Source organism: Phocaeicola sp. HCN-6420 (assembly GCF_037890145.1).
GTDB lineage: Bacteria > Bacteroidota > Bacteroidia > Bacteroidales > Bacteroidaceae > Phocaeicola.
On the sequence record NZ_JBBKBJ010000008.1, the window covers coordinates 57,672 to 115,342 of the forward strand.

At 44.1% G+C, this 57,671-nt stretch carries 44 protein-coding genes, 8 tRNA genes and 1 other RNA gene (2 of these 53 cut by a window edge); 13 read left to right on the forward strand and 40 right to left on the reverse strand.

The genetic code is table 11. The annotated features are described in order from the left end of the window. Window positions 1-882, forward strand: the 3' portion of a protein-coding gene (locus WKT12_RS06735; RefSeq protein ID WP_021971183.1) for a LysR substrate-binding domain-containing protein. Its footprint begins 3 nt before the window's first position; only the last 882 of its 885 coding nucleotides appear in the window; the start codon falls outside the window, past its left edge; the stop codon is at window positions 880-882. Between the two features lie 121 nt (window positions 883-1,003). On the opposite strand, the gene WKT12_RS06740 is transcribed toward WKT12_RS06735, so the two are convergent. Genes WKT12_RS06740 through WKT12_RS06750 form a run of 3 tightly spaced genes read right to left on the reverse strand, consistent with a single transcriptional unit; the run spans window position 1,004 to window position 6,686 of the window. After that, complete coding sequence (locus tag WKT12_RS06740; RefSeq protein WP_340319216.1) at window positions 1,004-2,368, reverse strand: TolC family protein; 1,365 nt, start codon at window positions 2,366-2,368, stop codon at window positions 1,004-1,006. Window positions 2,369-2,371: 3 nt separating this feature from the next. Then, a complete protein-coding gene (locus WKT12_RS06745) occupies window positions 2,372-5,569 on the reverse strand; it encodes an efflux RND transporter permease subunit (RefSeq protein ID WP_340319217.1) in 3,198 nt (1,065 codons plus the stop codon). Between the two features lie 13 nt (window positions 5,570-5,582). Continuing rightward, window positions 5,583-6,686, reverse strand: a complete 1,104-nt coding sequence (locus WKT12_RS06750) for an efflux RND transporter periplasmic adaptor subunit (RefSeq protein ID WP_340319218.1) — start codon at window positions 6,684-6,686, stop codon at window positions 5,583-5,585. Between the two features lie 200 nt (window positions 6,687-6,886). Between WKT12_RS06750 and WKT12_RS06755 the strand changes: the two genes are divergently transcribed. Then, window positions 6,887-7,798, forward strand: coding sequence for a helix-turn-helix domain-containing protein (locus WKT12_RS06755; protein WP_340319219.1), 912 nt, complete (start codon window positions 6,887-6,889; stop codon window positions 7,796-7,798). On the opposite strand, the gene WKT12_RS06760 is transcribed toward WKT12_RS06755, so the two are convergent. Further along, complete coding sequence (locus WKT12_RS06760; protein WP_340319220.1) at window positions 7,795-8,718, reverse strand: AraC family transcriptional regulator; 924 nt, start codon at window positions 8,716-8,718, stop codon at window positions 7,795-7,797. The two genes, WKT12_RS06755 and WKT12_RS06760, sit on opposite strands and share 4 nt — an antisense overlap. 196 nt (window positions 8,719-8,914) lie before the next feature. On the opposite strand from WKT12_RS06760, the gene WKT12_RS06765 reads away from it, so the two are divergent. The 4 genes from WKT12_RS06765 (at window position 8,915) to pyrH (ending at window position 15,168) form a co-directional block, all read left to right on the forward strand. Next, the gene (locus WKT12_RS06765; protein WP_021971189.1) at window positions 8,915-9,943 is read left to right on the forward strand and encodes an efflux RND transporter periplasmic adaptor subunit; all 1,029 of its coding nucleotides are present in this window, start codon (window positions 8,915-8,917) and stop codon (window positions 9,941-9,943) included. Window positions 9,944-9,950: 7 nt separating this feature from the next. Beyond that, a complete protein-coding gene (locus WKT12_RS06770) occupies window positions 9,951-13,043 on the forward strand; it encodes an efflux RND transporter permease subunit (RefSeq protein ID WP_340319221.1) in 3,093 nt (1,030 codons plus the stop codon). A gap of 42 nt (window positions 13,044-13,085) precedes the next feature. Further along, window positions 13,086-14,372, forward strand: a complete 1,287-nt coding sequence (locus WKT12_RS06775; protein WP_021971191.1) for a TolC family protein — start codon at window positions 13,086-13,088, stop codon at window positions 14,370-14,372. Between the two features lie 85 nt (window positions 14,373-14,457). Continuing rightward, complete coding sequence (gene pyrH, locus WKT12_RS06780) at window positions 14,458-15,168, forward strand: UMP kinase (RefSeq protein WP_022124965.1); 711 nt, start codon at window positions 14,458-14,460, stop codon at window positions 15,166-15,168. 99 nt (window positions 15,169-15,267) lie between these two features. On the opposite strand, the gene WKT12_RS06785 is transcribed toward pyrH, so the two are convergent. From WKT12_RS06785 to WKT12_RS06805, 5 genes are all read right to left on the reverse strand, one after another. Next, a complete protein-coding gene (locus WKT12_RS06785; RefSeq protein WP_340319222.1) occupies window positions 15,268-15,786 on the reverse strand; it encodes a histidine phosphatase family protein in 519 nt (172 codons plus the stop codon). A 103-nt stretch (window positions 15,787-15,889) separates the two neighbouring features. Beyond that, complete coding sequence (ettA, locus tag WKT12_RS06790) at window positions 15,890-17,578, reverse strand: energy-dependent translational throttle protein EttA (RefSeq protein WP_340319223.1); 1,689 nt, start codon at window positions 17,576-17,578, stop codon at window positions 15,890-15,892. A 9-nt stretch (window positions 17,579-17,587) separates the two neighbouring features. Then, window positions 17,588-18,724 carry an MFS transporter gene (locus WKT12_RS06795; protein WP_340319224.1) on the reverse strand — a complete coding sequence of 379 codons (1,137 nt, stop codon included), beginning with the start codon at window positions 18,722-18,724 and terminating at the stop codon, window positions 17,588-17,590. A 21-nt stretch (window positions 18,725-18,745) separates the two neighbouring features. Next, a complete protein-coding gene (gene panB, locus WKT12_RS06800) occupies window positions 18,746-19,567 on the reverse strand; it encodes a 3-methyl-2-oxobutanoate hydroxymethyltransferase (protein WP_021971235.1) in 822 nt (273 codons plus the stop codon). 53 nt (window positions 19,568-19,620) lie between these two features. Continuing rightward, complete coding sequence (locus WKT12_RS06805; RefSeq protein WP_021971236.1) at window positions 19,621-20,271, reverse strand: HAD family hydrolase; 651 nt, start codon at window positions 20,269-20,271, stop codon at window positions 19,621-19,623. Window positions 20,272-20,365: 94 nt separating this feature from the next. Between WKT12_RS06805 and WKT12_RS06810 the strand changes: the two genes are divergently transcribed. Continuing rightward, the gene (locus WKT12_RS06810; protein WP_340319225.1) at window positions 20,366-21,724 is read left to right on the forward strand and encodes an MATE family efflux transporter; all 1,359 of its coding nucleotides are present in this window, start codon (window positions 20,366-20,368) and stop codon (window positions 21,722-21,724) included. Between the two features lie 229 nt (window positions 21,725-21,953). Here the strand turns inward: WKT12_RS06810 and WKT12_RS06815 are convergent, their stop codons facing one another. Beyond that, on the reverse strand, window positions 21,954-23,210 hold the full coding sequence (locus WKT12_RS06815) for an Nramp family divalent metal transporter (protein ID WP_021971238.1): 1,257 nt from the start codon (window positions 23,208-23,210) through the stop codon (window positions 21,954-21,956). A gap of 59 nt (window positions 23,211-23,269) precedes the next feature. Further along, window positions 23,270-24,535, reverse strand: coding sequence for a putative DNA modification/repair radical SAM protein (locus WKT12_RS06820; protein ID WP_340319226.1), 1,266 nt, complete (start codon window positions 24,533-24,535; stop codon window positions 23,270-23,272). Window positions 24,536-24,661: 126 nt separating this feature from the next. On the opposite strand from WKT12_RS06820, the gene WKT12_RS06825 reads away from it, so the two are divergent. Next, window positions 24,662-25,564, forward strand: a complete 903-nt coding sequence (locus WKT12_RS06825) for a DMT family transporter (RefSeq protein WP_021971240.1) — start codon at window positions 24,662-24,664, stop codon at window positions 25,562-25,564. 104 nt (window positions 25,565-25,668) lie between these two features. Here the strand turns inward: WKT12_RS06825 and WKT12_RS06830 are convergent, their stop codons facing one another. After that, on the reverse strand, window positions 25,669-27,351 hold the full coding sequence (locus WKT12_RS06830) for a putative transporter (RefSeq protein WP_021971241.1): 1,683 nt from the start codon (window positions 27,349-27,351) through the stop codon (window positions 25,669-25,671). A 178-nt stretch (window positions 27,352-27,529) separates the two neighbouring features. Between WKT12_RS06830 and mutA the strand changes: the two genes are divergently transcribed. Both mutA and scpA read left to right on the forward strand, forming a co-directional pair. Continuing rightward, the gene (mutA, locus tag WKT12_RS06835) at window positions 27,530-29,398 is read left to right on the forward strand and encodes a methylmalonyl-CoA mutase small subunit (protein WP_340319227.1); all 1,869 of its coding nucleotides are present in this window, start codon (window positions 27,530-27,532) and stop codon (window positions 29,396-29,398) included. A 4-nt stretch (window positions 29,399-29,402) separates the two neighbouring features. Next, on the forward strand, window positions 29,403-31,556 hold the full coding sequence (scpA, locus tag WKT12_RS06840) for a methylmalonyl-CoA mutase (protein WP_021971243.1): 2,154 nt from the start codon (window positions 29,403-29,405) through the stop codon (window positions 31,554-31,556). A gap of 196 nt (window positions 31,557-31,752) precedes the next feature. Here scpA and WKT12_RS06845 read toward each other — a convergent pair whose 3' ends face one another. The 6 genes from WKT12_RS06845 to WKT12_RS06870 all read right to left on the reverse strand — a co-directional run bounded on the left by WKT12_RS06845 (window position 31,753) and on the right by WKT12_RS06870 (window position 38,743). Continuing rightward, the gene (locus WKT12_RS06845) at window positions 31,753-32,559 is read right to left on the reverse strand and encodes an N-acetylmuramoyl-L-alanine amidase family protein (RefSeq protein ID WP_021971244.1); all 807 of its coding nucleotides are present in this window, start codon (window positions 32,557-32,559) and stop codon (window positions 31,753-31,755) included. Further along, on the reverse strand, window positions 32,556-33,080 hold the full coding sequence (locus WKT12_RS06850; RefSeq protein WP_445323124.1) for a TlpA family protein disulfide reductase: 525 nt from the start codon (window positions 33,078-33,080) through the stop codon (window positions 32,556-32,558). The genes WKT12_RS06845 and WKT12_RS06850 overlap by 4 nt, the downstream gene beginning before the upstream one ends. 287 nt (window positions 33,081-33,367) lie before the next feature. Further along, window positions 33,368-34,900 (reverse strand): acyl-CoA carboxylase subunit beta, encoded by a 1,533-nt coding sequence (locus tag WKT12_RS06855; protein WP_340319228.1) that lies wholly within the window; start codon window positions 34,898-34,900, stop codon window positions 33,368-33,370. Window positions 34,901-34,904: 4 nt separating this feature from the next. Further along, entirely contained in the window at window positions 34,905-35,423 is a 519-nt protein-coding gene (locus WKT12_RS06860; protein WP_021971247.1) for a biotin/lipoyl-containing protein, read from the reverse strand. Between the two features lie 11 nt (window positions 35,424-35,434). Next, the gene (gene accC, locus WKT12_RS06865) at window positions 35,435-36,946 is read right to left on the reverse strand and encodes an acetyl-CoA carboxylase biotin carboxylase subunit (RefSeq protein ID WP_340319229.1); all 1,512 of its coding nucleotides are present in this window, start codon (window positions 36,944-36,946) and stop codon (window positions 35,435-35,437) included. A gap of 300 nt (window positions 36,947-37,246) precedes the next feature. Further along, window positions 37,247-38,743: a trypsin-like peptidase domain-containing protein gene (locus WKT12_RS06870; protein ID WP_021971249.1), complete on the reverse strand. Its 1,497-nt coding sequence runs from the start codon at window positions 38,741-38,743 to the stop codon at window positions 37,247-37,249. 258 nt (window positions 38,744-39,001) lie between these two features. On the opposite strand from WKT12_RS06870, the gene rnpB reads away from it, so the two are divergent. Beyond that, window positions 39,002-39,366, forward strand: an RNA gene (rnpB, locus tag WKT12_RS06875) — RNase P RNA component class A. A 22-nt stretch (window positions 39,367-39,388) separates the two neighbouring features. Next, complete coding sequence (locus WKT12_RS06880) at window positions 39,389-40,699, forward strand: YihY/virulence factor BrkB family protein (protein WP_021970468.1); 1,311 nt, start codon at window positions 39,389-39,391, stop codon at window positions 40,697-40,699. A 96-nt stretch (window positions 40,700-40,795) separates the two neighbouring features. Here WKT12_RS06880 and WKT12_RS06885 read toward each other — a convergent pair whose 3' ends face one another. From WKT12_RS06885 to WKT12_RS06945, 13 genes are all read right to left on the reverse strand, one after another. Next, window positions 40,796-41,401, reverse strand: coding sequence for a riboflavin synthase (locus WKT12_RS06885; RefSeq protein ID WP_021970469.1), 606 nt, complete (start codon window positions 41,399-41,401; stop codon window positions 40,796-40,798). Between the two features lie 35 nt (window positions 41,402-41,436). Then, the gene (locus WKT12_RS06890; RefSeq protein WP_340319230.1) at window positions 41,437-41,643 is read right to left on the reverse strand and encodes a hypothetical protein; all 207 of its coding nucleotides are present in this window, start codon (window positions 41,641-41,643) and stop codon (window positions 41,437-41,439) included. Between the two features lie 111 nt (window positions 41,644-41,754). Further along, window positions 41,755-41,827 (reverse strand) — tRNA-Gly (locus WKT12_RS06895). Between the two features lie 23 nt (window positions 41,828-41,850). Beyond that, a tRNA-Gly gene (locus WKT12_RS06900) sits at window positions 41,851-41,923 on the reverse strand. A 7-nt stretch (window positions 41,924-41,930) separates the two neighbouring features. Next, a tRNA-Leu gene (locus WKT12_RS06905) sits at window positions 41,931-42,011 on the reverse strand. 38 nt (window positions 42,012-42,049) lie between these two features. Further along, window positions 42,050-42,122: transfer RNA gene (locus WKT12_RS06910), tRNA-Gly, on the reverse strand. A gap of 12 nt (window positions 42,123-42,134) precedes the next feature. Next, a tRNA-Leu gene (locus WKT12_RS06915) sits at window positions 42,135-42,218 on the reverse strand. 14 nt (window positions 42,219-42,232) lie between these two features. After that, window positions 42,233-42,316: transfer RNA gene (locus tag WKT12_RS06920), tRNA-Leu, on the reverse strand. Between the two features lie 28 nt (window positions 42,317-42,344). Further along, window positions 42,345-42,417 (reverse strand) — tRNA-Gly (locus WKT12_RS06925). 414 nt (window positions 42,418-42,831) lie between these two features. Next, window positions 42,832-43,995: a carboxynorspermidine decarboxylase gene (nspC, locus tag WKT12_RS06930; RefSeq protein ID WP_340319231.1), complete on the reverse strand. Its 1,164-nt coding sequence runs from the start codon at window positions 43,993-43,995 to the stop codon at window positions 42,832-42,834. A gap of 11 nt (window positions 43,996-44,006) precedes the next feature. Continuing rightward, window positions 44,007-46,358, reverse strand: a complete 2,352-nt coding sequence (locus WKT12_RS06935; RefSeq protein ID WP_340319232.1) for an ATP-dependent helicase — start codon at window positions 46,356-46,358, stop codon at window positions 44,007-44,009. A gap of 339 nt (window positions 46,359-46,697) precedes the next feature. Then, the gene (locus WKT12_RS06940) at window positions 46,698-48,062 is read right to left on the reverse strand and encodes a PFL family protein (RefSeq protein ID WP_340319233.1); all 1,365 of its coding nucleotides are present in this window, start codon (window positions 48,060-48,062) and stop codon (window positions 46,698-46,700) included. 15 nt (window positions 48,063-48,077) lie between these two features. Next, a complete protein-coding gene (locus WKT12_RS06945; protein ID WP_021972077.1) occupies window positions 48,078-48,350 on the reverse strand; it encodes an ACT domain-containing protein in 273 nt (90 codons plus the stop codon). 159 nt (window positions 48,351-48,509) lie between these two features. Here WKT12_RS06945 and WKT12_RS06950 point away from each other — a divergent pair. Next, window positions 48,510-48,594, forward strand: a tRNA-Ser gene (locus tag WKT12_RS06950). A 212-nt stretch (window positions 48,595-48,806) separates the two neighbouring features. Here the strand turns inward: WKT12_RS06950 and WKT12_RS06955 are convergent. The 9 genes from WKT12_RS06955 to WKT12_RS06995 all read right to left on the reverse strand — a co-directional run. Continuing rightward, window positions 48,807-49,646, reverse strand: coding sequence for a hypothetical protein (locus WKT12_RS06955; protein WP_291565278.1), 840 nt, complete (start codon window positions 49,644-49,646; stop codon window positions 48,807-48,809). 9 nt (window positions 49,647-49,655) lie between these two features. Further along, window positions 49,656-50,462 (reverse strand): DUF4377 domain-containing protein, encoded by an 807-nt coding sequence (locus tag WKT12_RS06960; RefSeq protein ID WP_119193620.1) that lies wholly within the window; start codon window positions 50,460-50,462, stop codon window positions 49,656-49,658. A gap of 304 nt (window positions 50,463-50,766) precedes the next feature. Further along, on the reverse strand, window positions 50,767-52,167 hold the full coding sequence (locus tag WKT12_RS06965; protein ID WP_125042712.1) for a mobilization protein: 1,401 nt from the start codon (window positions 52,165-52,167) through the stop codon (window positions 50,767-50,769). A 206-nt stretch (window positions 52,168-52,373) separates the two neighbouring features. Beyond that, window positions 52,374-53,330 (reverse strand): toprim domain-containing protein, encoded by a 957-nt coding sequence (locus WKT12_RS06970; protein ID WP_117689207.1) that lies wholly within the window; start codon window positions 53,328-53,330, stop codon window positions 52,374-52,376. A 211-nt stretch (window positions 53,331-53,541) separates the two neighbouring features. Next, the gene (locus tag WKT12_RS06975) at window positions 53,542-54,618 is read right to left on the reverse strand and encodes an AAA family ATPase (protein ID WP_125042727.1); all 1,077 of its coding nucleotides are present in this window, start codon (window positions 54,616-54,618) and stop codon (window positions 53,542-53,544) included. A 14-nt stretch (window positions 54,619-54,632) separates the two neighbouring features. After that, window positions 54,633-54,941: a DUF3853 family protein gene (locus WKT12_RS06980; protein WP_009121544.1), complete on the reverse strand. Its 309-nt coding sequence runs from the start codon at window positions 54,939-54,941 to the stop codon at window positions 54,633-54,635. A 223-nt stretch (window positions 54,942-55,164) separates the two neighbouring features. Next, window positions 55,165-56,202, reverse strand: a complete 1,038-nt coding sequence (locus tag WKT12_RS06985) for a hypothetical protein (RefSeq protein ID WP_125042713.1) — start codon at window positions 56,200-56,202, stop codon at window positions 55,165-55,167. An 11-nt stretch (window positions 56,203-56,213) separates the two neighbouring features. Further along, window positions 56,214-57,506 (reverse strand): PDDEXK nuclease domain-containing protein, encoded by a 1,293-nt coding sequence (locus tag WKT12_RS06990; RefSeq protein WP_340319234.1) that lies wholly within the window; start codon window positions 57,504-57,506, stop codon window positions 56,214-56,216. 69 nt (window positions 57,507-57,575) lie between these two features. Beyond that, window positions 57,576-57,671 carry the final stretch of a site-specific integrase gene (locus WKT12_RS06995; RefSeq protein WP_118773625.1) on the reverse strand. The gene runs 1,188 nt beyond the window's last position, so 96 of the gene's 1,284 nt are visible here — the last part of the coding sequence; its start codon lies beyond the right edge, outside the window; its stop codon occupies window positions 57,576-57,578.

Below are 57,671 nucleotides of genomic sequence, written 5' to 3' on the forward strand. Positions count from 1 at the left end.
GAACTCCGACAACTCAAATATTTCGAAAAGACCTGTGAATTGCTCAACTTTACAGAAGCAGCTCATGCGTTATGTATTTCACAAAGTACCCTTTCACAACAGATCAAACAATTGGAAACTGAACTCGGTATTTTGCTTTTCGACCGCATAGGAAAGCGTATCATACTTACCGAAGCCGGAAGTTCATTCTTGCCTTATGCCAAAAACGCCATAAGAGAAAGTGAAAACGGAAAGCAGATTATCCGAGATTTACAAAATCTGGATACCGGGAAACTATGTATAGGAGCTACTTTCAGCTTGAGTCCATTACTTACCAAAGCACTTCCTTTGTTTGCAGAACAATATCCTCATATACAAATAAACATAACTTTTGCAACTTCGGACGAGTTGATGGTAAAGTTGGAAAACAACGAAATGGACTTTGTTCTATCATTCGGCTCAGAAGAAAGCTATACCGATTTCGAAAGAGTATTTTTGTTTTCTTCCCGCCTTTACCTGGTTGCCGGAAAATCTCATGCCGTTGCATCCAAAGCTATTATCAATTTTCAAGATATTACATCCCTTCCTCTAATATTACCAAGCAAAGGGTTCGTCACCCGCGAAATCATAGAACATGTCTGTAAAAAAGAGAAATTACATCTGACTACAGAAATAGAAATCAATGATGTAAACACCATCATAAGTTTAGTCAAAAACGGAAAGCAGGCAACTATACTAACTTTTGCAGCCGTACGAAACGAAGAAGAGTTGATAAAGATTCCCATTGCTTCTGGAAATGAATTATCAACTCATGCTTATCTTTTTTGGTCCAAAGGACTTTATCGTAAAAAAGCGGCACTCCACTTCAATCGTATTCTGGCCCAAATCATAAATAAAGGATAAGAGAAAGCCCCTTGACTGTTCTTCTATGAAAAAATATGAATATGAATGTATAAATGAAAATAAAGAATGAGGGAGAGAGAAAGAAATCAGTCAAGGGACATTTCGTAGAAACAAATAAAAACTATAGAACTTGTCCTCCACCTAACGCTTGATAGAGATTTATAAGGCTCTGTATCTCCTTAAAACGGTTGGCGGTTTGAGACAATTGGGCACTAAGTAAAGTCTGATGTGCAGTCAGCACCTCCAGATAAGTTGTATTGCCATGTTCCATCAGTAACGTAGTACTACTGAATGCTTTTTCCAAAGCGCTTATCTGTTGTTCATAATTATCTTTTTTCTTCTTGCTTGTCTGGTAAGAAACCAAAGCATCATTTACTTCCGTTCCTGCATCAAGCAGCTTTTGCCTGAAAGCCAATAGAGCTTCTTCCTGCTGTGCCTTGGCTATCCGACGTCGTGCAATCAAAGTTCCTCTATTAAACAATGGTTCGGTCAGTGATGCAAGAGCTGAAGCAACGAATTTTCCCGGATTAGTAATCAGTCCTCCTAACGAATTAGTCCATCCAGCACTTCCACTTAAGGTTATAGATGGATAGAAAGCCGAATTAGCCTGATTGGTTACATAAAAAGCCTGTTCCAGATCACGTTCTGCCACACGAACATCCGGTCGGTTCGATAATAATTGCAAAGGAACTCCAACAGACAGCGAATGAGTAAAATGCTGTTCAGCCAGTCGCCCTCTCTGTATCTGCTGAGGAGTTTCGGCAAGCAACAATGAAAGACTGTTTTCTACCTGATTGATTTGTTCTTCCAAATCAATGACTGAATTCTCCACTTCATAATAAGTTGCCTTCATCTGTGAAACAGCAGCCTCATCCGCCTGACCGGCATCCATTAAAGCCTGGGTAGACTCAACCGTTTCTTTCCAAGTTTCGGCAGTTGTCTTCGATATTTCAAGTTGTTCATCCAACATCAATAACGTATAATACGTATTGGCTATATTAGCTATCAGACTGGAATACACAGCTTGCTTATAATCTTCACTTTGCATATAAGCTGCCTTTGCCTGCCGTTTAGAATTCCGCAACTTGCCAAATATATCTATCTCCCAACTGGCGGTTACAGGAAGCGTATAAGTTCGTGACACCTGACCTTCTACAGAACTAATATTTCCCTGAGGAGATAAAGCAAAAGAAGGAAGAAAAGCCAGCTTGGCAGAAAGTAAAGAAGCCTTAGCCTCTTCTACCCGTAACTCAGCCGTTTTTACATCGGTATTCTGTTTCAGACCCTTTTCTATTAATTCCTGTAAACAGGGGTCAGTAAAAAAATCTCTCCAATTGATGCTTCCGATACTGACTGTATCGGAAGCTATAACTTCTTCCCCATATAAATTATCGGGAACAGAAGTCTGAGATTGGTAGTTGGTATATATTCCGCAACTGCTTAAAAGAAGCGTTACGCCGAATATCATTATCTTTCGTGTATACATATACTACTTATTTTTTTCAACGTTAAAAGCACTCTTTTCTATCAATGTTTGTTCTTTTTCATACAGCACCTGCTGATCGGGCTCTTTTTGCATTGGTCCACGCAATTTTTCCTGTAAGTATTCAAATACAATAAAGAATACAGGGACAACGAAAAGTAAAGCCAATGTTCCGATAAGCATACCTCCTACGACTCCAGTTGCTAACGAACTATTACCGTTTGCACCAGCTCCGGTAGAGAACATCAACGGAAGCATACCAAAGATCATACAAAGTACAGTCATGATGATAGGACGGAAACGAGCTTGAGCAGCAGAATAAGCAGAAGAAATTATGCCCATTCCTTTGCGTCGACGTTCTATGGCATACTCGGTAATCAAAATAGCCGTTTTAGCCAGCAAACCAATCAACATAATTGCTCCAGTCTGCAAATAAATATTATTCTCCAGTCCAGCTATACGTGCGAAAAGGAAACTACCCATTAATCCGAAAGGTACAGAAAGAATAACGGCCAAAGGAACCAGAAAACTTTCATACAGACAAGACAAAATCAGGAAAATAAGCATTACACACAATGTATAAACAAATACCGTTTGTGCTCCTCCACTGCCAGCTTCCTCTCGTGCCATACCTCCATATTCATATCCATATCCAGAAGGAAGCATCCGTTCCGCTACTTCTTTGATAGCTTTCTGTGCTTCACCCGTCGAATATCCGTCGGCTACATTGACGTTTACATTGATGGTATTGTAAAGATTGAATCGTTTGGCTATTTCGGCACCTTCTTCCGAACGAAGTGTAACAAACTGGCTGACAGGAGCCATTTCTGTTCCATTACGCACAAACATATTATCCAGTGCGTGCTTATCCAGACGAGATTTAGGTGAAGCCTGAATCATGACACGGTATACCTTACCAAACTTGTTATAATTAGAAACATACGAACCACCACAATAAGCTCCCAAGGCATTAAGTACATCATTCGGACTGATTCCGGCACGTTTACACTTAGCAGCATCCACGTCTACAGCCACTTGTGGAAAGTTCATGGCATAAGAACTATAAGCCATAGCTATTTCCGGACGTTTGTTCAGTTCACCTATATATTGCATGACCGAATTATAGAAAGGCTCCATTTCTCCACCCGTTTTATCCTCCATATAAAGTTCAATGGAGTTACCTGTACCATATCCTGGAATCATTGCTGGCTGAAAACAGAACACCTGAGCTTCCTTTATATTACTGAATTGTGCATTCAATCGCTTCATGACAGCGTCAACTGTATGTTCTTCACCTTTTCGTTCATCCCAATGGCGCAGACGGATAATGACTGTTCCGTAAGAGGTTCCCTGACCAGAAATCAATCCATAACCGGAAGTACGCGAATAATGTTCTATTTCTGGAGTAGCCTCCAATATTTTTTGTACTTTATCCATTACTTTATTAGTTTCAACCAATGAACTACCCGGTGATGTACTGATATTAACCATCATTGTTCCCTGATCTTCTTGAGGCACCAACCCAGTCTTAGTAGTAGTCATCAAATAAACCAATAAAGCACAAGCAATGCCTAATGAAGTCCATACCATCCAACGATGACGGAAGAAAAACATCAATCCTCTCTTATATTTTCCCATTAAGGCATTAAATGAAACATTATAAGCTGCACGTATTCTACCATTTATACTATGAGGGTTCTTTTTTCCATCCGACGGTTTCATCATCATTGCACACAAAGCAGGACACAACGTCAAGGCATTCAGACAAGAAATACCAACAGCAACAGCCATGGTTACACCAAATTGAGTATAAAAGACACCAGATGTACCACCCATAAAAGTTACCGGAACGAACACTGCCATAAAGACCAACGTACACGACAGAACAGCCATCGTAACATCGCTCATGGCATCCTTGGTAGCAAGATAAGGAGAACGGAAACCAATATCAAATTTGGCTTGCACAGCCTCAACAACAATAATGGCATCATCTACCACAGTTCCAATAGCCAGTACCAATGCAAACAAAGTCAATATATTAATACTGAAACCAGCAACTGACAGAAAAGCAAATGTACCTATCAGTGAAACGATAATTGATATAGATGGTATTAATGTACTTTTAAAATCATGCAAGAAGAAGTAAACTACCAAAATCACAAGGATAATGGCAATGACCAGTGTTTCAATCACATTATCAATGGATGCAAACAAGAAATCATTCACACTCATCATCTGAAGGAATTCCATTCCTTCCGGTAAATCTTTAGACATGTCGTTCAAAAGATTAGTGATATCCTCATTTACAGCCGTTGCATTCGCACCTGCTACCTGATAGACCATAAACATTATACCTGGTACACCATCTGCTTCTCCGTGAAACCCATAAGACTCACGTCCAAGTTCTACATCAGCTATATCCTTTACCCGTAATACAGAACCATCCTTTTCAGAACGTATTACCATATTTTCAAACTCCTCAACACTTTTCAATCGTCCTTTATATTTCATGGTATACTGAAATACATGATCCGAGTTTTCCCCCAAAGAACCTGTCGGAGCTTCTATATTTTGTTCTCCCAATGCAGTTGTAACATCGGAAGGAACCAAGCCGTATTGCGCCATTTTCTCTGGTTTCATCCAGATACGCATACTATACGTATCGCCCAAGAGCTGTACATCTCCTACTCCTTGAATACGTTTTATCTGTGGAATTACATTTATATCCAGATAATTGGACAGGAAACTTTCATCATAGCGTTTATCCGGACTGATAAGGCTATTAATTTGCAGGTAACTGTTCTGACGTTTTGTTGTACTGACACCAATAGCCGTTACTTCTGCAGGTAACAATCCCTGAGCTGCCGATACACGATTCTGTACATTGACAGCTGCCATATCCGGATCTGTTCCTTGTCTAAAATAAACCAAAATTTCAGCCGTACCAGCATTAGTCGCGGTAGAAGTAATGTAAATCATGTCTTCCACACCATTTATACTCTCTTCCAGCGGCATGATAACACTGTTCATCACAGCATCTGCATCGGCTCCTGTATAAGTCGCATCCACACAAACTGTTGGCGGAGCAATATCCGGATATTGTTCTACCGGCAGTACATAAAGTGAAATAAATCCAACAATTAATATCAATATAGATATTGACAAGGCCATCACAGGCCGTTTAATAAATATATTTCCTTTCATAAGCGTCAGTTAATTATTTAACTTGTGTTCCTTCACGAACCATTCCCGCACCGTTCGAGATTATTTCGTCGCCAGATTTCAAACCTTCCAATACAATATATTCTTTCCCATCATTAACAGGAGCTACCTTAATCAGTGTAGACACAGCTTTACCATCTACAACTTTATATACCAATAGCTTATCCTGCAATTGTATAGTAGCGCCTTGTGGAATAACTATACATTGTTTATATATACTTGGAATTAACACATTACCAGAAGCTCCACTATGCAGCAAGCGCGAAGAATTAGGAAAGACGGCACGAACCCCTACCGTACCTGTTTCCTTATCAATCACTCCACTGATAGATTCAATCTTACCTTTTTCCTCATAAGTAGAACCATCATTCAACTGAAGCTGAATGGCAGGCATATTCTGCAAGGCCTTTTCGATTGTACCATACTGACGAGCCAGCGACAAAAACTGATTCTCCGTCATCGAAAAGTAAACATACATATTCGAATTGTCAGAAACAGTGGTCAACGGCTGGGGCATGCTGGGACTCACTAATGTACCAACCCGATAAGGCAACATGCCCACTACACCGTTGCTTGGACTTTTAACTTCTGTATAAGAAAGGTTATTGCGTGCATTAACTTCCTGAGCCTTTGCCTGTGCCAACTGTGCTTTGGCTGTGAGATAAGCATTTTTTGTAGTCTGCAAGTTAAAGTCAGAAACAACTTTCTTAGCAAACAAAGCCTGTGTACTCTTATAAGTAAGTTCTGCTGTAGCCAGATTGGCTTTTGCCGACTCTACATTAGCTATTGCTGTTTCGAGTGCTGCTTTATAAGGAACCTGATCTATAACAAACAGAATTTCTCCTTTTCGTACAATATCACCTTCTGAAACATTCAGCTTTTCAATGTATCCCGAAACTTGCGGATAAATATCAATATCCTGTTTACCTTCAATCGAAGCAGAGTATGAAGTTGTAATCTCCTTATCCGTATCGGCAGTGATAGTTGCAAGACTATACCCTTTTGTCTCACTGTTCTTTGTTTCTGTCTTACAAGAAGTTACTCCTATTGTACAGCCTGCAAGAATCATTAGCCATACCTTTAGTCTAATTGTTTTCATTGTCATATTCATTCATTTTTTGTTCGTGCAAAAGTAGTATCTTGCCCTGTAACAAAAGCGACGAATTTTCGTACAGAAACATTCTGTTTTCACCTTTCAGAAGATATATTTTGTTAAATGTGGAAAATACAATATAGATGGAGGAAAATTAAACATGGTATCTACTATATAAATCCTCTACCTTTGCAAAAAAATAATGTATGGAAGATAATATTATCAAATATATCGATATGGAAATGTTGAAGTCGTATAATGGACAAGAAACCTATACCGACGACTATCTGTTCTTTACCGACAAACTGGAAAAGATATTTTTAGAAAACAAAAACGTCAAACTGGAAGTTTTTCTGATGATATATTGTACCGAAGGAGAAATTAAACTGGAACTAAATAATGTACCTCACTATCTACATCAGGACGATCTGATTATCAGCCTTCCCAATACACTAATCGGGCGAGTTTCAGCAAGCTCCTCACATAAGGTAAAAGTGATTTGCTTTTCCAACCGCTTTCTTCGGCGCCTGACACAGACAGAAAAATATACCTGGAAATGGATATGCTACATACAAGAAAATCCGGTTAAGCATTTTGAGCAAGGCGAAAAGAAAAGGTTTAATCAATATTTAAGCTTGATGGAGAGCAAAACACAAACCAACATCAATAAATTCCAAAAAGTCATCTTGTCGCATATAGCCTCTGCTTTCTTTGGAGAAATGATTTTTCAGACTACTCAAAAATCTATTGAATCAGAAACAGAGATACATACAGGTTCTCTCAGGCAATCTGATTTTCTGTTTAAACAATTTATGGAAGCGCTTTCGGCTGATAATGGCAAACATCGTACGCTCGAGTATTATGCTAATTTATTTTGTTACTCTCCCAAATACTTATCCCGGGTAATCAAACAAATCAGTGGAAAGAATGCATTAACCCTTATTCACGAAAACGCTATCGAACATATTATAATGGAACTTAAATACTCTAATAAAAGCATGAAGGAAATAGCCATGGACTTCGACTTTTCGAATACATCGTTTTTTGCCCAGTATGTCAAGAAACACCTGGGCATGACTCCTTCCGAATATAGAAGTAATAATCAGGCTACTGATTAATCTTCTACATTCGACAATTTATCCGAGGACAACTGTTCCCTATATTGCTTAGGAGAAACTCCAAGATAACGCTTTACGTATTTGCCAAAAAAAGAAAGATTCGGGAAATCCAGTTCCATAGCTATCTCCTTTATGCTTTTAGGCGACCATTGAAGCATGTACTTTACATTCTTCAAAATATACTGATTTACCAGATCGAAAGCTGTCTGTCCGCTTACCTCTTTACATACAGCAGATAAATATTTAGGTGAAACATGCAGTTTATCAGCATAATAAGCAACCTTACGACAGTTGTTTCCCGGAGTATTCAGCAAGTCCAGAAAGTTCCGGAACAAGACTTCTGATGATGAAAAGGTTTTCGGATTTTCGTTATAAAAACGCTCCATCGTATCGTAAAAATCATAATGGAACATCTCCAGCAAGGCATCAAACAATTCCCTTTGGTGCTTACGAGGAGTCCTGGTCATTTTTTCATACAGCAAATCGTAATACTGTCTGAACAATCTGGCTTCTTCGTCATTCAATGAAAAGACCGGATGCTTTTCTACAAACGACCGGAAGCTCCAGGTACTACATTCAAACAAAAACATATTCTTCATATACTCAGGAGAAAGCACAACCCCACGCATCTCGAAATCTATGCTAATCATACTTTTTTCGAATACAATGTTGGGAACACAAACCAACAAATCATTGGGATGAATCAAATAAGTACTTCCATTAATGCAAATAGAAGCCTTCCCCTTCACACAATAAACTAAGAGTATAGCATCTACCTTCACCATATCATCCAGATTGACTTGTCCGTCTTTCAAGCCTTGAATATTATTAATAATGGCTATACGGTCATCTTTGTATGCCGCATTTTTATTCAAATCGTCATTATGCCATATACCTTTTTCCAAACTATCTTTTTCCATATCGTTATTCTTTTTCCGCAAAATAACGGCAATTTTAACCAACAGCAGTAATCAAAGGAGCGCAATTAATGGTCAATTATTCAGGTAAATAAAAACAGAAGACTTTTAGAACACTTTTAAGGACACAAAAAGAATCAATACATCAGGCAAAATGTATTCTTTTGCTCCCGAAAAATAAAAGATAATTTAGATAGGTATGAAAAAGTGTCATTACATTACAGCTTCATTGCTGTTTTTTACATTGTTATCTTGTCAGGGTAACAGTGACAAACAAAACTCTTCCGCTGATCCGGTAAAAGTAAAGGTCATGCAAGTATCTTCCAGTACAACCAATGAATCCAGACATTTTTCCGGTACTGTAGAAGAATCAAACGCTACAGCACTAAGCTTCTCTGTTATGGGAACCGTCAAGAAAATATACGTCGACTTGGGTAAACATGTAAATAAAGGACAATTAATAGCAGAAATTGACCCGACTTCTATTCGAAGCAGCTATGCAGCCGCACAGTCAACGTTAAAGCAAGCTGAAGATGCTTACCAGCGTATGAAGCAGCTCCACGATAAAGGAAGTCTGGCCGATATGAAATGGATTGAAGTACAAAGCAAACTCCAGCAGGCACGCTCCATGGAAGAAGTTGCACGAAAAAACTTATCCGACTGCAAGTTGTATGCTCCATATAGTGGAGTCATTTCGGCAAAGGATATCGAAGTAGGACAAAATGTAATGCCGGGAATGCCCGTTGCCCATTTGGTTGCCGTAAGAGATTTGAACGTCAAAATTTCAGTTCCAGAAAATGAAATTGCCAATATACAAAAGAGCCAGAAAGCCCTGATTCAAGTTTCAGCTTTAGGCAACCGTTCCTTCGAAGGCAGCGTAGCAGAAAAAGGAATTGTAGCCAATGCCTTATCACGTTCCTACGAAGTTAAAATTCGCATAAACAAGCCGGATAAAGAACTGATGCCGGGAATGGTTTGTGAAGTAGTTTTGGAAACAGCCGAAGACAGCAGTCACTACGTATTACCTGCCAACATTATCCAGTTGGGTGAAGGAAACCAGAACTTTGTATGGGTAAATAACGGAGGAAAAGCCGAAAAGCGTATCATACAATGCGGCGAATTCACTTCTGACGGAATCATTGTCCTGAGCGGAATAAAAGACGGGGATATGATTATAACAGAAGGACAGCAAAAAGTTTGTGAAAACACGCCGGTAACTATAAAATAAAACAGCAATGGAAAAGAAACGTAATATAGTAGAATGGGCAATGCACTATCGGCAGATTGTCATACTGGTAGTATGTTGTCTGGTCGCATTCGGCATATACAGTTTGCCCAACATGCGTAAAAACGAATTTCCTGATTTTACAATCCGCCAGGGAATGGTAGTAGCTGTAGCACCAGGAAATACAGCCGAAGAAATGATTGAACAAGTTACCAAACCGCTGGAAAACTATATCTTCTCCTATAAAGAAGTAAAGAAAGAGAAGACATTTTCTACCAGCCGCGACGGAATTGTTTATATACAAGTAGAACTAAACGACGATCTCAACAACAAAGATGAATTTTGGAGTAAATTCAAACATGGCATTGCAACATTCAAGTCGAGCTTGCCTTCGAATGTGCTTGCCGTACAAGTTCTGGACGATTTCGGAGATACGTCTGCTCTGCTTATCACCATGGAGAGTAAGGATAAAACTTACAGAGAATTAAAAGAATACATGGACGATTTGCAAGATCGTTTGCGCCGTATCAGCAGCATCGGACGTATGACGGTAAGTGGATTGCAGAATGAACAGATTGCCGTTTATCTGGATAATGAGAAGCTCTCGCAATACGGACTTACAGAACAGACACTGGCTGTCAACCTGTTTTCTAAAGGGTTCGTTACTTCAGGCGGACGAGTACAAAATCCAGCCTATATACTGCCTGTACACGTAGAAAAATCCTTTAATACCGTTTACGACGTACAAGAGCAGATTGTGTATACCGACCCTTCAGGACATAACATTCGCCTGAAAGATGTAGCTCGTGTGGTAAAGGAATATCCACATGCCGACAGCTACATTACCAACAACGGGAAAAAATGTATTCTGCTTAGCGTAGAAATGAAAAAAGGACAGAATATCGTAAAGATGGGAGAACAAATCAATCTAACTCTCGAAGAGTTTAAGAAAGAGCTTCCGTCCGAAGTAAACATGTTCCGCATTACCGACCAAAGCGAAGTAGTTGGCGACAGTGTAAACAACTTCCTGAAAGAACTGCTGATTGCCATTGTAGCCGTAGTCATCGTAGTTATGTTACTGCTTCCGGTTCGTGTCGCACTGGTAGCGGCCTCTACTATCCCGATTACCATATTCATTTCACTGGGTCTGTTCTATGCTTTTGGTATCGAACTGAATACAGTAACACTGGCAGCACTGATTGTTACACTGGGAATGATTGTCGATAACTCCATTGTGATCATCGATAATTATCTGGAGAAAATAGGAGAAGGAATGTCCCGCTGGCATGCTTCCATACAGAGTAGTACACATTTCTTCCGTTCCATCTTCTCGGCAACCCTTGCCATCAGTATCACGTTCTTCCCGTTCCTGTTCATCATGACAGGTATGTTCCACGATTTCCTGCTCAGCTTCCCATGGTCCATCACACTTATTTTGGGAATTTCACTACTGGTAGCTTCATTGCTTGTACCGTTCATGCAGTTCTGGTTCATACGGAAACCTCTTCAGACTGGCAAAAAGGGATTTTCTTTCCTGGATATGCTCCAGAAATATTATAATAAGTTGCTGGATGTATGCTTCAAGCATCCTTATTATACTGTAATAACAGGACTGGCCTTCATTGTTGTGGGTATTATCCTGATGGGCAAATTACCTCAGAACCTGATGCCGACAGCAGACCGTAACCAGTTTGCCGTAGAAATCTATCTTCCTACAGGAACTGCCATCGAAAAGACGTCAGCCATAGCCGACACATTGGAAAATATACTTCGTGCAGACGATCGTGTTGTTTCGGTAACTTCATTTACCGGATGTGCTTCTCCTCGTTTCCACACAGCATACGCACCGCAGATAGCAGGCCCGAACTATGCACAGTTTATTGTTAATACAAAGGGAAATAAAGAAACTGTCGATTTGCTGGATGAATATGCAGCTAAATACACCAATGCATTTCCGGAAGCACTGATCCGTTTCAAACAACTCAGTTACAGTCAGTCGGTCTATCCGATTGAACTCCGATTAAGCGGTAATAACCTCGACAGTCTGAAATGTACAGCAGACAAATATCTGAGCTTATTGCGTAGTATGCCTGAAACAGAACTGGCACAAACCAACTTCAGTAATCCGCAAACCACTGCACGTATCGTACTGAAAGAAGATGAAGCGTCACGGTTGGGTATTACCAATGCTACGGTAGAAGCAACCTTAGCAATGAGATATGGTACAGGAATTCCGGTTGCCAATGTATGGGAAGGTGATTACAATATCCCAATCATACTTAAAAGTAACAAAGCCGACAACGCACATTACAACGACATTGAAGATGAATTAATTCCGGTAGCCGGCGGACTGTCGAGTGTTCCACTTCGCCAGATAGCCAGCATTGAACCATCTACCGAAGACGGACAAATTGTACGCCGAAACGGTGTCTATACCATTACAGTAATGTCCGACTTGAAAAGAGGAGAAAATGCAATGGAAATAACCGGAAAAATTCAGGAAAAAATAAAGGCAATTCCCCTGCCTCAAGGAGTCACACTGACATACGGAGGTGACTTGGAACAGAACAATGAGCAAAATCCGCTTATCATGGGAGCACTTGCCATCGCAGCCGTCATGATATTATTTATCCTGATAGCTCATTTCCACCGTCTGAGTATTGCACTGCTCATCTTCGGCAGTATGACATTCTGCGTTTTCGGTACAGCAATAGGTGTTTTGATTCAGGGAGTTGACTTCAGTATGACGTGTACGTTGGGTATTATCAGTCTGATGGGTATCATTGTCCGTAACGGAATCATCATGATAGACTATGCCGAAGAACTGAGAAGCACAGAAAAATTATGTGTACGCGATGCCATTTACCATTCCGCACGCCGACGTATGCGACCGATCTTCCTGACATCAGCAGCAGCTTCAATGGGAGTTATCCCGATGATTTTGGGTAAAAGCGGATTGTGGATGCCTATGGGAACTGTAATTTGCTACGGAACTCTTATCACCATGATCTTCCTGCTGACTGTACTTCCGGTTTTGTATATGCTATTGTTTAGAGGTTCCACTCGCAAACGTGCCGTCAATGCACAAATCGAACTTCAATAACATTGATAACTAAAAAGATAGCAATTAAATTCTGTTACGATTATGAAAAGAAAAAACATCATATCTTTATTCCTGCTGTCGGCAGGTTGTATGTTGCCATTATGCGCTTCTGCCCAACATACCTATTCGCTGGACGAATGTATAGAAGCTGCACTCGACAACAATGTACGCATGAAAAATGCTCAAAACAACCTTCGCATGGCAGAACACAGCAAGCAGGAGGCTTTCAGTAAATACTTTCCTACGGTAAGTGCAGCCGGAAGCGGATTCCTTGCCGACAAAAGTCTGGTACGCATGGGACTATCACCCGAAATGCAGATGGCATTCATGAAAAACGGACTCGTAGGCGACGTTTCGGCTACCCTGCCGCTGTTCACCGGAGGACAAATAGTAAACGGGAACAAACTGGCTAAGGTAAATGTAGAAGTAAACCGCCTTCAGCAACGCCAGTCACAAAACGAAGTGACGCTGACAGTCGAAAATTATTTCTGGCAGGTAGTAATGCTGAAAGAAAAATTACAGACTATCGGTACACTCGACAAACAACTAAGTCAGTTGCTTCAGGATGTGGAAACCAGTGTACAGGCAGGTATCACAACCCGTAACGACTTATTGCAGGTTCAACTCCGGCAAAATGAAATACAGAGTAAACGAATTCAGGTGGAAAACATGCTTTCATTGTCACGGAGTATGCTTGCACAGTATATAGGACATCCGGCTGATAGCATAGAAATAGCGGCAACGTTGAAAGATACGTTGCCGCAAGGACCGGAAGGACTCTATACGGTTCCCGAAACAGCACTTACGATGACCAATGAATATAACCTCCTCCAGCAAAATGTAAAGGCAAGCAGCCTGCAACATAAAATGGCTATAGGAAAAAACTTGCCTACCATAGCTATCGGAGGAGGCTATGCTTACGAGAATCTGCTGGGTAAAGATCATACATTCTGGCTGGGATTCGCTACCGTTTCCGTACCAATCTCAGGCTGGTGGGGAGGCTCGCACGACATTCAACGTCAGAAATTACAACTACGTAATGCCGAAAACCAGCTCACCGACCAAAGCCAGTTGCTGGTAATCCGCATGAAACATACGTGGGACGACTTGAATGATGCCTATAAACAGGTAAAGATAGCTCTGCTTTCCATCGAACAGGCTAAAGAAAACCTGCGTCTGAACACCGATTATTATGCAGCCGGTACATGCACCATGAGCGATCTGCTCGATGCACAGAGCCTCTATCAGCAAAGTCGCGACAAGTATGTAGAAACCTACGCTCAGTATGAAGTAAAGAAACGTGAATACCTGCAAGTGACAGGACGATAGAAATAAGGAATAAAAACAAGAGATTTTGACTATTCTTCTGACATTTATTTCTAACTTTGCGACTAAACATTAAAAAAATTAATTTATGGCAAAGTTCAAACGTATTCTGTTAAAGCTCAGCGGCGAAAGCTTAATGGGAGAAAAGAAATATGGTATCGACGAAAAACGCCTGGGCGAATATGCACAGCAGATTAAGGAAATCCATGACATGGGTGTACAGATCGGCATCGTTATCGGTGGAGGAAACATCTTCCGTGGACTGACTGGAGCCGGAAAAGGATTCGATCGTGTGAAAGGTGACCAGATGGGTATGCTGGCAACGGTTATCAATAGCTTGGGACTGAGTTCTGCTTTGGTAGCAGCCGGAGTAAAGGCTCGTGTGCTGACAGCTATCCGTATGGAACCGATCGGTGAGTTCTACACCAAATGGAAAGCTATCGAAGCCATGGAAAACGGTGAAGTAGTCATCATGTCTGCCGGAACCGGAAACCCGTTCTTCACAACCGATACCGGTTCTTCACTGCGTGGTATCGAAATTGAAGCTGACGTTATGCTGAAGGGTACTCGTGTAGACGGTATCTATACTGCCGATCCGGAAAAAGATCCGACAGCTACCAAGTTCGACGAAATCACTTACGATGAAGTTCTGGCACGTGGCTTGAAAGTAATGGACCTGACAGCTACTTGTATGTGCAAGGAAAACAATCTGCCGATTATCGTATTCGACATGGATACGGTAGGTAACCTGAAGAAAGTCATGTCTGGCGAAAACATTGGAACAATGGTTCACAATTAAACCTGATTTATTATATTCACCACAGAAGATAAAGTTTATCCATCATTGGCATGGAAAACCTACTTTTCCTTCTGTGGTGTTTTTTTATGCCTTTTCTCCTCATTCCATCGTCAGACGGACTACCTCGCAATTATTCATGTGCGGTATAGTGGTAAGCTGGTCGACAGGTATGCCTGCCAGATAAGCCCGCAACGAACGGTTTATCAGGCCGTGAGCCACCACCAAGATACATTTCCCTTCGTAATGCTGCCGGATATATTCCAGACACTTGCCCGCACGTTCGTAAAGCATTTCACGTGTTTCGGCATCGGCAGGCAAATGCGTCCGGTCTACCGAATCCAGCGGAAGTCCGGTCCAGCTTCCCCAGTCTATTTCACGCAATAAAGGCGTTGTCTGCCACGGCAGGTTCCTGTCGCCTACAGCCAGACGAACCGTATCGACCACCCGCTGTAAATCGCTGCTGAGTACAGCATCCAGTGGAATATTCCGCAGACGATTGCCCAATTCTACAGCCTGCTGCTTTCCCTCTTCTGTAAGATGTCCCGGCAGGTGCCCCTGAAAAATGCGACTGATATTTTCTTCCGTCTGCCCGTGACGGGCTAAGTATATCGTAATCATAAAAGCACAGTATTAAAATCACCTAAAACTACACGGAGTTGACGCACGATGCAGTCTGCCTGCATGCCTACGCCAACTCCGTATGATATTATAATCGTTCCGATTAATCTTCCATCAGCTTGCGGTAACGGACGCGCTTCGGTTCTACATTACCCATACGCTTCATCTTGTTTTCTTCATATTCTGTATACGAACCTTCGAAGAAGAACACTTCGCTGTTACCTTCGAATGCAAGGATGTGTGTACAGATACGGTCGAGGAACCAGCGGTCGTGGCTGATAACTACCGCACATCCGGCAAAATCTTCCAGACCTTCTTCCAATGCTCGCAGCGTATTCACGTCGATATCGTTGGTCGGCTCGTCCAGCAACAGTACGTTACCTTCTTCTTTCAGCGCCATGGCAAGATGCAAGCGGTTACGCTCACCACCCGAAAGCATGCCGCACAACTTTTCCTGATCGGAACCCGAGAAGTTGAAACGGCTCAGATAAGCACGGGCATTCACATCGCGGTTTCCCATACGCAGCAAATCATTTCCACCACTGATTACCTGATACACCGTCTTGTTCGGGTCAATATCCTTGTGCTGCTGGTCTACGTAAGCCACCTTTACCGTTTCTCCGACTTCAAACTCTCCTCTGTCCGGTTTTTCCAGTCCCATAATCAGGCGGAACAAAGTAGTCTTACCAGCACCGTTCGGACCAATCACACCCACGATACCGTTAGGCGGCAGCATAAAGTTCAGGTCGTCGAACAGCAGCTTGTCGCCATATGCCTTTGCTACATGCTTTGCTTCGATAACCTTGTTTCCCAGACGCGGACCGTTCGGAATAAAGATTTCCAGTTTTTCTTCCTTTTCCTTCACATCCTCGTTCAGCAACTTATCGTAAGAGTTCAGACGAGCCTTACCCTTTGCCTGACGTGCCTTAGGTGCCATACGTACCCATTCCAACTCACGTTCCAGCGTTTTACGACGCTTGCTGGCAGTCTTCTCCTCCATTTCCATACGCTTGGTCTTCTGCTCCAGCCAGCTTGAGTAATTTCCCTTCCATGGAATACCCTCGCCACGATCCAGCTCCAGAATCCATCCTGCCACATGGTCAAGGAAGTAACGGTCGTGTGTTACAGCGATGACCGTACCCTCGTACTGCTGCAAGTGCTGTTCCAGCCAGTCAATGCTTTCCGCATCCAAGTGGTTGGTCGGCTCGTCCAGCAACAAGATGTCCGGCTTTTGTAACAACAAACGGCAGAGAGCCACACGGCGACGCTCACCTCCAGAGAGATTTTTTACCGGCTGATCTTCGGGCGGACAGCGCAACGCATCCATCGCACGCTCCAGCTTACTGTCAAGATTCCATGCATCCGTAGCATCTATTATATCCTGCAACTCAGCCTGACGGGCAAACAAGGCATCCATCTTTTCGGGATCCTCATAATACTCCGGCAAGCCGAACTTATTATTTATTTCTTCATATTCGGCAAGCGTATCAACCACACTCTGTACGCCCTCCATCACTACTTCCTTTACAGTCTTGGTATCGTCAAGATGCGGTTCCTGAGCCAGATAACCGACTGAATATCCCGGAGAAAACACCACCTCTCCCTGATAGTTTTTGTCCAGACCGGCTATAATCTTCATCAGGGTAGACTTACCCGCACCATTCAAACCGATGATACCGATCTTCGCTCCGTAGAAAAAAGATAGGTAGATGTCTTTCAAGACTTGCTTATTGTTCTGGAATGATTTGCTCACTCCGACCATAGAAAAGATAATCTTTTTATCGTCTGCCATACTCTTTTATTATTTATTTGTTTGATAATGTTTCATAAAATAGCGATGTATGTATGCCTGATAGAACAGAAATCCGGCAATACAAATCCCCAGTGCAACCTGATACGGTTTCCCATTTCCTGCCTCACAAGCATATTGGGAAATCCATACACCGAGCATAATACCCGTTTCCCACAACAGTTGGTAGGTATGATAACCGGTGCCCCGCTCGCAATGCAAAGGCAGCAGTATCATCATCCGCAGGAACTGTCCGATAGAAAAGCCCAGTCCCAGTCCCAGCAACAGTCCGGCTCCATAAAGACTTTCGCCCGTATCCGAGCCACAGAGCACAACCAGCCCTGCCCCTGTCAGCAACTGCCCGATCAATATCTGAAGCCTTCCGTTCATCGGGCTGGTAAACACTTGCCTGATAAACAGATATATCAAAAATCCACATCCTATGCAAAGATAGAAAAAAGCATTGGATATCATAATGAAAAGCATTCCTAAAACGACAGGTACAGTCATCATATTTACTCCGGGAAGCAAGGTCCGGAAAAGGATGAACCGGTCGAACGAACACAAGGGCAAGTCGAGCGGTGCACGAAAGCACACTCTCACCATAGACACCAGTACGATAGAAACCGCACAAAGAAAAGCCGAAACATACAGCAAGGAGGTAAAACTCAGATAATTTCCTCCCTCTATACCAACAATTATTCCCCCCAGCATACCGATGATAGACGACCAGGTAAATACCCGGTTAGCCTCATTACGCTTATTACTGGGAGTGACGTCAATCACCAGCGTACTTCCCGTAGCCATCAGGACAATGCCAAACAATGCTCCCTGCAAGATACGAAGAAGTGCCACCATCCCTACCGAAGTAACGTAAGGATATAATATTCCTACAAGTGCCAGCAACGCCATACTCCGGGTACAAACATTCTTCCGGCTAAATGTATCGACCAAATAATTATTGAAAGCCCCAGGAAGGAACAACGCGATTCCGAAAACAGCTGTTACCCCTGCAGCCTGTAGTCCGGTGCAACTCCAGGCTTGAATCATCCACTGATGAATCAAAGGGAACAACATGTAAACCGCTATATAGAGTAATATGTTTGCTGCAATCAGTAAAGAAAAATTTCTATTCCACAGCATATTCATATAGCAACAGTGAAATAAATATCAATACTGCTCGGTTTCATTAGGGAAATCACACGACTTCACGTCTGCTACGTAATGTCCGATAGCATCGGTCATTATCGTATGCAAGTCGGCGTAACGACGCAAGAAACGCGGACTGAAGCCTTTGGTCATCCCCAACATGTCGGCAACCACCAGCACTTGTCCGTCTACAGCTCCACCGGCTCCGATACCTATTACAGGAATGGTCAGTTCGGAAGCTACACGTGCGGCCAGATCGGCAGGAATTTTTTCCAGTACCAGTCCGAAACAGCCAGCCTCTTCCAGCAAGTGAGCGTCGCGAACCAGCTTTTCAGCCTCAGCGTCACCCTTGGCACGTACGCCATAAGTTCCATATTTATTGATAGACTGTGGCATCAGTCCCAGATGTCCCATTACAGGCATGCCCGCCCCGATTATTTTCCGGATGGTCTCGATTACCTCTTCTCCGCCTTCCAGCTTAAGAGCATCTGCACCTGTTTCCTTCATAATACGGATAGCGTTTCGCACTCCGTCGAACGGATCTGCCTGATAAGAGCCGAAAGGCATATCGACAACGACAAGCGCACGTTTTACACCACGCATCACCGACTTACCGTGATATATCATCTGGTCTATTGTTATAGGCAATGTAGTTACATTACCCGCCATCACATTCGAAGCAGAATCGCCTACCAAAATTACATCAACGCCTGCCCCGTCTACAATCTGGGCAATCGTATAATCATAAGAGGTCAACATGGAAATCTTTTCACCTCTTTCTTTCATCTCAATCAAACGGTGAGTCGTCACTTTACGTGTATCACCTGAAAGATATCCAGCCATAAAAATTCTCCTAATTTAGTAAAATTGTGGCAAATGTAGTTCATTCTTACGAGTTAAGCAAGAAGGGCTTTCATCTTTTCGAAGGAGAAGGCTGTAAAATCGGGCATCACCAACTTACATTTGTCGGCTATCGCTTCCTTCGGATTAGTGGTACACAATCCTACGACTGCCATACCAGCCGCATTGCCTGCTTCCAGTCCGTGAAATGAATCTTCAAATACTACACAATTCTGGGGAACCGTTCCGAAAACTTCGGCTCCCAGCAGGAAACAATCCGGAGCAGGTTTCGAACGGGTAAACATTTCGGCGGTAAGAATACGGTCGACCAGCTCTTTCAGTTCAGGGTGTGCCTTATATACATTGGCCATCTTCAAGTCGTTCGAGCTTGTAACAATAGCTATCTTTACACCATGCGCACGTAAGTCTTTCATGAAATCGACTACACCGGGAATATACTCAAACGACATTTCTTTTTCAAACTGGTTCAAGCGAGCCGTGATGTCCTGCTGTTCTTTCTCCATACCAGAAAAATGCTTTGCATAAATCTGAGTAAGGGTTTGTCCTTTAATGATACGGCCGAACTCTTCTATCTGGGGAAAATACTGCTTACCCACTTCATTCCAAAACAAACTGTACTGTGTTTCCGTATCCATTACCACTCCGTCGAAGTCGAACAGAGCTGCTATACACTTCGTATTATCCATTCTTTCTACCATTTAGTTGATTTAACGGTGCAAATTTCCGAAATATCACGTCATATTCCTAACTTTGAACAAACAAAATTAATCGAAGCCCAAAATGGAAAAGAACAATCCCCATGTCTTAGGAAATGCTCCCATAGGCAAATTGCTTTTACAGTACTCCATCCCTGCCATTATCGGCATGACACTGACTTCCTTGTACAACATTATCGACAGTATCTTTATCGGACACGGTGTAGGGGCACTTGCCATTTCCGGTCTTGCCATTACTTTTCCGCTGATGAACCTGCTTGTTGCGTTCTGTACCCTGGTAGGCGTAGGTGGAGCAACCATTTCTTCCATCCGTCTGGGACAAAAAGATATAAGAGGTGCCGAGAATATTTTGGGAAACGTCACCATTCTCTGCATCATCAATGCTATATTTTACGGAGGCATCACACTGATTTTCCTGGACGAAATACTTTATTTCTTCGGAGCCAGCGAAAGCACCTTGCCTTATGCACGCGACTTTATGCAGATTATCCTGCTGGGAAGCCCCATTTCGTATGTCATGATCGGGTTGAACAACATCATGCGTGCTACGGGTTATCCCAAAAAGGCTATGCTTTCGTCGATGCTGACGGTAGGATGCAACGTAATTCTTGCTCCTATCTGTATATTCGTTCTGGAATGGGGAATCAGGGGAGCTGCCCTTTCTACCATTTTGTCGCAGTTTGTAGGTATGATCTGGGTATTATATCATTTCTACAACAAGAAAAGTTATATACGCTTCAAGCGTTCCAGCTTTAAACTCAGGAAGCACATTATTCTGAATATCTTCGGTGTGGGCATGTCACCCTTCGTAATGAACGTATGTGCCTGCTGTATCGTGATTTTCATCAACAACCGCTTGCTGACTTACGGCGGCGACCTTTCTATCGGAGCATTCGGCATTCTTAACCGGATACAAATGTTGTTCGTGATGATCGTGATGGGAATTACCATGGGAATGCAGCCGATTTCCGGATATAACTATGGAGCACAGCACTACGACCGCGTAAAACGGACACTGCGACTGGGTATTATCGCAGGATGTAGTGTTACGACCGCCGGATTTCTGGTCAGCGAATTGTTCCCGAGCGTATTTGTAGGTATGTTTACCACCAACCATGAGCTGACGGAACAAGCTACCTTGGCTCTACGCATCGGTGTGCTGGCATTTCCTATGATCGGAGTACAAATCGTCATTACACAGTTCTTCCAGTCCATCGGTAAGGTCAGCATATCGATACTGCTTTCTCTTTCCCGCCAGTTGGTCTTCCTGTTGCCCGGACTGGCTTTGCTTCCACCGCATTTCGGAGTAAAAGGGGTATGGTTCAGCATGCCGCTTTCGGACACACTGGCTTTCATCATGGCTGCCGTCATGTTGATTTATCATTTCCGTAAGCTGAAAACGGTCCATCAACCTCAAGAATAATATATTTTCTATTGCTCCATAACAAACGAAAAGCCGTTTCTGTATCTTCCTTTTGATTTACAGAAACGGCTTTTATGCTCATATTACATTTTTACAAACGCCGAGAACTTCTCCGGAAAACGTCCCGACGTTTCTAAAAAATTTGTACAAATTCTCAGAAAATTTGTACAAATTTTCTGCCGGACTTGCGGAGAGTATTTTTTCTCCCCGCCGGATGCTTATGCAAACGTCAGCTGAAAAGCAGCATGATGTTGAGCACGGAAACGACGATGGCAATGGTATAAAGCACAAACGTGCTCCATCGCGAGTTGGCATACTGCCCCATGACGCGCCGTGACGAGGTGAGCGACAGTTGCAAAAAGACGGTGAAAGGCAACTGGATGCTCAGCACCATCTGCGAAATAATCAGTCCCTGAAACGGATTGTCGATGAACAGGATAATCACCAGTGCCAGTCCCAACGACAGCAGAACCCCTATTCGCGAGTGAATGTCGCGGATATGATAGGATTCTCCGAAGATGCCGGCAAAAATAGAACCTGCAGCCATCCCGCTGGTAACGGTCGACGAGATACCTGCCATAAGTAACGCCAAGGCAAAAATGGTGCCTGCCTGACTTCCCAACAGAGGGTCGAGCAACGATTTTGCCTGCTGAAGTTCTTCCACCGGCGTGCCGTGTGCAAAGAAAGTGGTAGCTGCCAGCAGAATCATGGCACTGTTGATGGCCCAGCCTATGCCCATCGACAGCAACGTATCGTAGAATTCGTACTTCAAATGTTTCTTGATGGCTTGTTCGTCCTCCTTATTATATTCCCGACTCTGCACCACTTCCGAATGAAGAAACAAATTGTGCGGCATGACGACTGCTCCCAGTACACTCATGATGATGAGCATACTTCCCTGCGGAATGCTTGGCGTAACCCACGAACGGGCAGCCAGTCCCCAGTCGACATCGACCAGAAAGAGCTCATAGAGGAAAGAAAGACCAATCACCGAAACGAAGGCGATGATGCCCCGCTCGATGCGTTTGTACGAATTGGTGAAAAGCAGTATCAGCACAAAGACCGTCGTCAGTATGGCTCCAACGATAATCGGTATGCCGAACAGCATTTCCAATGCGATGGCTCCTCCCAGTATTTCCGCCAGCGACGTAGAGATACTCGCCAGCACGGCACTACCTAAGATGGGACGCGCTATCCACTTCGGTGTATATTTGTTGGCAGCCTCGCTCAGACACAGACCGGTTACGATACCCAGATGCGCCACGTTGTGCTGAAGCACAATCAGCATGACGGTGGAAAGTGTCACGACCCACAACAGTGCATAGCCGTAATCGGAACCCGCCGCAAAGTTCGACGCCCAGTTTCCCGGGTCGATGAATCCCACGGTAACCAGCAGTCCGGGACCGATATACTTGAATATATCCAGACCACCCAGATAGCGCTGGTGGTCTTTCCGCTTTAATTCCCTTAACAGATTCTTCCACATAATGTATTTTCTTATTGTATAATAATGATATTACAAACCACCCCGCCCAAAAGTTCAGTCTAATCGAAATCAAAATTGAGCGTAAGCTGGCGTTCGTCCGTGCGTTTCTTGGGTTTCGGCACCAGCAGTTTCCGTACTCCCTGCGGAGTAAGTTCGTGTATCGTCTTGTCGGGCAGCTCGTTGCACGTGATAAAATATCGAGCCTTCTTCATGACGGCTCCCATTTTCTTCAGTTCGTAGAAGCCGATGCGCGAGAAACGGCGCGACATGACAATCATCTTGGCCGAACGTACCCCGATGCCCGGCACACGAAGCAGGGTTTCATAGTCCGCCGTATAGATGTTGACGGGAAAAAACTCGGGATGCTTCAATGCCCACGCCAGCTTAGGGTCGACTTCCAGATCGAGGTCCGGACTGGCATCATCTACCAGTTCGTCTACCCGGAACTGATAAAAACGCAGCAACCAGTCGGCCTGATACAGACGGTTCTCGCGTACCAGAGGCGGTTGTTTCAGGGCAGGTAGACGCTTGTCGTAGGTATTGACGGAAATATATCCCGAATAATACACACGTTTCATGGTAGGCTGGGCGTAAAGAGCGGAAGAAACCTTCAGAATGTCGCGATCGCTCTCCGAAGTTGCCCCGACAATCATCTGCGTACTCTGTCCCGCAGGTGCAAAACGTGGCGCGTGGCGGTGATGTTTCCGCTCTTCCGCACTCTCGAGTGCCCCCTCACGAATATATCCCATAGGCAGATACACGCTGCGATGGTCTTTTTCGGGAGCCAGCATCTTGAGGTTTGCTTCGGTTGGAATTTCGAGATTCACGCTCAGACGGTCGGCATACAGTCCGGCTTCGCGCACCAGTTCCCTGCTGGCTCCGGGGATGCTCTTCAGGTGAATATAGCCGTTGAAGCGGTGAACCGTACGCAAGTCTTTTGCCACCCTCACCAGACGCTCCATGGTGTAATCGGGATTCCGTACTACGCCCGAGCTCAGGAACAGTCCCTCGATATAGTTCCGGCGGTAAAACTCCATGGTCAGATCCACCAGTTCGCTGACAGACAGAGTGGCACGCGGTATGTCGTTGCTGATTCGGTTGATACAATATGCGCAATCATAAATACAATAGTTGGTAAGCATGACCTTGAGCAGCGAAATACACCTGCCGTCTTCGGCAAAACTATGGCAGATGCCCCACCCTCCTACGGTATTGCCTACCCCGCCAGAGGCATTGCGCCGTACGGTTCCGCTGGAAGAGCACGACACATCATATTTTGCCGACTCCGCCAGCACTTTAAGTTTATGCAAGACTTGCTCGTTCATTGTACTTTTCTGATAATTTTGCAGTTGTATAAATATGGTAAAAGTAGACATACTGTGTGAGCTGTGCAAATCTTTATTGTTTTTTTGTAACTTTGCAGCCGAATTTATAAAGCGATATAAAAAATTATGTGGTTACTATTAGCCTTTTGCTCGGCGGCACTGCTGGGCTTTTACGATGTATTCAAGAAAAAGTCACTGAGTAACAATGCCGTACTTCCGGTACTGGCTCTCAACACATTGTTCTCAAGTCTTATTTTCCTTCCGTTTATTCTGTTGTCGCACTTTGCACCACAGACGCTGCAAGGTTCTCTTTTTTATGTACCCGAGCTGGGGGGCTGGGAAGTTCATAAATTTATTCTGCTGAAGTCGTTCATCGTTTTGTCTTCATGGACATTCGGATATTTCGGTATGAAGCATCTGCCACTTACCATTGTAGGTCCTATCAATGCCACACGTCCTGTCATGACACTCGTGGGTGCGATGCTGATTTTCGGCGAACGGCTCAACCTGTATCAGTGGATTGGTGTGCTCATGGCGATTATCTCATTCTTCATGCTGAGCCGTTCGGGAAAGAAAGAGGGTATCGACTTCAAGCACGACCGCTGGATATGGTTTGTAGTGCTTGCTGCTGTACTGGGAGCCATAAGCGGACTGTACGATAAATTCTTGATGGGACGGTTCAATAATATGCAAGTTCAGGCGTGGTATAATATCTACCAGCTTTTCCTGATGGGCGGTGTGCTGATGTTTCTGTGGTGGCCTAAACGGAAAACATCGACTCCTTTTCGCTGGGACTGGTGCATCATTCTGATTTCCGTCTTCCTCTCGGCTGCCGATTTCGTTTATTTCTATGCACTGAGTATGGAAGATTCCATGATTTCCATTGTATCAATGGTACGCCGCGGCAGTGTCATCGTATCGTTCCTGTTCGGGGCCATGCTGTTCCATGAAAAGAACTTAAAGAGTAAGGTTATCGACCTGATACTGGTGCTTATCGGTATGTTCTTCCTCTATCTGGGAAGCCGTTAAAAGACAATTGCCCGAAAGCATAAAAAAACGTCCCGACGAATGGAAAGAAACATCGGCATGTTTTCATTCATTCGTCGGGACGTTTTTTTTATATCATCGGCACGTTATCCTGCCATCAGCAGAATAAGCAACTGAGCCGTGAGGATTCTCAGGAACATAGCAAGCGGATATACGGTAGAATATCCTACAGCCGGTGCATCGTTACCTGAAATCTGATTGGCATAAGCCAATGCAGGAGGGTCAGTATTACTACCGGCTATCAGTCCCATCAAGGTGAAATAGTTAATCTTATGTCGCCAGCGGGCTACCATTCCGATAATCAGCAACGGAATAAATGTAATCAGGAATCCGATACCTACATACAACAGTCCGTCACCTTCTACTACCGTCTGGACAAAATTGCCGCCTGCTTTTATACCGACACTGGCAAGGAACAACACCAGTCCCACCTCACGCAGCATCAGATTGGCACTCATGGTGGTATAGGTTACCAGCTTGACCTTGTGTCCGAAACGTCCGATAAGAATAGAAATAATCAGCGGACCTCCGGCAAGACCCAACTTCACCGGAGTAGGCATACCCGGCAACGCAATAGGAAGACTACCAAACAAGATACCACAGAAGATACCGATGAAGATTGTCACGATGTTAGGATGATCCAGACGCTTCAACTGATTACCCAGCAAATCGGCAACTCGTTCGATGGCATCTTGCGGACCGACTACCATGACACGGTCGCCCACCTGAAGAATCAACTGTCTTGCAGCAAACAAATCCATACCGGAACGGTTGACACGCGTTACGTTTACTCCATACATACTGCTGAAATGAAGCTCACCCAGTGTCTTTCCGTTTATCGCAGGCTGTGTAACCAGAATACGGCGGGAAACCATTGGCTTGTCTTGCTTGCTCTGGTTATCCCAGTCTACGTCTTCTACCTTCGAACCGATGAACGCCTGTATAGCCTCCGAATCGTCTTCAGCACATACAATGTTCATTTCATCTCCCAGTCGCAATACGGTATCGGCAGTGGGAATGTGTACGTGTCCGTCCTGCAAAATACGGGAGCAGACAAAATCTCTTGCCAGGAAGTTCTGCACCTGTGAAAGCTTCTTTCCGCTCAATGCAGCGTTTTCAACTTTCAGAGCAAGGTTGTAAGGCTTCAGATGCGGATTGGCTTCTTCCTCTTTCTGAATATCGTCCGCTTCCTTGTCGAGGTTCACCCGACAGATATATCGGATAACAATCAGCGAAAGAATGATACCCATGACACCCAGCGGGTAAGCACATGCATATCCCATCGCAATTTCAGGTCCCTGATAATGCAGTTGCTGCAAAGCCTCGTTGGCGGCACCCAGTCCCGGAGTGTTCGTCACAGCTCCGCAAAGAATACCTACCATCATCGGAATGTCTACCCGCCCTTGCAACGCGTAATAGATAATCAGGGCCACTGCAATATTCAGTGCGACGATACCCATGGCCAGCATGTTCAGCCTGATACCTCCTTTCTTAAAAGACGAGAAGAAGGAAGGACCTACCTGCAAGCCTATACAAAACACAAATAGAATCAATCCGAAATCCTGCAAGAAGGAAAGAATGGACTGATTTCCTGTAAATCCTAAGTGTCCGGCAAGGATTCCCACAAAGAGTACGAAGGTAACACCCAGGGAAATGCCGAAGACTTTGATTTTTCCCAATAAAACTCCGGCGGCAATCACAAATGCGTACAATGCGACAATGTGTGCTATGGAGTCGGGATTAGTTAACAAATCTTGTAGCCAATTCATAATATTATTTTTTAAGCGTCACAAATGTAGACAATTAAAAAGAATCAGTCAAACATTGAATCTAAAAAAATACTCACTTTTTGCTGCGATGTGCAATAAATTTGTATATTTGCCTCGCACGGGTTCCAACCTCCGTGCCAACTAACTTAAATCATAATATCATAAACACTCATTCACTATGGCAGATAGTAAAGAAAAACTCTTTTCTGATTTTCCCCCCGTATCTACGCAAGAATGGATGGATAAAATCATGGTCGACCTGAAAGGAGCCGATTACGAAAAGAAACTGGTGTGGAAAACTAACGAAGGATTTAAAGTAAAACCGTTTTACCGCCAAGAGGATTTGGAGGGACTGAAAACAACGGAAGGACTTCCTGGAGAATTTCCATTTATAAGAGGTAATAAGAAAGATGATAATACCTGGTATATCCGGCAGGACATTCGAGTAGAAGATCCTGCAGAAGCGAACAAAAAAGCTCTCGATTTACTGAACAAAGGTATCGACTCGCTGGGGTTCCATATAAAAGCCAACGATTTGAACGCCGAATATATTGCCACTTTACTGAAAGATATTTGCTGCGACTGCATAGAACTTAATTTCACAACCTGCCAGCGTCATACTGTCCAACTGGCGGAATTGCTTGTCGCTTATTTCAAGGAAAAAGGCTACGATCCGGAAAAACTGCATGGTTCGCTGAACTTTGACCCGATAGGCAAAATGTTGCAAAACGGAAAAGATGTCAGCCCGATTATATCGAAAGCTAAAGAACTGGTGGAAACGCTGGCCGACTATCCTCACTTCCGCTGCATAGCTGTCAATTCTCTTCAACTGAACAATGCCGGAGCGTATATTTATCAGGAACTGGGATATGCACTGGCTTGGGGTAATGAATACTTAAGCCGCCTGACTGAAGCCGGAGTTCCTGTCGACCTGGCTGCGAAGAAAATCAAATTCAATTTCGGCATCAGTTCCAACTATTTTATGGAAATTGCCAAATTCCGTGCGGCACGTATGTTATGGGCAGACATCGTAAAGGCTTACAATCCTCAATGTGAATGTGCATGTAAAATGTTAGCTCATGCCGAAACATCCAGCTTCAACCTGACGCTCTTTGACGCACATGTAAATTTACTCCGCACGCAGACAGAAGCCATGAGTGCTGCCATCGCCGGAGTCAATTCAATCACAGTGACTCCTTTCGACAAGACCTATGAAACTCCGAATGATTTTTCTGAACGTATAGCACGTAACCAGCAGTTGCTGCTGAAAGAAGAATCGCACCTGAACCGCATTGTCGATCCGGCAGGTGGTTCTTATTATATAGAGAACCTGACTGTTTCTATCGCCAAGCAGGGATGGGACCTGTTCCTTCAAGTGGAAGATGCGGGAGGTATGGTACAGTCTGTACTGGCAGAAAACGTACAGAATGCTGTAAATGCGAGCAATAAGGCACGCCACGAAGCGGTTTCCAAACGCAAGGAAATCTTACTGGGTACCAATCAATATCCTAACTTTAACGAACTGGCAGGGGATAAAGCCCCGCTGGAACACAAATGTGGCTGCGGAGGCGGACATTCTCACGACGAAGAAGCTTCTTTCGCCAAACTGGAAACCAGCCGCGCTGCCAGTGAATTTGAAGCTCTCCGCCTGCAGACCGAACATTCGGGCAAGCGTCCGAAAGCCTTTATGCTGACTATCGGAAACCTTGCCATGCGTCAGGCTCGTGCTCAATTCTCATGCAACTTCCTGGCTTGTGCCGGATATGAAGTAATAGATAATCTGGGATTCCCGACTGTAGAAGAAGGTGTGGAAGCAGCCATGAAAGCCCATGCCGACATCGTTGTAATCTGTTCGAGCGATGATGAGTATGCCGAATATGCCATCCCGGCATTCAAGGCAGTAAACGGCAGAGCTATGTTTATCGTAGCAGGAGCTCCTGCCTGCATGGAAGAACTGAAAGCTGCCGGTATAGAGAACTTTATCCATGTACGCTGCAACGTATTGGAGACCTTGAAAGAATATAATGAAAAGTTAGGAATTAAGTAATGCTATGAAACCGAATTTTAAAAATATCGACATATATGCCGGATTCCAGCCTCAAAATGGTATGGAATGGCAAAAGGCCAATGACATCAAGGCCAATTGGAGAACGCCGGAACAGATTCAGGTGAAGCCGGTTTATACGAAAGAAGACCTGGAGGGCATGGAGCACTTGAACTATGCTGCGGGTATTCCTCCTTATCTGAGAGGTCCGTACTCGATGATGTATACCTTCCGTCCGTGGACGATCCGCCAGTATGCGGGTTTCTCTACTGCCGAAGAATCGAATGCTTTCTACCGTCGTAATCTGGCTTCCGGTCAGAAAGGTCTGTCGGTTGCCTTCGACCTTCCGACTCATCGTGGTTACGATCCCGATCATCCGCGTGTAGTGGGCGACGTAGGTAAGGCAGGTGTTTCTATCTGCTCGCTGGAAAACATGAAGGTATTGTTCGACGGTATTCCCCTGAACAAGATGTCTGTTTCCATGACCATGAACGGAGCTGTACTGCCTATCATGGCATTTTACATCAATGCAGGACTGGAACAGGGTGCCAAGCTGGAAGAAATGGCCGGTACCATCCAGAACGATATTCTGAAAGAGTTCATGGTGCGTAATACTTATATTTATCCGCCTGCATTCTCCATGAAGATCATTTCGGATATTTTTGAGTATACTTCTCAGAAGATGCCGAAATTTAATTCAATCTCTATCTCGGGTTATCACATGCAGGAAGCGGGTGCCACTGCCGATATCGAACTGGCTTATACACTTGCCGACGGCCTGGAATATCTGCGTGCCGGAGTAGCTGCGGGTATCGACATCGATGCTTTCGCTCCTCGTCTGTCGTTCTTCTGGGCTATCGGTATGAATCATTTCATGGAAATTGCCAAGATGCGTGCCGCACGTATGCTGTGGGCCAAGATTGTAAAACAGTTCAATCCGAAGAATCCGAAATCGCTTGCACTGCGTACACACTCGCAGACTTCGGGATGGTCGCTCACGGAACAGGATCCGTTCAATAACGTAGGACGTACTTGTATCGAGGCGATGGCTGCTGCACTGGGACATACTCAGTCACTGCACACCAACGCTTTGGATGAAGCAATCGCCCTGCCGACTGACTTCTCCGCACGTATCGCACGTAACACACAGATTTACATTCAGGAAGAAACTCAGATATGCAAGAACGTTGACCCGTGGGGCGGTTCTTATTATGTGGAAGCGCTGACCAACGAACTGGCTCATAAGGCATGGGAACATATTCAGGAAATCGAGAAACTGGGTGGTATGGCCAAGGCTATCGAAACCGGTATCCCGAAGATGCGTATCGAAGAAGCGGCTGCCCGCACACAGGCTCGTATCGACTCGGGCGAACAGACCATCGTAGGAACGAACAAGTATCGTCTGGAGAAGGAAGATCCGATCGATATTCTGGAAGTAGACAATACGGCTGTACGTCAGGAACAGATAGAAAACTTACGCCGTCTGCGCGAAGGAAGAAATCAGGCTGAGGTGGATAAAGCACTGGAAGCTATTACCGAATGTGTACGTACCGGCAAAGGCAACTTGCTGGAACTGGCTGTAGAAGCTGCCCGCGTACGTGCCACACTGGGAGAAATATCCGACGCGTGCGAAAAGGTCGTAGGACGTTATAAAGCAGTAATCAGAACTATTTCAGGCGTGTATTCATCAGAAAGTAAAAAGGATGCAGATTTCGCAAGAGCTTGCGAACTGACCGAAGAATTTGCAAAGAAAGAAGGTCGCCGTCCGCGTGTAATGATTGCCAAGATGGGACAGGACGGACACGACCGTGGTGCGAAGGTAGTGGCTACCGGATTTGCCGACTGCGGCTTCGATGTGGATATGGGACCGTTGTTCCAGACTCCGGAAGAGGCTGCACGTGAAGCTGTAGAAAACGACGTACATGCAGTAGGTGTTTCTTCACTGGCTGCCGGACACAAGACGTTGATTCCGCAGATTATCGCGGAACTGAAACGTTTGGGACGTGAAGATATTCTGGTATTTGCCGGAGGTGTCATCCCGGCACAAGATTACGACTTCCTGTACAAGGCTGGAGTCATGGCTATCTTCGGCCCGGGTACATCAGTTGCCAAATCTGCTTGCCAGGTAATGGAATTGTTACTTGAAAATACAGAAGATTAAAAGTTAAAAACAATACCTGTAAACTATAATGTACCCTCAGAGAAGCCACTATCTCATCGGCTTCTCTGAGGTAACAATAAAAACGAATGTCTGCCTGACATAATCTATTAAAACAAAAGTCAGACACAGGTATAAAAAGAATAGCGAAAGTTCCTTTTATCAGAACTTCCGCTATTCTTTTTTTATTATAGCATTATTATTTTTTCTTATAATCGTGCACTATAGCTTCCGTAATCCAGTTTGCCAATGCCTGACGGTTATCGGGGATGACCAGACGCTGCTGGTCGCGGGCATTCTGAATATTTCCCAGTTCCAGAAAGACGGCATAAGGCGTTGAATTGCGAAGTACAAATAAATTTCGTGCACTTACCGTACCTCCAAAACCTCTGTTGGGCTGATGACGGTCGTACTTTGCCGTAAATGTACGACGTAACTGATCTGCCAAACGCTTTCCATACTTACTTCCCGGAGTATGGTAAAAGAAAACATCAGTCTGCTTTCCTCTACTACGACTATCCACATGAATGAATATGGCACGCTTATAATTGCTCTTATCCTTATAATACAAACGGTTGATAGCATCGCAACGCTGCTGTAATCTTGCCACCTGATTCAAAGGAATGGTTTTACCCATACAAGTTTCACGCTTACTGTTATTCAGAACAGCCGTATTACGAATTCCATCCTTTTTATCCTGAATGATAAAATGAACCTTGGCACCACGCTTCAGCAATTCTCTACCCAGTCTCAGAACAATATCATAAGCATATTCATCCTCATGCAATTCCTTTCCATGATATTTACCGATACATCCCGGATCGGGACCTCCATGTCCGCTGACTAAATAAAACGTTGCCCCCTCTAACGAATGGGATGTTATCTGATAAGCAGCCTGTGACTTTCCAAACAACGGTTCGTAACCCGAACCCTTCTTTTTCCGTGAAAATCCGGGAAGTACTACCAGACAACACAAGATGAGTAATATATACCTAATCTGTGTCATTTCAATAACTCATCTATTTTTTTACACAGAGCCGAAAACTCTTCTTCATTATACAGACGTGTCATCATCACAATCTTTCCCGTCTTATCAATCAAGACATTACGAGTAATGCCTGCATTTCGGACAGCGTATTTAGCAAATATATCTGCTCCGGGGTCGAGTCCGAGCGGATAAGTAACCTTCGTCTGCTTGGCAAATGCTTTCACTTTCTCCAATGGTTCATCACGGTCTACACCATAAAGTGCAAATGAAGCATTATCTTTATGTTTCTGCCAGATATCCCGTTCGATGAAAGGCATTTCTTTCCGACAGACACCACACCAGCTTGCCGTAAACTGAAGCATGACAACCTTTCCACGCAGAGAGGATAGTTTAATCTTTTGCCCATCGGTCAGTGTCATTTCAAAATCGGGAGCCTCATCTCCCACTTTTACTATATATCCTACTTCATCGGGAGTAACTTCCTGAGCCCTTACAGTAGATATTCCAGCAAACAGACAGCCAAACAAAGCTGCCATCATTACCCATTTTTTCATCATATACTGATAGTTTTTAATAATCGCCTCCAAATATACAAAAAAATCGACACATCAAAAGGAAACTTCCAGCCGATGCCCCCCTTTCAAACGTGTTTAAATATTCGTTAATATTATTTTAAGAATCATATTTAAAGAATCGATTCAAGGCTATTTGGCACATTTAACCGATTATCTTATCCAGCAACAATTCGTTTTGCACAAAAAATAAAACCACCCCTACAATCAGTAGAGATGGTTTTAAAAACTTTTTATGCTATTATTCCTTCCAATTACAAAGGCATATTACCATGCTTCTTCGGAGGATTGCTTACACTCTTGTTCTGAGTCATTTCAAGAGCCTGAATCAGTTTGTAACGAGTATCCTTCGGAAGGATGATCTCATCGATATAACCCTGTTCAGCTGCACGATACGGATTAGAGAATTTCTCTTTGTATTCTTCTACAGCCTTAGCCTTTTCTTCCGGAGTAGCCTTACGATACAGAATGTTTACAGCTCCATCGGCTCCCATTACAGCAATTTCGGCTGTAGGATATGAGAAGTTTACATCAGAACCAATAGGTTTACTGTTCATCACAATGTACGCACCTCCGTAAGCCTTACGTGTAATCACCGTAATCTTAGGCACTGTAGCTTCGGCATAAGCATATACAATCTTCGCTCCGTGACGGATGATACCGTTGTGTTCCTGAGTACATCCTGGCAAGAATCCCGGAACATCTTCGAAAGTAACGATTGGAATATTGAAACAGTCGCAGAAACGGATGAAACGAGAAGCCTTATCTGAAGCATCGATATCGAGTACACCTGCCAGATATGCCGGCTGATTGGCAACGATACCTACCGAACGTCCGCCCAGACGAGCGAAACCAACGACAATATTCTTGGCAAAATGAGGCATAACCTCGAAGAAATAATGATTGTCGACTACCGGTTCGATGATATTCTTGATATCGTACGGCATGTTCGGATCATCAGGAATAACTGTCATCAGTGATTCATCTGCACGACGGATATCGTCTGTGCAAGCGATAGAAGGAGCATCTTCCATGTTATTGGAAGGTAAGAAACTCAACAATTCGCGGATGCTCATCAAAGTTTCTTCTTCTGTTTCGCAAAGGAAATGAGTCACACCACTCTTACTGCTATGGGTATAAGCACCACCCAATTCTTCCTTGTCTACTTCTTCGTGAGTAACAGCCTTTACAACATCCGGACCTGTAATGAACATGTGACTCTTTTCCTTCACCATGAAAATGAAGTCGGTCAACGCCGGTGAGTAGCAAGCACCTCCTGCACACGGACCGAGGATAGCCGAAATCTGCGGAATCACACCCGAAGCAATTGTATTCTGATAGAAGATTGAAGCATATCCAGAGATACTTCCTACACCTTCCTGAATACGAGCACCACCCGAGTCATTCAAAGCAATAACCGGAGCACCATTCTTCAAAGCCAACTGCTGTACCTTTACAATCTTCTGTGCACCGGTAGCACTCAACGTACCACCATATACAGTAAAGTCGTAAGCATATACATAAACCAGACGACCATCAATTTTACCATAACCGCAAACGATACCGTCACCCAGAATATGCTTTTTATCCATACCAAAATCGGTACAGTGATGGATAACCAATTTATCTATTTCATTGAACGTACCTTTATCAAGCAACATATCGATACGTTCGCGGGCAGTCATATGACCATTAGCATGTTGTTTTTCTACACGCTCTACTCCTCCGCCTTGAGAAGCCAGCTTATCCAGCTCCTCAAAATTCTTATATTGTTCTGCTGTTGTCATAAGTTTAATTTTCTTCTTTTACTACATCCAGAGTCATGATAACCTGGTTACTGTTTACAGAGTCGCCTTCATTTACAAGTATGTCCTTTACAACACATTCGCTGTTTACCTTGTAATTACTCTGCATCTTCATAGCTTCAATTACAACTACGATATCGCCAGCCTGCAAGCGGTCGCCTACCTTCACCGGAATCTTCACAACCTTACCCGGCATCGGAGAAACAATCTTATCCTGCTGTTTCTCGTCAGCATTCTTACGCATACGGAGGTATTTAGCCTGTGAGTCTATGATATCGATATTATATGACTGGTAGTGAGCATTTACCGTATAACTCTTTCCACCTTCCTTACGAATCAGTTCGGCGTTGTACGACTTTCCCTCATGCAAGATAGAGCAACTACCGTTTTCTGCCATTACAATATCCACATCGTAAGGAACACCATCGATAGTCAACTGTACTTTATTGCCTTCTTTGCTGACCAGTGTAACGTCAGCCACTCTGTCACCTATATGTATTTCCATAAATATCTTCTTTAAATTCGCAATACACCTTTTTTCAATCCAAATTCACGCCAGCGGCTGATAGGACGGTTATCAGAAGAGCCTGAATTATTTTCTTCCAGATTCATCAAATAATCGATGTATGCTGCAATCATTGCGATATTTTCAGTTTCTTCTTCTTTCTGACCTGCCCATTTACGCAACATATCCTGGTGTTTGGGGATAAACAGAGTATTGTAATGTCCTTCTACAAAGTCGGGAACATTCATGATATGACGCAAATAACCGATATTCGTCTTCAAACCAGTAATCTTGTATTCATACAGCACACGACGCATACGTTCGATAGCGAATTCACGGGTAGTAGCCCATACAATCAGCTTACCAATCATCGGGTCATAGTAAATAGGAATTTCGTAACTTTCGTATACGTAACTATCGATACGTACACCGATACCGTTCGGTTCCATCAGTTGACGGATAACACCCGGCGAAGGCATGAAATTGTTTTCAGAATCCTCGGCACAGATACGGCATTCGATGGCATGACCACGCTGTTTCAAATCTTCCTGCCTGAAATGAAGAGGTTCATTATTAGCAATGCGAAGCTGTTCCTTAACCAGGTCTACACCTACCACTTCTTCAGTAATAGGATGTTCAACTTGCAGACGTGTATTCATTTCAAGGAAATAGAAATTACGATGCTTGTCGACCAGGAACTCAATTGTTCCAGCTCCTTTATAATTTACAGCTTTGGCAGCAGCCACAGCAGCCTCACCCATTTTCTGACGAAGTTCGGGAGTGACAAATGGAGAAGGAGTTTCTTCCACGATTTTCTGGTTACGACGCTGAATAGAACATTCACGTTCGAACAAATGTACAGCATTGCCATAATTATCTCCCAGAATCTGGAACTCGATATGATGTGGTTCTTCTACGAATTTTTCCAGATAAACCGTATCGTCGCCAAACGATGACATCGATTCCGAACGAGCTGTATTGTAAGCTTCCTCAACTTCCGACTCATTATGAATAAGGCGCATACCTTTACCGCCTCCACCCATAGAAGCCTTCAGCATAACCGGATAACCGATACGATTACAGATTTCCTTAGCCTCTTCTACACTCTGCAAAGGCTGTTCCGTACCTGGAACTACCGGAACCCCCGCAGCAATCATATGTTTACGTGCAGAAATCTTATCGCCCATAGCATCCATTGTTTCAGGATCGGGACCGATAAAAATGATTCCTTCTTCACGACAACGACGTGCAAATTCGGAATTCTCCGAAAGGAAACCATATCCCGGATGAATTGCATCCACTCCATGACGCTTAGCCGCCATGATAATTTTATCAATGTTCAGATAGCTCTCACGAGATGCTGCCGGACCAATCAGGCAAGCCTCATCTGCATAAAGTACGTGGCGTGCCGTTCTGTCGGCTTCCGAGAAGACTGCCACGGTACGAATGCCCATTTCACGGCAAGAACGCATCACGCGCACAGCAATTTCGCCACGGTTAGCGATTAATACCTTGTGTATCATGCTTTATGTTTTAGTTATTATCTTCGTTTAAGCCGCCGCCGCGTCATTCGGCACACGCAGCCAAAATCTGTGCAAAATTAGCAAAAAAAGATATACCGTTCCAATTATCCTTTCTTTTTTTGCCCATGGGAAGGAATTTAGCATAAAATACCTACCTATTGGTAGGCTTACATTCGCAAAAAGGGTGAAAACGCAAAGTCGAGGTGACAAAACGAAAAAAGTCCGGGAAACTTGACAGCTCCCCGGACTTCTCCTTAAATTTATTTTTCTTTACCTAAAAACAATCACCTTAATCTATTCTTAATTCTGCGACAAGTCGACTGCATAGTTGGCACGTTTACCCGATGGATATACACCAACCATAAACAATACCTGATCGGGCGACTGAGAAGCAGACTTCATAATCTCTTCCAGATCCTGAACTGTCTTCAACTGCTTGCCGTTTGCCTTCAGGATAATAAATCCTTTACGGATACCACAATCGGCCATTCTGCCTTCACTTACACCTGTTACCTGTACACCATAGCCCAAATTCAACTGTTTCTTCAAATCGGAAGGCACTTCACGGAATGCAGCACCCAACAATTGCATATCGGCATTCTTTACAATTTTGGTATTACCCTGTGCATTCTTCAATGTAACAGTGAAATTCTTTTCTTTCTTTTCACGCCATACTTTCAAGGTAACCTTATCACCCGGACGATATTTAGCAAGTGAACCTTGTAATTCGGCCATAGTCTTTATCTTCTTGCCATTCAGTTCCATGATAACATCGTTCACCTTCAGGATACCGTCTACCGAACCGCCTTCGGTTACTTCAACAACCTGTACACCCTCGTTGATACCCAGTTCCTTCTGTTCCTTACGGATTTCATCCGGATAAGTTTCATCACCCATATTACGTCCGGCAACACCCAGCAAGGCACGCTGTACAGTACCATACTGCTTCAAGTCGGTTACCACCTTTGTCATGATGCTGGTCGGAATAGCAAATCCGTATCCCGAATAAGCTCCGGTAGGAGAAACCAGCATGGCATTAATACCTACCAGCTCACCCTTGGCGTTGACCAGCGCACCACCACTGTTTCCCTGGTTGATAGCCGCATCGGTCTGGATAAACGATTCTACACCGTTGGCACCCAGTCCACGAGCCTTGGCGCTGACGATACCAGCCGTAACCGTAGATCCCAGATTGAACGGATTACCTACAGCCAGTACCCATTCGCCCACTTTCAGACGATCTGAGTCGCCCACCGGTATAGCAGGGAAATCATCTCCCTCAATCTTAACCAAAGCAAGGTCGGTAGTCGGGTCGGCACCGATAACACGTCCCTTCATCTCGCGTCCGTCGTGCAACTTGACAGATATTTCATCAGCTCCGTCGATTACATGATTGTTGGTTGCGATATAACCATCTTTCGAAATAATTACGCCCGAACCAAAACCACGCTGTTCCGGAGTTTGTACCTGCTGCTGACGTCCACGTCCGTCGCCGAAGAAGAAATCGAAAATATCGGGCTGTCCCTGTATGGTTTTAACCTTACTTCTTTGTACAGACATTATATGTACAACAGAGTTCAGAGAGCTCTCTGCCGCTTTAGTCAAATCGACCGGCTGCATGCTTGATGCATCCAAGGCAGCATAACGAGCATTCGACGCTGTTTGAAATTCATCATAGAAAGACGTATTCTTATCCTGCTTAGATTGCATAAGAGTATAAGTAGTAACTCCTGCCACTCCTGCACTGACAGCCATTACTGCGACTGCCCCCAATGCGATTTTAGTTGTCTTTTTCATACGTTTATATCGTTTAAATTGTTAATTTCAATAGTTGTTTAACATTTCATTTGCTAAAGTAGAACAAAATTCATACGATTGTACTCGGCATCGCCTCTTTTTTCTCTCTTTTAACAAAGAAATATTATCCGTTAACCGCAGTTAACGACTACCGCCTGCCAATTTTACATTCATTACCAGACAGTTTGCAGGGTGAACAGATATTTCTGACAAAAATGTCATAAATTCATTTTATTTACGTACCTTTGCAACAAGAAAGCAGTTGGTCGGTTTGTCGCTGGTACATTTGTACAAGAGGAAAGTCCGGGCAACACAGAGCATCCTACTTCCTAACAGAAAGCTGCCTGCAAAGGTAGAGTAATGCAGAAGAAAATAACCGCCTGTCCACACCGGAGAGGCAAGGGTGAGAAGGTAGGGTAAGAGCCTACCAGACGTATAGCGATATGCGGGCTGTGCATCTTAGGAGTTGTAAGGTCATGTAAACCGGCATTAACGAGGGTTGCTCGCCCCACGTCGGAGGGTAGACCGCTAGAGCTTACTGGTGACAGTGAGCGTAGATAAATGACAGACACTTTGCGCTTCAGCACAAAGAACAGAACCCGGCTTATAGACCGACTGCTTTTTTTTCATCGAAACCTCACCGCCATGAACTATACCAAAATAAAAAACTGGCTGCAATTCCTCACCGACGGAATCTGGAGAATAACCGAAGATGAGGTATCCCCCATACGGCGTCAGTTATATTCATGCATTAAAATCGTTTATCTTTCTGTCAACCAGTTCCTGAATGACCGCATTCAGATCCGGGCATCTGCCCTGACATACAGCACACTGCTGTCCATCATCCCCATACTTGCCATCCTGTTTGCCATAGCACGCGGGTTCGGCTTCGACACCCTGATGGAAATCCAGCTCCGGCAGGGAGTGGCAAGCCAGCAAAGCGAACTGATTATTTCGTGGATAAACTCTTATCTGGAGCATGCACAAAGCGGCATCTTCATCGGCATCGGCTTAATCATGTTACTATGGACCGTACTCATCTTGACAGACAACATCGAACGAAGCTTCAATGCAATCTGGCAAGTCAAACGGCCGCGCTCAGTTTTCCGGAAAATAACAGATTACTTTTCCATGATTCTGCTTTTACCGTTACTGATTGTCATCTCAAGTGGTCTGACCATCTTCATGACAACCTACATAAAAAGCATGGATAACTTTCTGGTCCTTGCCCCTATCCTGAAGTTTCTGGTAAGGCTCACCCCTTACGCCCTGACGTGGGGAATGTTTATCGGACTATATATCTTTATACCCAACACCAAAGTCAAGCTGAAACATACATGGTTTCCGGGTATACTGGCAGGAACAGCCTTTCAGGCATTTCAGTTCTTCTATGTAAACAGCCAGATATGGGTTTCGAACTACAATGCCATCTACGGTAGCTTTGCTGCCATCCCGATGTTCCTGTTATGGACTCAGATTTCGTGGACCATCTGCCTCTTCGGTGCCGAGATGAGCTACATCAGCCAGAATCTGGAATCATTCGATTTCGGAAAAGAAACAGAACACATCAGCCGCCGCTATCACGATTTCTTCTGCACCATCATTCTCTCGGCTATCTGCAAGAACTTTGCAGAAGAAAAGAAACCTTATTCGGCCGAAGAAATCAGCAAGCAATATAAAATACCAATCCGGCTGACCAAACGAATCTTGTATGAATTGCAGGACATACACCTCATTTACGAAACCATAGAAGAAAAGAAAGGCGACATACGCTACCTGCCGGGAATGGACACAAACAAGCTGACAGTAGGTATCCTGCTGGAAAAACTGGATTCCACCGGCTCCGAAGACTTCAAGGTAGACCGCCGGCAATACTCCGAATCCTGGAAAATACTGCAACACGCGCGTCAGGAATACATCTACAACAACAGTCAGGTATTGCTAAAAGACTTATAAGAGCAGCCGTCCATCCGACGGAATCCCCCAATAACAAAGAAGAGCAAAAATGAAACACGTGAATCATTTTTGCTCTTCTCCTTTCTATATATGCAATTATTTTGTAAGCTGCATCATACGGCTCAAGTACTTGCCGATAATATCAAATTCCAGATTAACAACACTTCCTACATGCAATGTATGAAAGTTGGTATGTTCATAGGTATAAGGAATGATGGCAACCTGAAAAGTGTCTTCCGTAGGATTGCAGACCGTCAAGCTGACTCCGTTGACAGTAACCGAACCTTTGTCTACCGTAAAGTAACCACGTTTTGCCATTTCCGGATCGAAAGCATACTTAAACGTAAAATACCAGCTACCTTCAGCATCGTCTATTGCCACACAAGTAGCGGTCTGATCCACATGCCCCTGAACGATATGACCATCCAGACGACCGTTCATCAGCATACTGCGCTCCACGTTCACCTTATCGCCCGGCTTAAGCAGACCGATATTCGAGCGGTCGATGGTTTCCTTCATGGCTGTAACCGTATAAGTTCCATCCTGAATACTTACCACTGTCAGGCAAACCCCGTTATGAGAAATACTCTGATCAATCTTCAGTTCATCAACGAACGAACATTTCAACGTCAGATGCAGGTTCTCCTGATCTTTCACCACTTTTACTACCTCCGCATATTCTTCTACTATTCCTGAGAACATAACTTCACTTGTTTTATATTAATATTCCGATTCAATCATTTCACGGGGATAGGCTTGCTCCATACGGTGTTACCATCCGAATCGACTACCGAAATAGTTCCTCCGGCATAATCCTCCGTATAACTGTTTCCTTTCACCAACATATCTTCGGCCATATGAACAGCCTTTTCTTCTGTCTTTATAAAGAAACCCTTGTTGTCACTTGACTCACCATCCGAGAAATAAATATCATAAGTTTTCATTATCTACTAAGTTTTAATATTGCAGGCGCAAATATATATAATCTCAACAATAAGAAACAAACTTATGGCATAAAAAAAAGAGAAACCAACTTTTGTCGATTTCTCTGAGAGAGCGGAAAACGAGACTCGAACTCGCGACCCTAACCTTGGCAAGGTTATGCTCTACCAACTGAGCTATTTCCGCATAAAGCTTTCAATATGTAAAAGAGCGGAAAACGAGACTCGAACTCGCGACCCTAACCTTGGCAAGGTTATGCTCTACCAACTGAGCTATTTCCGCATTATAGTGCCCAGAACAGGACTCGAACCTGCATGCCTCTCGACACACGCACCTGAAACGTGCGCGTCTACCATTCCGCCACCTGGGCATTTCAGTCTTTCGACAGCGCAACTTTATTTGCTTTCGAGCGGAAAACGAGACTCGAACTCGCGACCCTAACCTTGGCAAGGTTATGCTCTACCAACTGAGCTATTTCCGCAATTTTAACCGGTGAAGGAAATGAGACTCGAACTCACACGACATAATTGTCACCACCCCCTCAAAGTGGCGCGTCTACCAATTCCGCCATTCCTCCGGTAAGGTTTGCCTTGGTGCCCAGAACAGGACTCGAACCTGCATGCCTCTCGACACACGCACCTGAAACGTGCGCGTCTACCATTCCGCCACCTGGGCTTCTTTCTGCGCAAACCTTTGTGCTTTGAGCGGAAAACGAGACTCGAACTCGCGACCCTAACCTTGGCAAGGTTATGCTCTACCAACTGAGCTATTTCCGCATTGTAACATTAAGAGCAAACGGTTTTCCCGATTGCGAGTGCAAAGGTAATGCTTTTTCCGAAACCTCCAAAACATTAGGATATTTTTTTCACGAAAAACTATTAGAATGTTTCCATATGCACCTTCACACGGGTATACACCCCGCACAATATCAGGTATTCCGGCTCCGACAAAGCAAGATGAGCTGTACACGACTCCCTATAAGTATTTCCCGCTGATAACCAGATTATTTTCCTTTCTGTATGAGAAGAAAAAAGAAACGCCTGCACGCTTAAACTAATCCGTGCAGGCGTTTTTTCCGTTTTTTGTACAAAAAATCGAAGTTTTTGTACAAAAGCCTAAAACTTTTGTACAAACTTCCATGTAATATCACGGCAGCATCCGGAAAACTCAGGCATCTGCTGCACAATACATCAACACATTCTGTCGCGGTAATCCTCGTAACGGAAATTTCTGTATATTTCCAGTTCGCCGTTGGAATGAAGCAAGGCGATGGAAGGATGATGAATACCGTTGAACATATTGGTCTTTACCATTGTGTAATGTATCATGTCTTCGAACACAATCCGTTCGCCTACCTGCAACTCATGGTCGAATTTCCAGCTTCCCATGTAGTCGCCACTCAGGCAACTGTTTCCTCCCAGACGATAGATATGCTCTTCGGGAGCGGCAGTCTTGACCGCATCGGGTGGAAGCGTTTCGGCATTGCGCACCTTGGGCTGATAGGGCATTTCCAGACAGTCGGGCATGTGACAGGTGAAGCTGACGTCAAGTATGGCCGTACGTATACCTTTGCTTTCTACAACATCGACAACCGATGCCACCAGCGGACCGGTCTGCCAGGTAAAAGCTGAGCCCGGCTCCAGAATAATCTGAAGATTGGGATAGCGTTCACGCAGCCCCTTCAGCAGGCCGATGAGATGCTCCACGTCGTAATCCTTACGCGTCATCAGATGTCCCCCGCCCAGATTCAGCCATTTCAGTTGCGGGAACCAGCGGGAAAATTTCTCTTCGATATGCTTCAGCGTACGCTCCAGTTCGTACGAACTCGATTCGCAGTGACAATGGCAGTGGAAACCTTCTATCCCTTCCGGCAGGCGGTCGGGCAACAAATCGGCAGTCACTCCGAAACGGGTACCCGGAGCACAAGGATTATACAGCTCGACTTCCACCTCCGAGTATTCAGGATTTACACGTATACCGCACGATACATGTTCCGGATAAGCCTTCACCTGCGGATAAAAGCGCTCGAACTGCGACAGCGAGTTAAACGTGATGTGACTGCTATACTTCAGAAAAGCCGGAAAATTGGCCTCCGTGTAAGCCGGAGAATACGTATGCGCCTTGCTTCCGAACTCCTCGAAAGCCAGACGAGCCTCGTATTCAGAGCTGGCTGTCGTGTAATGAATGTACTCACGGAATATCGGGAACGACTTCCACATGGCGAATGCCTTGAAAGCCAAAATAATCTCCACTCCGGCACGGTCGGCCACGCTCTTTATCAAACTCAGGTTCTTTCTGAGCAAATCCTCTTCCATGACATAGCAGGGAGAAGGAACTTTTGTTACATCTAACATAGCTGTTTATCTTATTCTATTATTTTAAATCGTGCAAACTTCAGCAGCAGTTGTTTTTCACCCGCATTGCGGAAGCGAACCGTTGCCTTACAATTATCGCCAGTACCCTCCACCTTGACGATCTCGCCTATGCCGAAACGTTCATGCTCTATCTGTTGTCCGGCGTGAACTCCGTTGCCGACAGAGGAAGCCGACGCACCGGCAGAAGCCGAAGCTGAAGGTATCTTGCGCAGTACCCGCGGAGCTGCCGGCTTGACAAAGCGGCGAGGTTCCTGAGGTATCTCTCCCCCGTCGAACATCGAAGGTGAGCTGTCGCGCGTATACCGTGGGGTATCGGCTGCCACCTCCCGACGGAAGCGGCTCGCTCCCTCGTCTATCTTGCGGGATATGACATCTTCCTGCGGCAGGTTCAGGTAACGGGCATCAATGTCTTTCAGGAAACGGCTGGGACTGCTGAATTCCATCTTGCCGTACTTGAAACGGGTTTTGGCAAACGACAGGAAGCAGTGTTCCTCGGCACGGGTTATGGCTACATAAAACAAGCGGCGCTCCTCTTCCAACTGCTTATACGAGTCGCCTGCCATCGGACTGGGAAAGAGATTTTCTTCCAATCCCACGACGAAAACATTCTTGAACTCCAATCCTTTGGCCGAATGAATGGTCATCAGCGTAACCTTCATTGCGTCATCCGCTCCTTCGCTGTCCTGATCAGTAAGCAGGGAAACCTCCGAAAGATAGTCGGTCAGCAAGACATGCGTGTTGCCCTCCTCCTCACGGTCGGCACAGAAATCGTGCATACCGTTTATCAACTCCTCGATATTCTCCTGACGGCTCAGGTTCTCGGGCGAACGATCCTGATAAATATCACTGATGATTCCCGACTGCTGGACGATATTCTTACCCAGCTCGTAGGCACTGGTCTGCGAAACAGCCTCCACGAATCCGGCAATCAGGCTGCGGAATCCTTGCAGTTTGGTATGCGTACCTTTCGCCAGTTCCAGTCCGTAGGCAAGAGGTTCGGTCACAACTTTCCACAGGCTGACCTGATTTCGGGTAGCCGCATCGATAATCTTGCTCAGCGTCGTACTACCTATTCCACGTGCCGGATAATTGATGACACGCTTGAAAGCCTCTTCATCATTCGGATTGACCGCCAGCCGGAAATAAGCAATCACGTCCTTTACCTCCTTCCGCTGGTAGAAAGACAAGCCTCCGTAGATACGATAAGGCATTCCCCGCTTACGTAAAGCCTCTTCGAAGATACGGCTCTGTGCATTGGTTCGGTATAAGATAGCAAAATCGTCGTACGAATAACTGTTCTTTACTCGAAGCTGTGCTATTTTGTTGGCAACGATTTCTCCTTCTTCCACATCACTATAGGCATTGAACACGGTAATCGGTTCCCCCTTGTCGTTTTCGGAGAATACCTCCTTGCGTATCTGCTCCCGGTTCTTCTCAATCAGGCTGTTGGCCGCCTTGACAATGGTCTGCGTGGAACGGTAATTCTGCTCCAGCTTGAACAGACGGGCATCCTTATACAGGCTCGTAAACTTCAAGATATTGTCGATATTCGCTCCACGGAAAGAGTAAATACTCTGCGCATCGTCGCCCACCACGCAAACTCGACGGTATTTTTCGGTCAGCTGCATCACGATGCAATGCTGGGCATAGTTGGTGTCCTGATACTCATCTACCAGCACATAGCGGAAATGAGAAGCGTATTTCTCGCAAATTTCAGGATGTTTGCTAAATAATATATAGGTGTAAACCAGTAAATCGTCGAAGTCCATGGCATCGCTCTGCCGGCAGCGCTCCCAGTAGCGGCGGTAAATATCGCGTATGGCAGGTACCTTGGCAGCCGAATCATTCTCGTAAAACTCCCGGCTGGCGGCATAAGCATCGGGCGACACCAGGTGATTCTTGGCATTGCTGATGCGCGATTGTACCATCCCCGGCTTATACGTCTTGTCGTCCAACTGCATTTCCTTGATAATGGTCTTTATCAGACTTTTTGAATCGGCAGAATCATAAATGGTAAAATTGGATGAAAAACCGATGGCTGCCGCCTCCGCACGGAGGATACGCGAAAAGATGGAATGAAAAGTCCCCATCCATAAGTAGCGCGCCCGCTCTGTGCCTACCCGACGTGCGATACGCTCTTTCATCTCACGCGCCGCCTTGTTGGTAAATGTCAGCGCAAGAATGGACCACGGTTCGTAACCGTTGTCCAGCAGATAAGCTATCTTATAGGTCAGCACACGGGTCTTTCCCGATCCGGCTCCGGCAATCACAAGCGAAGGTCCGTCGTTGTATAGCACCGCAGCCCGCTGACTCTCATTTAGTTCGTTCAAGTAATCTGTCATACAGGTCAATCTATTTCAGGCACAAAGATAGCACAAATCCAGCAGTGTCCTAATAGATTTCCATACAACGGCAAAACAAATTTCGTACTTCGGGTTCTATCTGCCGACTTAAAACAATCGGTTTTGCGACATTATACACCAGCATAAAAAGTAACTTTCCCGCTTCAAACTCTATTTAGAATGGTCTGCCCTGCAACATTCTCCCCCTAAGTACAAGAAAAGGAAGCCCTCCGGAGGTTTTTCTCCGGCAAGACTTCCTTCCTTTCTATTTTCGAAAATAAGTTCCGGCTCCCGACGCCCGAACAATCAATTTAGCAGACGACAGCCGAAATATAATGATTAATTTTTAAAACTATGAATAGGAGCAGGTATACGTCCCTTACGACTCACAAAGGCTTCACAACTAAAGCGGTTAACCGGCATGACAGGAGCATATCCCAGCAATCCTCCAAACTCTACCGTATCGCCAACTTCTTTTCCTATCACCGGAATGATACGCACCGCCGTAGTCTTCTGGTTGATCATACCGATAGCCGTTTCGTCGGCAATGATGCCCGATATGGTAGCAGCCGATGTAGAACCCGGAATAGCAATCATATCCAATCCTACAGAACAAACACAAGTCATTGCTTCCAGTTTCTCGATGGTCAGCGCGCCTGCTTCTACTGCATTAATCATTCCCTGATCTTCGCTGACCGGAATGAAGGCACCACTCAATCCACCTACATACGAAGAAGCCATTACGCCACCTTTCTTTACCTGATCATTCAGTAAGGCAAGAGCGGCAGTTGTACCCGGTGCCCCCGGATGCTCCAATCCGATTTCCTGCAAAATCTCAGCCACACTGTCGCCGACAGCCGGAGTCGGAGCCAAAGACAAGTCGATGATACCAAACGGAACACCCAACCGGCGTGATGCTTCCTGTGCAACCAGTTGTCCCACACGGGTAATCTTGAAAGCAGTACGCTTAATCGTTTCACAAAGAACCTCGAAACCTTCTCCACGAACCTGCTCCAGCGCATACTTCACAACGCCCGGACCGCTTACGCCGACATTGATAATCGCATCGTCTTCCGATACGCCGTGGAAAGCACCTGCCATAAACGGATTATCATCGGGAGCATTACATAAGACCACTAACTTGGCGCATCCTAACGAATCACGTTCTTTGGTCAGTTCTGCCGTTTCTTTAATAATTTCTCCCATCAGACGAACCGCATCCATATTAATGCCCGTCTTGGTAGAACCCACATTGACAGAACTACAAATACGTTCCGTGCATGCCAACGCTTTCGGAATAGAACGAATCAGCAATTCGTCGCTTCGTGTCATACCTTTCGATACGATAGCCGAATACCCTCCGATAAAGTTTACGCCCAGCTCTTCGGCCACCTTATCCAGTGTCTGGGCAATCTTCACATAATCATCAGGTGTATGACATGCCGATCCACCCACCAGTGCAATAGGAGTAATGGAAATACGCTTGTTTACAATAGGAATACCATATTCCTTAGCAATATCCTCTCCTGTCTTCACCAGATTCTTGGCAAAACGTGTCATCTTATTATATATGTTCTGACAGAGAACATCCAGATTACTGTCGGCACAATCCAGCAGATTTATTCCCATGGTGATTGTACGCACATCCAGGTTTTCTTTCTCTATCATCTTGTTGGTCTCGAGAACCTCGGATATATTAATCATAGTAATAGCTGTTTTTTAGATACGATGCATTTTATTGAATATCTCTTCACGCTGACATTTTACCTGAACGCCAATCTTATTTCCTGTTTCTATCAGTTCATTTACGATCTGTTCAAAAGGCTTCTGAATGTTTGCCATGTCGACAATCATCATCATATTAAAATACTCCTGCACAATGGTCTGAGAAATATCCAATATATTCACATTGTTTTCAGCAAGATAAGAACATAATCTTGCAATGATACCTACAGTATCTTTACCTACTACCGTAATAATAGCCTTATTCATAATCACGTTTTTTCTTATAGTTATTAATTTTACAAAGATAAATATTTATTATCAAAAGCCATCTTTCTGCAAACTTTTTTTGAGCGAATGCTTGCTTATTACAAAATATTATGTACCTTTGCATCGCTTTTGAAAGGAAGCACTCCTAAAAAGAGTTTTGGAGAGGTGGCAGAGTGGTCGATTGCGGCGGTCTTGAAAACCGTTGTACCGCGAGGTACCCGGGGTTCGAATCCCTGTCTCTCCGCAATAAACACTGAAAATCAGTAAGTTGTAAAACAAACACCCAATTTTACACCCAAGAATGTAAAATTGGGTGTTTTTGTATTATTTAAGATGAAATGCATCTTTACTCAGAAAAAAGTGTCTGAATAAAACAAAGCCAACTAAAAGAACAATCAAGTTATGCTCTTTTAGTTGGCTTTTATATCAGTTTAATTGCCTAACTGCAGCAATGTATCAATCCAATATGTGTTCCGGAATGGATGTAGTACTTAATACTCCTGTAATTTGATAATTTGTATTGGGAGCAGTCAGCTTCATAGTAAAGTCTACTGGTGCAGGGCTTTTTGTATGGGCGTTATCAAAAAGTTCCTCCCATTTCACACCCAAAAATGCTTGAATAACACTGAATATCTGATTATTACCCATTATTTGAAAGTCGTAAGATGTTGTCGTGTCATTGTTGTCAGTAACGTTTTCTTCTCCATCGGTTTGGAATGTTAAACGCAATCCGGGTATGTCGTGCAGTTGTTCTTTCGAATCGGGGGTGATGAAGAACTCGTAACTGCCTTTCATTGTTGGTCGGTCATATAATGTCCCATGGAGATTGTCTCTAGCGAAGATATAGGACTCTTTTGCAGGATTGTTTATGAAAAATAGAGTTGTGTTGGCTTTTAATAGAGGATGATTACTTTCGTCTATCATGTATGACAAATAGCAATCTGTCACTTTCACTTCAACGGTTTCCACATCCTTGGTAATATTGTCGGTAATGGTCAGTGTTGTACTTCCCTTCTGCATACCATACAAATTGATGTGTCCTTTTCTGTCATCCTCCTTATCGTTGTATTTTGAGTAAATGGCATTCAATATATTTTCATCCTCTATTGCCAAACTAATATCGCCACTACCGTTTATTATAGGAATAGAAGTAGCATTGCGCTCCAATCGTACTTCATAGTATCTTTTCTCAAGACTGAACGGAGCAAATGTTTCATTTTCATTATTATCATCGCTGCAAGCCATAGCAAGCAGACACATGATAAAAAGAATCGGGTTGATAAGTTTATTCATCATGGTTATGTGTTATTGTTTCTTTATCGTAAATTCCAGCTTCTGAAGTCCTTTCTTATAGACATTGGCAAGGATGAGGGCGTAACGGAGTTCTTCGCCCGGCTTCATGGATTGGGTGATATGGGCAAACTCACTTTCAGGAATGACCTCCTTGAACATCGGACCGGATGATTCGTTGCGCACCAGCCGTATTTCATCCGTAAGCGGTGACAATACAAATGAATAGATTGCCATATAGGGTATTTTATTGAATTTTAGCCAATTCGGATCTGCCTTATCAAGAATACACTTTAACCAAATGCGGGCATTATCATAAGACGGAAGGCTGTGACCGTCGGCATAGGAAATTTCTCCATTCTCATTGACAATGATTTCCTTTTCTATGGCATATTTGTTAAAGGGGCACATATCATAGTACTCAATGTCTTCCTCTGAATTGATTTCTTTATCTACAGGTATCTCCGGCTTTGTGACAATACGGTCTTGAAGGATTCTCAACAGCGAATAGGTACGGTCTGGAGCATCCATGGGAGTATTGGCGAGAATGGTTCTCTCCACCGAAAGGTAATATTCATGTCCTCTTTCGTATGTAAACCATTTAATACTATTAAAGCCAAGTGGCTCCCATACTCCGGGATTGTCTTCAGACATAACAAGCATACACTCTACAGGAGTATCACTGCCCCATGGTATGTACGTACCTGTTTCGGCAGAAACGGACATCTTGATTTCATTGACAACATCTTTTGGCTCATCATCGCTGCAACCCACTGCAAGGAAGGCAGTGATTAAAAAAAATGGAATAATAAACTTATTCATATTCGTATAATTCCCTATTGGCTCTATTGGGCTATTAATTTTATATTGAAAAAACGTGAGCCAACTATGCCACGTCTAAGTGAAGGTCGTAGGAAACCTCTGATACAGATGTAACAATAGCAGCCCACGCTATATGCGTGAGAACCACTATGCTATCTCTTGTATCAGTTTGAAAGTTTCCTACGTTTTCACCTACAAGATAAACATAACGCTTCTTCTTTTTCTTATGTCATGGAGAGGGTTAGCCCAATCCGAATACAAAATTAGTTATTTTATTGATGTTTTGCGATATAGAGAACAGAATTTATAACCTAAATCCTCTATTTTTTCTTGGCTCTTCTGTTTTTCGCAATCCTTCCTGTAGCTTCTCCCATTGTTCCCTGAACCATTCGCCTATCGGCTGTCTGTTTATGGTAAGTATCAGTTTGCTATCATCGGTTGGATTCTTTTCCACCTTGAAAATATCATTCTTGATTTCAAATCTTCGCCAATGCTCTTCAGAATAAATCCTACCATTGCACCTAATAGCTTCCTTTTTTGTCAAAAGACTGTTTATCATATCTTTGGTAAATCCGATGGCATAACATAGTCTTTCCATCCTCAACATTTCTTTGAGTAATGGAAACCAGTTGAACGCTTTTTCAAGAATGGTATTCAATCGTGATATTTCCTTGTCTTTGGTTTCAAGCTCTTGATTATGTATTCCTTGTAGGTTACGAATCTGCTTGCCGTGCTGTTCCTGCATTTGTTGCATCTTGGCTTTTAATTCATCAATACCCTTGTCACGCTTGGTAATTTCATGACGTAAATTCTCATTGGTTTGTTCCAAATCTTTCAATTTTCCGCTTCCGAAAAGAGAACCGACACCGCTTGCTATGGCAGTAGCTGCATCAGTGGCTGCGCTTTTGAGTTTGTCGGTGCGTATTTCCGATTTTACCTGTTTGAGTTCTTGCTCAGCAAGAGTTACCTGCTGCTTCTTGTGCCTTTGGGTTTCCTCTATACGTTGCAGTTCGGCTTTCTGTTTCTTTATGATGAAATCGTTACGTTCCAGATGTTCCTTGCCTGTTTCGGTTTTAGATTGTCCTCGTTCCATCAGGAGAATGTCAGAAGCCAAACTTTGCATTTCGGTCATATCCTCGTCATTGAGTTTACAGCTCTTTCCTGTATCGTGGTTCATCCAATCGAAAACGATATGAGCGTGATAATTCGGCTTGAACCACTTTCCATCAATTTGGAAACTCTCCCTATCTTCAGCTTCGGGTTGTCCGCTCAGCCAATGTCCTTCATCTTTGTGCAGGAAGATTTGCAGCGGAGTAATACCCCAGCGTTGTTTGCACTCCTCGCCAAATTTATGCACATCTGCCAATGTAGTGTCTGCTCTGATGAGCAACACCCCCTCACGGATAGGTGAACACCCTGCCACCTTGATGATTTTTCCGTTCTTGCCTTTGCGTTCACGTTCTTTCTCCTGCATGGCACGACCTGTCTTTTCCTTGACCATCCGTTTGATGTTGTCGTAATGTGTCCGCAATTCGGTAGTGCCGAAGTCAGGATTTACCCACTGCTCGTTATCGGTGGAAAGTTTGGAAACGACATAGATTCTGGACTCTCCGATGTTGCGCATGTACTCGGCAGTCCTTCGGTTGTGTGCCTCGCTCGATGCGATGTTGCAAGGCTTGATATGTATGCTTGATTTTGTTGCCATAGTTTTTTGTTTATGTTAGATTACTTTGTTCGCTTTCGCAGAGGGATTCTTAGGGGTGCGACCCATAAGCGGAGTTTCCAAAGAGAGGGTCACTCTTTGGTCTGGGTTCTCAGGGGAGAAACGCCCTGAGTGGGTTATTAGGGCAAAGCCCTAATCCCCTCGGGAGAGCCCACAACTACGAAAGCGAAGCGTGTAGTTATAGTGGGCTATAACCGAAAGCCGTTTTTCTTTTTCGGTGGCCGGCTGTGCGTCTCCTTTGCAGACTGGGCTTGCCTCTTTCTTTCAGTCTGTTTCTGTAAGTATTCGTTCAAGTCCTTGCATCCGCTGTAGGTCTGCGAAGCGTCACGGATGTATAAGTCCCTGCCGTATTCCACACGTATTTGTTGGAGTGCTTCCATCCCTGCACGGTCATTGTCAAAGAAACAATGGATGCGCTCGTAGTTCCCCAAAGGGTAGAGGGCTTTGGAAACATTGGCTACGGAGTTCAGCACCATGTAATCTTGCCTATCCAGTTCGGGATATTTCGAACAACTCTCCAATCTCAAAGTAAGGAATGAAAGATAGTCCATAAACCCCTCAAACACATAACACGTTTCCCTCGCTGTTCCCGGCTGTTTGATATGGGAAATCTCTTTCGGTGCGATACAGCCTTTAAAATATCGGTTGCGGATTTCATACCCACCCGACACGTTGGGAAAGGCAATGGCGAAATACCGTTTGCCGTGATGGGAGAAATGCGCTTCACTGCATTCTCTTTTTGCCAGTGCAATGTTTATCCCCCTTTCCTGCAAATAGGTGAGCAGGGCAGGAGAAGAAAGCGGTACAATCTCCAGTTGTTGGAAACTTGGCTCGGAAGATGATTGCTTGCCAAAAGAAAAAGACACGGGATGAATACGGGGTGTCTGTTCTTCGATTCTTTGCAGGAGATATGGCACATGGTCGGAACAATAAAGTTCCTGTGCCAGTGCGATGATATTCCCACCCTTGCCGAGTGCAAAATCATACCATTGGTTACGTTCAGTATTCACCTTGAACGAGGCTTCCGTTTCTTCCCTTAGCGGTGACTTATACCACAGGTTTATCCCCTGCTGTTTGACCGGAGAAAAGCCCAGACTGTGCAGATAATCTGCTATCTTGATTTGTTTCGCTGTCTGTATATCCATAAAACGATTGGTTTAATGATAATTGAATTGGTTTATTTCTCTTTTCGCCCGTACCTCTTTATGAAGTACGATCTATAATCACTTCACTTTATTCTCGTATATATAGGGTACGGTAATAAAGTGAAGCGGTTTTGCCACATTCCGCAACCACTTCGCTTTATTTCTGATATATAGACCCTCGGAATAAAGTGAAGCGATTGCAAGGTGTAGGCTAATAGTGGAAGTCGGGCATGAACGTGTACTTTCTGCCGTTCTCCTGCACTATCATCCGTTTGTTCCGAAGCATGGTGATGAGCGGTACCGCCTTTTGATGGTTCAGCTTTACACCTACTGACATATAGCTTTTGATTAAAGCATTTTCCAGTTCCTTGTAGCCGTATTCCTCTTTCAGTCCGAAAACAGCTTCCAATGCGATTCGGTGCTGCTGTTCGGTGATATGCCTGTAAGGGTCGAACTTTTCTTCTTCGGGTCTTCCCGGTTTCTTGGTTTCCGGCTTGTAACCTTCCAACAGTTCGGGCAGGGCATTGTCATTGATACGGAATGAAAAAGGCTCGAAGTCCATTGCCCGTATGTGCATGGCTGAAACATTGCTTATATCTCCATTGCTCTTGTCCTTTTCCACAAGGAGGACGGTTTCCGCCTTGTTGTTCAGTTCCGTGCCGATATGTCCCCTTGCGTTCTCATCGCCCTTGTTTTGGTGGAGTATCGTGTGGATATGTATCTGCCTGTCATCCGTCCACTGCATCAGCTTGGATATGATACGTGTCGATTCACCGGGACTGTTGATGTCATATACCATGTCACGTATGCCGTCTATGATTACAAGGGCTATGTCAGGCGTATTGTAGATAGCCTGTTCGACAATCCTGATACGCTGTTCGGGCGTGTATTTCCTCAAAGCGAGAAATTCAAGATTTTCATTGTCCCTGTCATCGGGAAGCCCCGCCATCCGTAAAATACGTTTCATGACTTTCAGACAATGATAAGGGCTTTGTTCCGTGTCCACATAAAGGATTTTCCGTTTGTCTTCCGGAAGTTCCGCCACATATCGTAATACGGTGCCGTTCTTCAATGCGGCGGCTACGATAGCCGACACATTGAACGTCTTTTTACTTTTGGCTTTGCCGATGGATGCGCTGAAATTGCCCAATGTCCCAATGACAGAACCATGTACTTTGAGGATTTCAGGTGCTTTCTCATAACTTTTCGACAGGCTCAAACGTGAGGCTTGCCAAAGGATAATGGCTTCTTCTGCCGATATGTCTTTAGTCTCTTTAATATAGTCCATAGCCATGCCTCCCGTTATTTTCGTCCTCCTGTTTTCTTCCCGGCCAGTTCAAGGGCAAGCTCCACATCTACGATAATCTTGCGTCCTATCTGGGTGATTGCCTTGTCAATCTTTCCGCTTTTCTTGATGCGGTTGGCGGTGGGCAGGCTGCACCCGAACAGTTTGGCAATGCCCAGTATTCCGTACACATACTTCCTTTCTGTGTCCGTAACGGGCTGTGGTTGCATTTCCGTTTGACCGGAAGCGTGTTTGCTTAAGAATATGAACTCTTCGCCTGTCATCTGCCAGACGGGTTTTGATAATAACTCTTGAAGATTTGTCATCGTCCAATCTATTTAGTCGTTAAACAATCAGCCCTGCGCACTGGCTGTTATTTCTGTTCTCGAACGATGCAAAATTAGGTAGGTTTATAAGTGGTAAGGATGTGGTTAGTGTAAATGGAATATTTTATTATTTCTTTGAATATCAGGCAATAAAAATACCACTCAAAAATTAATTTGAGTGGTAAAAGTGGTTATTTCGTAATATGTCAGGGGATATCACGGATTATCGGAATATTGCGTCCATTTCTTTGGCGAACTTCTGGTTGCTGTCACTTGGGAAATCGGAAACAGGTTCCTTGTATTTTGACTTGTAATAGTTCTCTTCAATATCCAGCATTTTGAGGATATTCTTTTTCCAATTCTCCCTGTCTAGTTTGGGCAGTTGTTCACCCATCAGGAATATCAGGTAGCAGACACGTATTTTCTCTCTCGTTTTTATTTTCAGCTTGCATTTGCCGGGGTGCAGATTCATACAAGCATAGAAATCATATTCGGAAATATTCTCGAATTGTTCTCCTACGCAGGTCGTGTAAACGTGCGAAAGCAACTCCATGTCGAAATATTCGTGTTGTTCCTCTTTGGGTGCTTCTTCTTGCATATCGGGTTCGCTTGGCTTGGTTAGCTCTTCCGGTTTATCTTTAGCTGCGGGAATATATTTTGCTAATATTTCCATAAAATGGAAACTCAATTTATAAATATCTCCGCAGCAGTTCTCTATATATTGGAAAGCCTCTTTTCTTGCTTGCTTTTGCAATTCATAAAGCCTGTCCAGTTCTTCTTTTTCTTTCTCATATTCAGCCTTGCAGCGTTCATATTCCTTTTCGGCTTGCTTTTCTTCTTCTGCCGTATGTTCCCTGTAACCAATAGAATCATATCTGTTATATGCCTCGTTCAAAGGCTTGTTTAGTCTTTGTGTAATCTCCAGTTGTTCCTCTATATCAATATTATATCTATCAGCGAAATGGTAGCACACACGAGAAATTATCTCATCATCAAGCAATGGATATTTTTCGTAAAGCATCATGTTTTTCTCTATCTCGGCTCTTAGACTGTCGAGAATCAGAGTGTACTGTTCTTTCTGCTTGTCAAGTACCAATTCAAGGATAGCGGCTTCAAAAGCTTTTGTGTCATTGTATTGCTTGTAGAAGTTCGTGATGAATTTCTGCTTGTCAAAGGAAAAAGTATGGCTTACAATAAAGTCGCTATATATTCGGTTGAGTTCGCCATATTGGGGAATCATAATCAGTATTTCTCCTGCCATATACGCTTGGTTTATGAATTCTTGTCTTTATCAAGAAAGGAAGCCAGTTCCTCTTCCACTTCTTCTATACTTGGCAGAGCCGATTTTAAGTTTTCAGGTATAGCCTTGCTCAGTTGGTAATCGCTGATGCCTATCGGCTGGTCATAGCCTGTCAATGCGTATTGTGCTACAATTTCGTCTTTTCCCTTGCACAGCAACAACCCGATAGTCTTGTTGTCGTTCTCTCCCCTCAGTTTATCATCCACCACATTGATGTAGAAGTTCAGTTGCCCTGCATACTCCGGTTTGAATGGGGTAGCCTTTAATTCTACCACGATATATGCGTGCAGTGGAATAGAATATAGTATCAGGTCTGCATAGAAATCGCTGTTTCCGACTTGGAAATGTTTCTGTCGTGCAACGAAAGCAAAGCCATTGCCCATTTCCAGCAAGTAACGGGTAACGTGCTTAACCAACTGTTCTTCTATGTCCCTTTCGTCTGCTTTCTCTTTAGTTCCAGCCAAATCAAAGATGTACGGGTCTTTCAACAGGTAATTGGCGAGGTCGCTTTGTGGTGCAGGAAGCGTAGTGGTGAAATTGTTTACCTTATTATTGCTGATTTGTCTGCTGTACAGGTTGGTTTCAATTTGTATTTTAAGAACATTGCTGCTCCAGCCCATTTCCACAGACTGCTTCATGTACCAATAGCTTATACCTAACGGTAGCGAACTGTCAAGTATAGCCATTTGGCTTGCCCAGTTTATTTTGGCAACAGGAGAGGTCAGGAAAACTTTTTCTATCTCCCTAATCTCTATCCTGTAAATGGCAGAAACTGTTTTTTCTACGTCCTGAATTTGCGCAGTAGCCTCCTGCGTAAATTTTAAAGACTGGTAATCAGCGGATTGTATTTGCGCAGTAAGTTCCTGCATAAATTGTCCGTTGTTTAGTTTCAAGACTTCATTTGTAACATTCTGTACGCTTGGAACAGATAGCCTTACATCCGTATCAATGAAACTTCGTAGCACGTTCAAGGGATATGACCGTGCGAATTGGCACATATAAGTAAGGTTACGTTCCGAATAGCCTTTCTTTTCAGGATAATTGAATCGGATAGCTTTTGCCAGTTGCTTGATGATTTTGCTTCCCCAGCCTTGTAAGTTCTGATGATACAGGATATAGTTGCCTATTTTCCAATAATGGAATAGCATTTGCGCATTGGCTGCGGTAATTAGCCTGACTTGCGCCTGTTCTATTTCCGAACCGACAGCATGAACAAATGCGTCAAAGTTCGTTCTTTCTATATGGTGTTCTTTGTTGTTTTCCATGTTTCAATGTCTATTGTTGTCGCAAATATAATTCAAATAGCGGATAATCCATGAAACTGTTTGATACTTTTATAGTTGATTAAATTTGTTCATGGCGTTCGCCTTAATATCATCCGCTATGTCAATGTAGGGTTTCATAGCCTTGTAGTCGCTGTGTCCCGTCCA

Coding starts and splice junctions, on each gene's coding strand:
- WKT12_RS06985 (WP_125042713.1), bottom strand. CDS start 56,202: ATGGCAGGAGAAATACTGATTATGATTCCCCAATATGGCGAACTCAAC.
- WKT12_RS06870 (WP_021971249.1), bottom strand. CDS start 38,743: ATGAAAAAGACAACTAAAATCGCATTGGGGGCAGTCGCAGTAATGGCT.
- WKT12_RS06745 (WP_340319217.1), bottom strand. CDS start 5,569: ATGAAAGGAAATATATTTATTAAACGGCCTGTGATGGCCTTGTCAATA.
- WKT12_RS06885 (WP_021970469.1), bottom strand. CDS start 41,401: ATGTTCTCAGGAATAGTAGAAGAATATGCGGAGGTAGTAAAAGTGGTG.
- WKT12_RS06820 (WP_340319226.1), bottom strand. CDS start 24,535: ATGAACGAGCAAGTCTTGCATAAACTTAAAGTGCTGGCGGAGTCGGCA.
- WKT12_RS06890 (WP_340319230.1), bottom strand. CDS start 41,643: ATGAAAACTTATGATATTTATTTCTCGGATGGTGAGTCAAGTGACAAC.
- WKT12_RS06740 (WP_340319216.1), bottom strand. CDS start 2,368: ATGTATACACGAAAGATAATGATATTCGGCGTAACGCTTCTTTTAAGC.
- WKT12_RS06750 (WP_340319218.1), bottom strand. CDS start 6,686: ATGAAAACAATTAGACTAAAGGTATGGCTAATGATTCTTGCAGGCTGT.
- WKT12_RS06860 (WP_021971247.1), bottom strand. CDS start 35,423: ATGGAAATACATATAGGTGACAGAGTGGCTGACGTTACACTGGTCAGC.
- WKT12_RS06775 (WP_021971191.1), top strand. CDS start 13,086: ATGAAAAGAAAAAACATCATATCTTTATTCCTGCTGTCGGCAGGTTGT.
- WKT12_RS06980 (WP_009121544.1), bottom strand. CDS start 54,941: ATGACAAATCTTCAAGAGTTATTATCAAAACCCGTCTGGCAGATGACA.
- WKT12_RS06805 (WP_021971236.1), bottom strand. CDS start 20,271: ATGGATAATACGAAGTGTATAGCAGCTCTGTTCGACTTCGACGGAGTG.
- WKT12_RS06960 (WP_119193620.1), bottom strand. CDS start 50,462: ATGAATAAGTTTATTATTCCATTTTTTTTAATCACTGCCTTCCTTGCA.
- pyrH (WP_022124965.1), top strand. CDS start 14,458: ATGGCAAAGTTCAAACGTATTCTGTTAAAGCTCAGCGGCGAAAGCTTA.
- WKT12_RS06850 (WP_445323124.1), bottom strand. CDS start 33,080: ATGATGGCAGCTTTGTTTGGCTGTCTGTTTGCTGGAATATCTACTGTA.
- WKT12_RS06845 (WP_021971244.1), bottom strand. CDS start 32,559: ATGACACAGATTAGGTATATATTACTCATCTTGTGTTGTCTGGTAGTA.
- panB (WP_021971235.1), bottom strand. CDS start 19,567: ATGGCTGGATATCTTTCAGGTGATACACGTAAAGTGACGACTCACCGT.
- WKT12_RS06760 (WP_340319220.1), bottom strand. CDS start 8,718: ATGGAAAAAGATAGTTTGGAAAAAGGTATATGGCATAATGACGATTTG.
- WKT12_RS06755 (WP_340319219.1), top strand. CDS start 6,887: ATGGAAGATAATATTATCAAATATATCGATATGGAAATGTTGAAGTCG.
- ettA (WP_340319223.1), bottom strand. CDS start 17,578: ATGGCAGACGATAAAAAGATTATCTTTTCTATGGTCGGAGTGAGCAAA.
- WKT12_RS06815 (WP_021971238.1), bottom strand. CDS start 23,210: ATGTGGAAGAATCTGTTAAGGGAATTAAAGCGGAAAGACCACCAGCGC.
- WKT12_RS06965 (WP_125042712.1), bottom strand. CDS start 52,167: ATGGCAACAAAATCAAGCATACATATCAAGCCTTGCAACATCGCATCG.
- WKT12_RS06970 (WP_117689207.1), bottom strand. CDS start 53,330: ATGGATATACAGACAGCGAAACAAATCAAGATAGCAGATTATCTGCAC.
- WKT12_RS06770 (WP_340319221.1), top strand. CDS start 9,951: ATGGAAAAGAAACGTAATATAGTAGAATGGGCAATGCACTATCGGCAG.
- WKT12_RS06810 (WP_340319225.1), top strand. CDS start 20,366: ATGGAAAAGAACAATCCCCATGTCTTAGGAAATGCTCCCATAGGCAAA.
- WKT12_RS06825 (WP_021971240.1), top strand. CDS start 24,662: ATGTGGTTACTATTAGCCTTTTGCTCGGCGGCACTGCTGGGCTTTTAC.
- WKT12_RS06940 (WP_340319233.1), bottom strand. CDS start 48,062: ATGATTAATATATCCGAGGTTCTCGAGACCAACAAGATGATAGAGAAA.
- WKT12_RS06990 (WP_340319234.1), bottom strand. CDS start 57,506: ATGGAAAACAACAAAGAACACCATATAGAAAGAACGAACTTTGACGCA.
- WKT12_RS06975 (WP_125042727.1), bottom strand. CDS start 54,618: ATGGACTATATTAAAGAGACTAAAGACATATCGGCAGAAGAAGCCATT.
- WKT12_RS06830 (WP_021971241.1), bottom strand. CDS start 27,351: ATGAATTGGCTACAAGATTTGTTAACTAATCCCGACTCCATAGCACAC.
- WKT12_RS06855 (WP_340319228.1), bottom strand. CDS start 34,900: ATGACAACAGCAGAACAATATAAGAATTTTGAGGAGCTGGATAAGCTG.
- nspC (WP_340319231.1), bottom strand. CDS start 43,995: ATGTTAGATGTAACAAAAGTTCCTTCTCCCTGCTATGTCATGGAAGAG.
- scpA (WP_021971243.1), top strand. CDS start 29,403: ATGAAACCGAATTTTAAAAATATCGACATATATGCCGGATTCCAGCCT.
- accC (WP_340319229.1), bottom strand. CDS start 36,946: ATGATACACAAGGTATTAATCGCTAACCGTGGCGAAATTGCTGTGCGC.
- mutA (WP_340319227.1), top strand. CDS start 27,530: ATGGCAGATAGTAAAGAAAAACTCTTTTCTGATTTTCCCCCCGTATCT.
- WKT12_RS06785 (WP_340319222.1), bottom strand. CDS start 15,786: ATGATTACGATATACTTAGCCCGTCACGGGCAGACGGAAGAAAATATC.
- WKT12_RS06955 (WP_291565278.1), bottom strand. CDS start 49,646: ATGATGAATAAACTTATCAACCCGATTCTTTTTATCATGTGTCTGCTT.
- WKT12_RS06935 (WP_340319232.1), bottom strand. CDS start 46,358: ATGACAGATTACTTGAACGAACTAAATGAGAGTCAGCGGGCTGCGGTG.
- WKT12_RS06795 (WP_340319224.1), bottom strand. CDS start 18,724: ATGAATATGCTGTGGAATAGAAATTTTTCTTTACTGATTGCAGCAAAC.
- WKT12_RS06945 (WP_021972077.1), bottom strand. CDS start 48,350: ATGAATAAGGCTATTATTACGGTAGTAGGTAAAGATACTGTAGGTATC.
- WKT12_RS06765 (WP_021971189.1), top strand. CDS start 8,915: ATGAAAAAGTGTCATTACATTACAGCTTCATTGCTGTTTTTTACATTG.
- WKT12_RS06880 (WP_021970468.1), top strand. CDS start 39,389: ATGAACTATACCAAAATAAAAAACTGGCTGCAATTCCTCACCGACGGA.